The organism is Marinobacter sp. Arc7-DN-1 (genome assembly GCF_003441595.1).
Taxonomy (GTDB): domain Bacteria; phylum Pseudomonadota; class Gammaproteobacteria; order Pseudomonadales; family Oleiphilaceae; genus Marinobacter; species Marinobacter metalliresistant.
In genome coordinates, this window is record NZ_CP031848.1 from 57672 (window position 1) to 114941 (window position 57270).

Genomic DNA, 57270 nt, shown 5'->3' on the forward strand with positions numbered 1-57270 from the left:
CGTGTTTGCGGCCGCCCTGGACCGCTTCAGCAGCATGGTGTGGCGCAAGCCCCGAACGCGCCGTCGCTACCGTTACGACCTGGCCGTGCTGGTGAACCCGGATGAGGAAATGCCGCCAAGCGACAAGGTTGCCCTGAAACGATTTGTGAAGGCCGGACGGAAGCTGGGTATCAATGTGGAACAGATCACCCGGCGGGATTACATGCGGTTGCCGGAATACGATGGTCTTTTCATCCGGGAAACCACGGCCATTGACCACCACACCTATCGGTTTGCCCGCAAGGCGGATGCCGAGGGTATGGTGGTGATCGATGATCCGGTATCGATCCTCAAATGCACCAACAAGGTTTTCCTGGCGGATCTGCTGAAGAATAACAAGGTTCCGACGCCCAAGACTCTGATCCTTTCAAAGGACCAGAAGGATGCGGTTGAGCAGGTTATCAGGGAATTGGGTTTTCCGGCAGTGATCAAGATCCCGGACGGGGCTTTTTCAAGGGGAGTCACCAAGGCCGAAGATGAAAAGTCCCTGCGTGCCGGCCTCCGGGACCTGTTCAAGCAGTCGGCGCTGGTGCTGGCCCAGGAATACCTGTACACGGATTACGACTGGCGAATCGGTGTACTGGGCGGGCGGGCTATCTACGCCTGCAAGTACATGATGGTGAAAGGCCACTGGCAGATATACCAGCACGGCGAATCCGCAAGCGAAAGTGGTGGTTTCGAGACCATGCCGACCTATGAGGTGCCAAGGAACGTCATTCAGGCCGCGCTGAACGCAACAAAGCTGATTGGTAACGGACTTTATGGCGTGGATATCAAGCAATCCGGAAACCGGGTTGCCGTGATCGAAGTGAATGACAACCCGAGCATTGATGCCGGTGTTGAAGACAAATTTCTGGGAGGGGAGCTGTACACCCTGATCATGCAGGAGTTCCTGTCCCGGATGGAGGAGAATCGGCGCCGTTAGCAGGCGCCGGGTCGATCTCAGGGGCCACCAGCTACCCAGACCCGGATACTGCCAAACCACGGATAGTCCCGTAGCTGATCCCGGATATTTTCCGAGGTAAAGGGGGTCTTTGTTTCCGGCTCGTCCAGGAACAGCTCCAGGTGCACCTTGTTCTTCAGGTAATGAAGTCGCAATCGGCTGTGCTGGGGCAGTTCCCCCAAATGCCGGGCCAGGATGGCCCGGATATCTTCCCTTGAAGGCAGGCGTTCCGAGGTTGGGGGCTGATCTTCGTCATTTTCGGCATCAATGTGGAAGTTGATGTCCCGGATGTTGTCCAGGGCATCCCTCATTCCAGAGACTACCTGCATACCAATCTGATGCCCTTCCGAGACGCTGATTTCCGGCCGCACCACAAGATGAATGTCCAGCAGGATATCATGGCCCATCCGGCGGCTGCGGAGTTCATGAACGTTCCGGACACCATCGGTATCCCGGGCGATGCTCTTGAGCATTTCCGTGTCTTCGGGAGAGAGCCCCGTGTCCACCAGCTCTTTGACGCTGTCCCAGGTGAATTTCCAGCCAATGTGAATAATGATCCCTGCAATTATCACGGCCGCAAACACATCCAGCCACACCAGTCCAAGCATCGCCCCGGCGGTGGAGACCACGACTACCACGGAAGAAAATGCATCGGTACGGCTGTGCCAGGCATTGGCAATAATCAGGTCTGACCGTATGGCCAGGCCGACCTGGCGGGTGTAACGGTAAATCCATTCCTTGCCCACAACGGACGCCGCTGCAGCCACCAGAACCGGCCAGCCCGGAACGGTTTCTACGCCGCCCTCGATGAGGCGCAGGGTATTTTCCCAGGCCAGGGCGGCACCGACGGCAATGAGGATGCTGCCCAGTACCAGGGTGCCAAAGGTTTCGATTCGCTGGTGGCCGTAGGGGTGATCCTCGTCAGGCTCCTGGCGGGAAACCTTCATCACGCCCAGGACAACCAGATCCGAGGCGACGTCGGTAAACGAGTGAATGCCATCCACGATCAAGGCCTGGGAATGAAAAAGAGCCCCGGCAATGACTTTAATGATACCGAGAACGGCATCCAGAATCATTCCGATAATCGTGACCCGCGATGCCTCTTTCATTTCAACTGCCAGGTTATCCCGGTGTTGTTGTGCGGGGGAGATGGGTTGTTGCATAGGGGCACTCCGGATCAGACGACAGGAGGCAGTATAACGTTATTCGGTCCGGTTGTGGCAGGTCTGCTCAAGGCCCGGAATTGCTGTGATTTATACACATCATTGCAGAATGGTGATGGGTTAACATTTTGTACAGGTTTTGTCGATAGCAATACGAAAAACATATAACATGTTGAAAATAAAGATAAAAATAACTGATCAAAAAATGATCAATCTGTAGGCTGGCGCAGTTATCAAGGGATGGCAAACGTTGCCCCGCTATTTTCAACAGGGTTATCCACAGATTCCGTGGAAAAGGTTGTGAGACTGCCATCATACAGTCATTTAGCGCTGATTTTGTTCTGCTCCGGGATGCTGTGGAAAACTTCCGGTATACTCCGCCCACTTGGACTAAGGGAGTTTTTCAGATGTACGGCGTTATCCGTAACCTGCTTTTCCGGTTACCACCGGAGCAGGCCCACAATATTGCCTTGAGCGGTCTTGATCTTGCGCAACGGTTGGGCGTTTTGAGCGCTTTCGCGCCCAAGATAGATTCATTGCCAGTAAATGTTATGGGGCTGGACTTTCCGAACCCGGTCGGGCTGGCTGCGGGACTGGATAAAAACGCCGACCATCTCGATGCCCTGGGGGGCCTGGGCTTCGGATTTATAGAGGTGGGTACGGTTACGCCAATTGCGCAGCCTGGCAACCCCAAGCCTCGTATGTTCAGATTGCCGGAGCATCGGGCCATCATTAATCGCATGGGTTTCAATAACGAAGGATTGGAACACCTGCTGGAGCGTGTGGATAACCGCCATTATAAGGGCGTGCTCGGAATCAACGTGGGCAAGAACAAGGATACGCCCAACGACGAATCCGAGTCGGACTACCGCAAGGGCATTTCCGCGGTCTATACCCGGGCTGACTATATTACGGTGAATGTATCCTCGCCTAATACACCGGGGCTTCGCGATCTGCAATTCGGTGATTCCCTGAAGGGTCTGCTGGTGGCGATCAAGGATGAGCAGCTCAAATGTGAGAAACAGCATGGCCGGTACGTGCCTGTGGCCGTGAAAATTGCTCCGGACATGGACGACGAGGGCATCCGGTTTGTCGCTACCGCATTGCGGGAAACCGGTCTGGACGGTGTGATCGCGACCAACACCACCATCAACCGCGATGCCGTTGCAGGCCATCGCCATGCCGACGAAGCTGGCGGCCTCAGTGGTGCACCGGTTCGCGAGGCCTCTCTGAGAGTCATCAGGGGGCTTTACGCTGAGCTGGGTGATTCCCTGCCAATTATCGGAGTGGGTGGCATTATTGATGGCGAGAGCGCTGCGGAAAAGATTCGTGCAGGCGCAAAACTGGTGCAGGTGTATACCGGCTTTATTTACCGTGGTCCAGATCTGATTCGGGAAGCGGTGGAAGCCATCAGGCAGGTGAAATAATCTGAGTGCCATAAAACGAAGATGGGCCCGCTGAGCGGGCCCTTGCGGGGAATGAACCCCGTGGCGCTTCATCGCATGGTACGGGGCGGGAGGCCCCGTTTGGGTTGCTCTGAGTACTGCGTCAAATTGTGTGGAAAAAGATCAGATTAAGATAGTCGGGGTTAGTTCAGGCGTCACGCCGTCGTAACATTGGCCAGTTTGTGGATGCCGGATACGCCGGTCATGCCCTCCCATTGATCTGTACGGCCTTCTCGCCACCCGTTCAGCCATTCCTGGCGGACTTCCGCTTGTTCGAGCGGGCAGCTTTCTTTGGATTTACCGGACACGCCAGCGAGATAACCCCGCTTATATGCACGAGCGTACATGTCTCTTTTCTGTCTTTTCATGCCGTTCCTCACTGATGGATTAACAGAACAAGCGTGTACACATCTGCAGTGGCCATGACGAGTGTTATCCACTCAGGGATAACCCACTATTGTCAGCTCAAGCCAGAGCAGTCAGGATCCTGTTAACGGAAGGTTTTTGCCTTCCGGAACGACGCGTCATTTACAAGGTAATTCGAAGCTCGCGCGGATGTACACTATTTATTTCGTCTATGTGACGACTTTTTTATAGTTTTATGAAATAACGAATGGCGCTGGAATCCGGTAACGGCTGCTATTCCCGAAACTTACCCCCAAGCCGCCAATGAACCAGGAGTTGATCTTGTCCAAATCTGTCTTTTTCGTAACCTGCCCGAAAGGCGTGGAATACCTTCTGGCGGACGAGCTCAACACGTTCGGGCTGGACACCGTGCGCCATGCACCGGCCGGCGTCTGGGTGGAAGGTCCCCTGGAGAGCGGTTACCGGGCCTGTCTCTGGTCGCGCCTGGCCAACCGGGTGATCCTTCACATAGATGAAGTTGGTGCCACCAGTGGCGATGAGCTCTATGACGGCGTGGTGCACATGGACTGGCAGCAGCACATTCCGGTACAGGGCAGTTTTCGGGTTACCTTCCTGGGGCAGAACGATGCCATCCGCAACACCCAGTATGGCGCCCAGCGAGTCAAGGACGGCATTGTTGACCGGTTCCAGGCCAATGGTGGCCCACGGCCCTCGGTGGATGCCAAAAATCCTGATGTAACTGTATCGGCCCGCCTTAACCGGGGTCGGTTGGCGCTCGGCATCGACCTCAGCGGTCACAGTCTGCACATGCGGGGGTATCGGACCGACAAAGGCATTGCGCCGCTGAAGGAAAATCTCGCAGCGGCTCTGCTGATACGAGCAGGCTGGCCAGAGATCGCCGCCGCCGGTGACTTCGTAGACCCCATGTGCGGCTCCGGCACGTTGGTGATTGAAGCCGCCATGATGGCGCTTGATATGGCTCCGGGTCGGAAGCAGGAACGGTTCGGGTTTGAGCATTGGCCGGGCCATCAGCCTGATCTCTGGCTGTCTCTCCGGCAGGAAGCGGAGCGTCGTGCCCACGAAGGCAAGCAGGGCCGCATTCCCAGGCTGGCCGGGTTTGATCAGGACAGCCGGGTGATTGAGGCAGCCTGGAAAAACATTCAACGGGCAGGGCTGGAGGGCGTTGTGCACATTGAAACCTGCCCTGTGGATGCCCTGCAACTGGAAGCTGAGTGGTCGGAACAGGGACTGGTGTTGACCAATCCCCCTTACGGCGAGCGTCTGAGTGAGCGCAAGGAACTGGGAGCCCTCTATCGGGCTCTGGGCAACACAGTGAAACGGACCGTGCCCGGCTGGCGTCTCGGCGTGTTTACGGGTGTGCCGGAGTTCGGTAAGTCCATTGGTCTGCGTAGTTACAAGCAGTATCGGTTGTTCAACGGGAAGTTGCCGGCTCAGTTGCTGTTGTTTCAGGTGGATGAGGTCAGCGCCATGACCCCGAGGGAGCCCAACGTTCCCGGAGAGGTCACGCCTCGTATTGCCAGCGAGGAGCGCGCCGCTATGCTGCGCAACCGGTTGAAGAAGAACATGAGGACCATCGGCCAGTGGGCGAGAAAGCAGGGCATTGGCTGCTACCGGTTATACGATGCGGATATGCCGGAGTTTGCCCTGGCTATCGATGTCTATGAGGGGCGGGTACACGTTCAGGAGTATGCGGCGCCAAAGTCGGTAGACGAGCGCTCAGCCCGTGAACGCCTGGCGGAAGCCCTTGCGGTGATCCCGGAGGCTCTGGATATTGAGCGTGAGAACATGGTGTGTAAGCAGCGCCAGCGTCAGACAGGTACTAATCAGTACGAGAAGCAGGCGGCCAGCGGTGAGTTTTTCAAGGTGCACGAGTACGGCTGTGTACTTAAGGTGAACCTGAAGGACTATCTGGATACCGGGCTGTTTTTGGATCACCGGCCTGTGCGTCACTGGATTCAGCAGCATGCGGTTAACAAACGGTTCCTGAATCTGTTCTGTTACACCGGTGCAGCGACAGTGCATGCGGCGGTGGGTGGCGCGAGCCGTTCGCTAAGCCTGGATATGTCGAAGACTTATGTCAGCTGGGCTGAGGACAATCTGGCCCTGAATCGCGCCGATCCGAAGAAGCACCGGGTAGAGCAGGCTGACTGCCTGGCCTGGCTGGCGGAGCGGCCATCTGCAGACCAGCGGTTTGATCTGATCTTCATGGACCCTCCGACTTTTTCGAATTCAGCCAGGATGGCGGGGGTACTGGATATCCAGAAGGATCACCCGAGGCTGGTCAGGCAGGCCATGGCGCGGCTGAGTTCCGATGGGTTGCTGATTTTTTCCAACAATTTCCGGCGGTTCAGGCTGGATGAGGCGCTGGAGAGCGAGTTTGAGGTTGTTGAGGTTACGCGGGATACCCTGGATAGGGATTTTCAGCGGAACCCGCGGATTCATCGGTGCTGGCATATTCGCCACAAGGCCTGAATATTAGAGTATCGGCAGGAGGGGCTGTGGCCCTCCTGCCTCTGCAAACTCATGGGCCAGCCGTTCTCTAGAACTCGTACCTTAAGCCACCAGAGAACTGGAATGTATTCACATCCGAACCGGTGTCCTTGAACAGCTTCCCACCTTCAAACACCAGGTAGGTGTCGTCCATCACTTCAAAATCGAGGCCGGCAAGCCAGCTTACGCTGAAGCCGCTGTCCGGGAATTCACCTTCGAGGTCGAGGAAGGCCTTGTTGCGGTCGTTCCCGGGGTCGCTGATTTCAGCTTTACCCTGGATGTAGGAGAAGCCGAACTGGCCGTAGACGTTGGCGTAGTTGGTGATGGGGTAGTGCAGGCCCATGTACCAGCTGGCGTAGTAGTCCACGGCGAGGCTGAGGTCGCTGTTGGGGACTTCGGCGTCTTTGAAGCCACCGCCGGCGCGGAGTTCGGCGTGGAACAGATCGGTTATATGGCCACCTACCACAAGAGTGCCGCCGCTGCCCCAGGCGGTTTCTTTTCTGCCTTCGCCGATGGAGCGGTGATTGAAGGTGGTCGCCATCAGGCCAATGTAGTGTTTGTCTGCCCTGGGTGTTTCCTCGGCCAGAGCGGCCTGGGACGCGAGAAGCAGGGCGGTTACCAATGCGGTGGATAGGGGCGTTCGCACAACCGTGTTCATTGTTATGGGGTTTCCTGACGTAGGCGAATACGGGCTGATTCTGCCTCGTGTAACCGTTTGTTACGTCGACCCGTGTCACACTTCCCTGTGTCGGTTTTGTCCCCGTTACAGGTCCTCGTCGAGCAGGTTTTCTTCACGGGCCATCAGGAGTAGGGCGTAGACGCCGTTTTCCGGCAGCTGGGGTTCCAGGCTCTCTTCGAACAGGAGCTGGCGGCGGCGGTCTTCCAGGGCTTCACTGTCCAGGCCTGTGATGAGTTCTCCGATGGGCGCAATTTCAAACGGAGCTTCCTGGGCCACGGCGGTGAAAATGAGGTCGATCAGGATTTCGTCCGGGTCCAGGCCATCGACGTACACGGTCTGGTCTGGCAGGTCCTGGTGCAGTTCCCGGGTCAGTTCGATCAGGGGCACGCCCTGTTCTTCAAGATACCGCAGGTCGACGTCGCCCAGGTCGCCGTCTTCCGGGAGCCAGTCATCGGAAGGGGCGATCACGACGGTTTTCATGCGGCCATCTTCCAGCGACCAGGCCATGGCGGTGGGAAACAGGGCGTCGTCGGTCTGGCAATATTCGATATCGAGAAATCTCGGTGCAGGCACAGTGGGCTCCCGGTGGTGGTTGGTTTGTGGCCCGGTTATGGGGAAAGTCCGTTGACCCAGTATGAGGCTTTACGGCTTCATGCCATACTGTTGTGGCAATTATCTTTCAATCAGGGACATCATGGAACACGCTGAATTCAACAAAGATTTATTGAAGTTTCTGAACACTTCCCCCACACCCTGGCATGCCGTGGCGACGATGAAACAACGGCTTGAAGCGGCCGGGTTTCAGGAACTGGATGAGCGGGAGAACTGGTCTCTGGCGCAGGGGCAGGGCTATTACGTGATTCGCAACGGGTCGTCGATTGTGGCGTTTCGCACCGGCGGCAAGGACGTCACCACATCCGGTATCCGTATGGTGGGCGCCCACACTGACAGTCCCTGCCTGAAGGTGAAACCAAACCCAGAGCTGCGCCGCAAGGGTTTTTTCCAGCTTGGCGTCGAGGTTTATGGTGGCGCTCTGCTCAATCCCTGGTTTGATCGGGATCTTTCGCTGGCCGGCCGGGTAACGGTGCTCGATGGGGACGGCAAGGTTCGGGACACCCTGGTGGATTTCCGCAAACCCGTGGCCTTTATTCCGAGCCTGGCCATTCACCTGGATCGTGAGGCCAACAGCAATCGCACCGTCAACGCCCAGACCGACCTGCCGCCGATACTGATGCAGGTTCCGGAAAGCGACACCACCAGTTTCGCTGATCTGCTCTCGCATCAGATTGAGGCCGAATCCGGCCTCCATGTCCGCAAGGTGCTGGGTTATGAACTGAGTTTCTACGATGCCCGTGAGGCTTCGTTCGTTGGCTTGCGGGACGAATTCATTGCCTCCGCCCGGCTGGATAACCTGCTGAGCTGTTACATTGGTCTTCAGTCCTTGCTGAAGGCGTCGGGCGACGAGGCCGCACTGCTGGTATGTAACGATCACGAAGAAGTTGGAAGCATGTCGGCCGAGGGTGCCCAGGGCCCGTTCCTGACTGCCGTTCTGGACCGCTGGGCCGGTCCGGGCAAAGCCAGGGCCATTGCCCGTTCCATGATGGTGTCGGCCGACAACGCCCATGGTGTTCACCCGAATTACATGGACAAACACGATGAGAATCACGGGCCGATCCTGAATCAGGGGCCTGTGATCAAGGTCAATCACAACCAGCGCTATGCCACCAACAGCCGCTCGGCCGCGGTGTATCGCCATATCAGTGACGAGCTGGGGCTGCCGCATCAGACCTTTGTGGTGCGAAGCGACATGGGCTGTGGCAGTACCATTGGTCCGCTGACAGCGGGTAACCTGGGCGTGACCACGCTGGATATTGGTGTGCCCCAGTTCGGGATGCACTCCATCCGCGAGCTGATTGGCACAGAGGACGGCTTCACCCTGTTCCGTGTGCTGACGGAGTTCATGCAGCGTGAGCAGGTTTTCTGAAGCCTGATACGAAAAATGCCGCTGGTTCAAAAGAAACAGCGGCATTTCGGAAGAAGTGGCTCCCCGAGCTGGGCTCGAACCAGCGACAAACGGATTAACAGTCCGTTGCTCTACCAACTGAGCTATCGGGGAACAGTATCAAGTGGCGCGCATATTAAGCGCTTTGGTTTGCGGGGTCAACCCCCTGATATGAAAGGCTAAAAATTGTACGAAAGTAAGACACTTCACTACCGTCCGCCGCCCTGGTTGCGTAATGGCCATGTTCAGTCTGTCTGGCCCACGCTGTTTCGTCGGGTGCCGATAATGGATCCAGAGCCCGAAATACTGTCCACGCCAGACCATGATGAGCTGCACCTTGACTGGTACCGCCAGGGGAGTAGCCGCCTGGCGATTGTCTCCCATGGCCTGGAGGGGCATAGCCGTCGGCCTTACGTTCTGGGCCTGACCAGGGCTCTGCTGCGTGAGGGATGGGACGTCCTGGCCTGGAATTTCCGCTCTTGCGGCGGCGTGATGAACCACCAGCCACGGTTCTATCACAGCGGCGCCACTGAGGATCTGAGTTTGGTGGTTAATCGGGGGTTGGCTGACTATTACGAGGCATTGTTTATGTCTGGTTTCAGCATGGGCGGTAACCTGACGTTGCTCTATCTCGGCGAAAAGGGCGAGCAGGTAGACAGCAGAATCTGCGGCGCTGTTGCTTATTCCGTGCCCTGTGACCTCGCAGGCAGCGCGGACATGCTGGCACTGCCCAGCCGGAAGATCTACATGCAGCGATTTCTTCGGGATCTTAAGGTCAAGATTCAGGAAAAAGCAGAAAAATTCCCGGATCTGATTGATGTTTCCGGTTTTGATTCGATCCGTAGTTTTCACCAATTCGATGACCGCTACACGGCCCCGTTGCACGGGTTCCGGGATGCCCAGGACTACTGGGCCCAGTGTTCGGCGCTCGGGAGGCTCAGGGATATCCGCGTTCCGGCACTGATGGTGAATGCGGCGGATGATCCCTTCCTCTCCGCGCAGTGCTTTCCGGAATCCCGCAGCGTGCTGGGTGCGCACGTTCGGCTGGAGTCCCCGCGCTGGGGCGGGCATGTTGGCTTCGTTGAGCATGGCCGTGATGGTTTCTACTGGTCAGAACGTCGGGCTCTGGCATTCCTTCAGGCATTAGCGTGAACCTGCATCACTCCAGAATCGGCCCGATTACCGGCCAGACATTTTCCAGCAGCCTGGCCTGGGCTTCTTCGGTTGGGTGGATGCCGTCATCCTGCATCAGTCCATCCTCGTTGTAGATGCCATCAAGAAAGAAGGGAACCAGATCGGTGTTATAGCGGTCTGACAGCTTCGGGTATATTTCGGCAAACATTTCCGTGTAGCGTTGTCCGTAATTCGGTGGTATCTGCATGCCGACAAGCACGGCGCGGGCGCCGGAGTCCTGAACCTGTTCGATCATGGAGGCGAGATTGGATTCGATGACGTTGGGAGGGAAGCCGCGAAGGCCATCGTTGCCGCCAAGTTCGATAATCACAACCTCGGGGTCGTTTTCCGCTATCAGTTCTGGCAGCCGGCGAGCACCGCCATCGGTGGTTTCCCCGCTGATGCTGGCATTGACCACTTCCCAGCCGGCCAGCCCGTTGCTCTGCAGACGGTTGCGCAGTAACTGCACCCAGGCAGTCTCGGAGGGTACGCCATAGGCTGCGCTGAGGCTGTCACCGACAATAAGCAGTGTGTTCTGGCTGGCCATTGCCGGCAGGGCCAGCAGGGCAACCGCGAGAAAAAGAATTGATCTGACGTACGCCGATGCCGTATGCATAGAAAGTTAATACACCTTATTCCGTTTTCAGGACCCAGGATCGGGAGATTCCGTGAATCAGATGACCAATGTTAACCCGGAAAGCCAGAGCCCCATGTTACGGGTGGAAAACCTGACTCATCGCGTCAGCCTCGAAACCGATACGCTAACGATCCTGCAGGGGGTCAGTCTGGAAATCAATCGGGGAGAGTCCGTAGCCATTATCGGTCGCTCCGGTTCCGGCAAGACCACGTTGCTGGGACTACTGGCGGGTCTTGATACACCAAGCGACGGAACGGTTGAGCTGGACGGATCGGTGATCAGTAAGCTCAGCGAGGACGAGCGGGCGAAACTCCGCGCCCACCGGGTTGGATTTGTGTTTCAGTCATTTCAACTGCTGCCAGCTCTGACGGCGCTTGAGAACGTTATGCTGCCACTGGAGTTGGCCGGAATGGAAGCGCCGGAGAAGCGGGCGCGGGAGCTCCTGGAACGGGTAGGGCTGGGCGAGCGCCTGACCCACACACCAAGGCAGCTCTCCGGCGGTGAGCAACAGCGGGTGGCGATTGCCCGGGCGTTCGCCTCGGACCCCCTGATCCTGTTTGCCGATGAGCCCACGGGCAACCTGGATAACCGCACCGGCCAGGCGGTCTCCGACCTGCTGATGGCGCTGAACCGGGAGCAGGGCACCACACTGGTGATGGTAACCCACGATGAGCACCTGGCGGCTCGCTGCAGCCGGCAGCTGCATATCGAAGCCGGCGTCCTTACCGAACCTGAAGCGGCGCAGGAGATGGCGCACTGATGGCCGCTGCAAAAAAACTGATGTCTGTCCGCCGGGACTGGCGGGAGCGGGATGTGCGCGTTGTTTTGGCGGCACTGATCATTGCGGTTGCCACGGTTGCCACCATTGCCCTTTTTGCCAGCCAGCTGCAGCGCACCCTGGTGACCTCGGCCAGTTCCTTTCTGGCCGCCGACCGTCAGCTCGAAGCTGAAAACGGCCGTCCGATTCCGGAATCCTGGCTGGAGCAGGCAACGGAGCGTGGCCTTGAAACCGGTCGCATGGTGGAGTTCTCGACCATGGTGTTCGGTGCTGACAACTTCCAGCTGGTGTCCGTCAAGGCGGTGAGTAACGAGTACCCCCTGAGAGGCGATATTGAGATCCAGCAGAACCCTGAGGGGCCGAGGGAGCGGGTAAAACAGGGCCCGGCGCCAGGTGAAGTATGGATCAATCCTCGCCTGTTGCGTCTCCTGGAACTGGAAATCGGTGACAGTCTGGAAGTGGGAAGCCGAAGCCTGACTGTATCTGGCCTGCTGATTCGCGAGCCGGACGGCGGTTTCCGTCTTTCAGCCCTGGCCCCCCGGGTCATGATGCATGTCGACGATGTGTCCTCTACCGGCGTTGTTCAGGAAGGTAGCCGGGTTGAGTTTGTGTATCTGTTTGCCGGCGAAGAGGCCTCTCTCGACGCCTATTACCAATGGCTTCAGCCCCGGCTTGAGCCCAGCCATGAATGGGAGAGTGTACGTGACGGCGAAACCTTCTCCCAGTCGCTGGAGCGCGCAGAACGTTTCCTGTTGCTCGGTGGCAGCCTGGCCGTGCTGCTCGCCGCCGTGGCTGTTGCAGTGGCGAGCCGGCAATACGCGTTATCCCAGCGTGACACCGTGGCCCTGCTCAAGACTCTTGGCCTGAGTGGTGCCGGTATCGGAGGCCTGTATCTCCGGCGGCTGGCGCTCTGGGGGGTGGCCGGGATTGTCGGCGGCCTTTTGGTTGCACTTCCGCTGTATTGGCTGCTGACCCGTATGCTGAGCGAGGTGCTGGAGCGCCCGGTGGGTTTTCAGCTTGACCCCTCAGCTCTGGTGCCCGCCTTGCTCACTGCACTGGTCTCCCTGTTCGCCTTTGCCTACCCTCCGGTGCGCCGGCTCCGAAACGTACCGGCCATGCGGGTGTTGCGTAGTCAGCCCGGGGAAACCGGCCGTGAAGCGCTGCCGGATCTGGTTATCGCCATCGTGGCGGTGTTCGGCCTGGTGTGGGTGTACGCCGGTGAACTGGCGTTGGTGGTGTCTCTGCTCGGTGGTCTCGCATTGTTGCTGGGAGCGCTCGGGTTGGCCGGCTGGCTGCTGGTTGCGACCCTTCACCGGGTCCGTGGTGGCAGCAATTCCTGGCGCCTGGCTCTTGTCGGTCTTTACCGACACCGCAAAGCCAGCCTGTCCCAGATTGCGGTCTTTGCGATGACCCTTATGCTGGCAGCCACGCTGATTCTGGTGCGGACATCGTTGCTGGCGGACTGGCAGGCACAACTGCCCGACAACGCGCCCAATCACTTCCTGATCAATATTGCGCCCGATACGGTCGATGAAATCGACGCCTTCTGGCAGGAGCGTGGTCAGCCACTGGATAAACTTTATCCCATGGTTCGCGGCCGTCTGACCGGGCTCAATGGCCAGCCGGTGAAGGAGGTGGTCAGCAAGGATGAGCGTATTGGTGCCCTCAACCGAGAGCTGAACCTCACCTGGATGTCGGAACTGCCAGACGATAACCGGATTGTGGAGGGCAGCTGGTTCCGGCAGGGGCAGAAAGGCGGGGTTTCTGTGGAGTCCGAACTGGCGGGAAAGCTGGGTCTCGTTCTGGGTGATGCGCTGACGTTTACCATCGGCTCCGAAAAAGTCACCGAAACCGTGACCAGTATTCGCACCGTTCAATGGGACAGCATGAAGCCCAACTTCTACATGGCTTTTCCGCCTGGCGGCGGTCTGTCGGATATGCCAGCAACCTGGATCACCAGTTTCTATCTGCCCATGGACAAAAAAGATGCCCTGAATGCATTCTCCCGAAGATTCCCGACGGTGTCCGTACTGGAGATTGACCACATCATCGACCGGATTCAGGAGATCGTCCGGCAGGTTACCCAGGCCATTGAAGCGATTCTGGCGCTTATTCTTGCCGCCGCACTGGTGGTGATGGCCGCTGTGGTCAGCGCCACGCTCCGTGACCGGCAGCGGGAGGGCGCCCTGCTGAGAACCCTGGGCGGCCGGCAGAGCCTGCTGGTGCGCAGCACCATGCTCGAGTTTGCCTTGCTAGGCGGTTTCGCCGGGATTCTGGGGGTGGTTGCGGCCGAGGCTGCCGTCTGGGCACTTCAGTTCCAGATGTTTGAAGGAGCCTTCCAATGGCACTGGCGTGTGGTCTTGTCGATCCCTCTGATCAGCGCGGTTGTATTGGCGCTGTTTGGCCGATGGCAATTGCGGCCGGTGTTGAGCGTGTCGCCGATGCTCTTGCTGAGACGCCTGGAATAAACTCCGGGCGGGACCGGAGGGTTAACGGTAATTGGCCAGGATGGCATCCAGTTCGCCGCTTGCCCGGATGCGGGCGAGTTCAGTATTGAACTCATTGGCAAAGGACTGCCATTCCGGCCGGAGCATCAGCCGGAGTCCGTACTCTCTGATGCCCTTGCGGGACGTTGAGAACTGGTCCTGCAAGCCTTCGTTACGCAAGATCCATTTGCCGACCAGCCTGTCTGCGACGGCGACGTCAAACCGGTCGCCGTGAAGCACGAAAGTGAACATATCACGGTGCCGGGAGACATCGAAGCGGCGAATCTTGCCTTCAGAGAAATAGGGCTCCAGCTGTGGGTAGAGATACCCCAGATGGGTGACGACGGTTCTGGAAAAAAGATCTTCCGGAGTCTCATAGACAAACTCGGAGCGCTTCGGAAAGAAAAACACTTCCTCGATGGTCACAATCGGGTCGGTAAACACGAAGTTGTCGGGATCGTCTGTCCACTCCCTGGCCCTTGGCGTGCAGTCGATGTGCCCGCCAAGCAGCATCTCGTCGACTCGCTTCCGGGGAATCTGCTCGGCAACCACGCTGTAACCAAGCCGCTGAGTAATCAGGGAAACCACATCCCAGATGATTCCCGAGGGCGCGCCCTGATCCACAATCAGGTACGGCGGGTAGCCATTGGGCGAAATGTTCAGGTGGAAGACTTTCTGTTCCCGGGCGTCGGCGGCACTGAATATAAGGGGCGCCAGCGTGAGGAGCAGGGCGCTGAGAACAGTGGGGAGACGGCAGGAGCGTCGGTATTTCATGCGGAGGGGCTCTCTACGGAAAGAACTGTAGGTGGAAAAACGAACCCGGCTAAGATTCCTGCCAGTAGCAGGGATTGTCACTCCTTTGTTGGCCAATTTCAATGACTTGAAATCTATGTTCAGACAACCGGAGGAAGGGGGCCGATGAACGGCCCCGTTTAACGAATAAACAGCAATGGTCAGGCCCAGGCGCGACGCAGTACGGCGCGGGCATCTTCAAGACTGACTTCCTTCGGGTTGAACATGATGGAACCGTCATCCAGTGCCATCTCCGCGATAGCGTCCAGCTGCGCTTCCGTCACCTTGCCGGTTTCTTTCAGCGTGCGCGGCAGCTGACACCGTTTGTACAGAGCATCCCGTAATTTCCGGATTGCGGAAATACTGGCCTCGGCCCGGCGGCTTGCCGGGGTAGCGGCGTAGACTTCCGGTCCTTCCAGGTATAGCAGCAACTCGCCCAGGGGCTCCCGGATCGTTTCGAGGTTGTACTCGAGTACGTAAGGCAGGTACAGGCTCATACACAACCCATGGGGCAGGTGGCAGATGGCACCGGTTGCATGTCCGAGAGCATGCACCAGGCCCACCATTGAGTTAGAGAAGGCAATGCCTGCCATGGTGGAAGCCTGGGCCAGTTCCAGCCGGCCGTCACTGTCTTTTGGGTTGTCCATGACCTTCAGAAGGGAATTGCTGACCTTCTTGATTGCCGCCGTAGCGTAGGCATCGCTCAGCGGATTCTTGGCCATGCAGGTAAAGGCTTCCGTTGCATGGGTCATGGCATCCATCGCCGTTGCCGCCGTGATATGCGGCGGCAGGGTGAGGGTCATGCGCGGATCAATGATCGCGGCATTGGGCAGCAGGAACGAGGAGGTAAACGGGAGCTTTACGCCCTTGCCCTCGTCGGTAATCACCGCCACCGAGGTTACTTCGGAGCCAGTGCCGGCGGTGGTCGGAACCACCAGAAACGGTTTCAGGGGATGTTTGAGCACGCCAGCGCCGCTGTACCTGGCAATGTCGTCACCACCCTCGGACACCAGGATGTTGACCGCCTTGCCAGTATCTATGGCCGAACCACCCCCGACAGCGATGATGGAGTCGCATTTTTCCTGGCGGTAAATACCGGCAATATCGCGCACCACGGTGGTGGAGGAATCCGGTGGCACGTCATCGTAGATGGCGGTGATTTCCAGCCCGCTTTCCTCGCAGGCGGCAATCACCGGCTCCAGCAGGCCTGCGGCGCGCACGCCCTTGTCAGTGACAATCATTGGTCGTTTGGCGGCCATGCCAGTCAGCTCATAAGGAATGTGCTCGAGGGCGGCCTTGCCGGCAATCACTTTTACCGGGCAGAAGAACTCATAGTATTTGTTGGTCATTATGCTCTCGCTGTCTCGATGAAATTGGTGGCGACTTTCAGGTAAATACGTGCGGCACTGATCAGTTTTTCCGGCAGGTGCAGGTCCGCCGGGTATTCCTTGACGGCACGCCGGGCAACCAGTTTTGGCAGGATGAAGGATTCCAGGCGATTGAGAACCCGGGTCATCCGCACGGCGTGGCTGATGTCGCCGTCTACCAGCATGCGGTCATTGGCGAACGCCACCGACGTTTTCTCCTGGAAGGACAGCACCAGAAAGGCATGGGCAACGTGTTTGAACCGAATCGACAGGTCCACCGGACGGGGGGCGGTGTTGCCGTGGTAGCGGAATCGCCCCTGGCCGGTATGTTCCACAATCAGCCGGGAGCCATTGGGCATCACCATCATTTCAAACAGAAAGCCGTCGGGCAGGGCCCGTGTTTCATTCTGGACGTTCTCATCCACCTCGCTCACCGCCTGCAGGGCCCGCCCCATCACCTGGAACATCAGTTCCACATACAAGCGGCGCGCCTGGAAAACCATGGGCTGGATACGTTTCGCTAACATGTCCGTCATCCAATCGTTGTTGATGTCATGTGATTTTTAGAGTTATTGCTCTAAAAGTCAATGGAGACGATGACAGAAGATGCGCGTCGCACCGGCAACCAGCCTTCGGTGAAACCAAAAAGGCCGGAATCCCGCTGGACTCCGGCCTTTTCAAGGAGTTGATCTGACGGGAAATTACTGAGTCAACGCAGCCAGTTTCCGTTTGGCCTCTTCGGCAACATCACCGCCGGCTTCAGCGGCCTTGCTGTAGTAGGCGATTGCCTCATTACGGTTGTTCTGTTTAACGGCAACATCGCCCAGGCGCAGGAAGGCAATGGATGTGGGGACCGTCTCATTGGCTTTCGTGAGGTTCTCCCGGGCCTTGTCCAGATTGTTGAGCCTCAGGGCGTTCAGGCCGTTGTAAAGGCGATACTTGAACATCTCGGGGTAGAGTTCCACCGCCTTCTCGAAATCGGTACTCGCTTTGTCATCCTGTTTCTGCTCCTGATAAATGCGGCCGCGCAGGGCGTAAAACATCGCTTCCCGTGGCAGCAGGCGAATGGCTTCATTCACCTTGTCCAGAGCCGCTTTCATCTCGCCCTTGGAAGCCAGTTCCATGGCTTTGTCGTGGGCATCATAGGCAGGTTGCAGTGAGCGAAGTTTGGCCATCCTGCGGTCGTAAACATCCTTGCCACGGTAGCCGCCAGTCCCGATTTTCCGGGCGAGTTGCCGGTTTTCCTCCACTCGTTTCGCAGAGGGCGGGTGAGTGGCGAACAGGCCGTCGATAAAACCGGACTGGCTGCCTTCCGATAATTTCAGGAAGATTTCCTGAAGCTCAACCGCCGCGGCCGGATCGTAGCCCGCTTCTTTCATATAGAGAATGCCGTAGTGATCGGATTCCAGCTCATCGCCCTGGCTGTATTGCGCCAATGCAAGCTGGGTGCCCAGCGCAGCGCCACCCATGATCAGGCCGGACCACTCGTTGTCCGACAACGCAAAACCAAGGCCGGCAACACCTGCGCTGATTAACATGCCCTGCTGCATTCGCTGGACACTGTGCCTCGCCGCCGCGTGAACAATCTCATGGCCCAGGACCGACGCCAGCTGGGCCTCGTCGCCGAGCTCTGTCAGCAGGCCTCGGTTGATGGCAATCTTTCCTCCGGGCAGGGCCCAGGCGTTGGGAACGCTGCTGTTAAGAACCACGAACTCATAGGGCAGATCCGGACGATCGCTTACCGCCGCCATTTTCTGGCCGACTTCCCGCACATACAGTGTCAGCTCGGGATCAATGTAAAACTGGCCGCCCTGGATTTGCTGGGTGGGCACGTATTGCTCCGCGCCCATGGCGAGTTCCTGGTTCTCTCCGATCAGCGAAAGCTGCTTTTCTCCGGTAACCGGGTTGACCGAACAACCGCCCAGTGTGAAAGTCAGGGCAATTGTGAATAGGCTGATTTTTATAGCGGACAGGTTCACAGTGAACTCCCTATTAATGATGCAATGACGGGCACGGATTGCGTCGGGTGCCCGAATCCTGAATGGCCTGTTTATAGCACAACTTTGCCTGGAGTTGGATTACCCGGCATGTCTCAGCGGTGGTGGCAAGCAGGTCCTTGGCGTATCATAAGCTTCTGTTCCCGCGCCGTTTCGCACTTTTCACTCTAAGGCCGCCAATGGGTAATTTGCTCGAACTGATTGCATTGCTCTGGTTCCTGACTTGCTGGCTTGGCTACACCGAATACTCCAAGCGTCGGGCTGCTGATCGCCCCTGCCTGTCCAACACCCTCGATATGTACCGGGAAGACTGGATGCGGGTCATGCTGCGGCGGGAGAACCGCATTGCCGATGCTTCCGTGGTTGGCAATCTCGAACGCAATGGCGCCTTTTTCGCCTCCAGCTGCCTGTTGATTCTGGCCGGTATTATCACTGCCCTGGGTTATACCCAGGAAGTCATGGAAGTGTTCAGCACCATGCCATTCGGCAAACTGCCAACTCGCGAAATCTGGGAGCTGCGCATGGTGGTGCTGCTCGTCGTCTTTATTTACGCTTTTTTCAAATTCACCTGGTCGATGCGAATGTACAACTTTGTGTCGGTGATGGTCGGCAGTGCGCCGCCGCCGGACGACACCAAAACCAGCCCGGCGGGCCGCGAAGCCTTCGCCCGGAGTGCCGGCAACGTCTGTAATCTGGCTGGGGACGCCTTCAACCTTGGCCTGCGCTCCTACTATTATGCATTGGCTGTGGTTGGCTGGTTTATCCACCCGCTCGTTTTCATGGCCGCCTCGACGCTGGTGGTTATCGTACTTTACCGCCGGGAATTCTGTTCCAATGCCCTTGAAGCCCTGCGGGCCGGGAAGGTGTTCGATGAACCGGTCCCCGGCAAGGCCGAGAACAGCCCCAAACCCAAAAGCTGACCGACAGGTTGAACCTGAATGAACGATGACATCCGACGGAAGCGGGTTACCCGTTTTATCGATACGCTCAACCAGGCCAAGGAGCTCGGCCTCACGGTTACCAGGGCCAAAAAAGGCAACCTGACACTTTGCCTGCCCTACAGTGACCGGATCATCGGAAATCCGGACACGGGCGTGATTCATGGCGGTGCCATAACGACATTGATGGATACAACCTCAGGTTGCGTGATTCTGTGCACCCTGGAGGACTTCGAACTCTGCCCGACGCTGGACCTGCGGGTGGACTACATGCGCCCGGCGCAGCCCCGCCAGCCGGTTTATGCCCGGGCCGAAACCTACCGGGTAACCCGTAACATTATCTTTACCCGCTGTGAGGCTTACCAGGAGGGGGGTGAAACGATTGCAAACTGCGTAGCCACCTTCATGCGCATTGGAAAGGATGCCAGCCCCAGACATTACCGGGACCTGATTACAGGAGGTGAAGAATGACCGATCCGGAAATCCTCCGGTATACCCAGGAAACCGGCGACTTCAGCCGGATGCTTGAAAGTATTCCCTACGCCACCTGGATCGGCCTGCACTGTGAGCGGTTCGGAGACGACCTGATTTTCCGCCTGCCCTGCAAGGATTCCAACCTCGGCAACCCGATCCTGCCGGCCATCCACGGCGGTGTGATTGGTGGCTTTATGGAAATGGCCGCCAATATCTACCTGATTATGTCCCAGGAAAGCCTTCGCATGCCCCGCATCGTCGACTTCTCCCTGGATTACCTCCGGGCGGGTCTCAACCGCGAAACCTACGCCGAATGCCGCCTGACCCGCCAGGGCAATCGTGTGGCCAACGTGATGGTCAGCGCCTGGCAGAAATCCCGTTCGCAACCCATAGCAACTGCCCGGGCCCACTTCCTCCTCGAAGACTGACTTTGCCGATACACCGGGGCTTGAAATGCCCCGGTGTGCCCCCAATTCCTGTTCAACACGAACTCGATAGCCAGGTGGCGCGGGTAGGAAGGGCTTTCCAAAACCGTGCGGAGCCATGGATGGCGGAGCCGAGCGTACTGGGAAGTATTCACAGCGTGTTTTGGAAAGCCCTTCCTACCCGCGCCGCTCCACCGATTGAAACAAAGCAGGAGTGCCAAACGCCATGACGGTTGAAACGCAAAAAGAGACCCTGGGTTTTCAGACCGAAGTGAAGCAGCTGCTTCATTTGATGATCCATTCCCTGTATTCCAACAAGGAAATCTTTCTTCGCGAGCTGATTTCGAACGCCTCGGATGCCGAAGACAAACTGCGTTTCGCGGCGCTGAAGGATGACGGCCTGTATGAAAGCGATCCTGAGCTGAAGATTCGTCTGGATTTCGATGAAGAGGCCAATACCGTCACGCTGACCGACAACGGCATCGGTATGACCCGTGACGACGTTATCCAGAACCTCGGCACCATTGCCCGTTCCGGAACGGCCGAATTCCTGCAGCAGTTGTCCGGTGATGAGAAAAAGGACAGCAAGCTGATCGGTCAGTTCGGTGTCGGTTTCTACTCAGCGTTTATCGTGTCCGACAAAGTTGATGTGTTCACCCGTCGTGCCGGTGCGCCTGGCGAAGAGGGCGTGCATTGGGAATCCAAAGGCGACGGTGAGTTCTCCATTGAGCAGGTGAACCTGGAGAACCGGGGCACCCAGATCGTCCTCCACCTGAAACCCGACGCCAAGGAATTTGCCAACGGCTGGAAACTGCGCAGTCTGGTGAAGAAGTACTCGGATCACATTTCCTTCCCGGTTGTCATGAAGGCCGAATCCGACGGCAGTGATAAGGAAGACGAAAAGAAAGACGAGTACGAGACCGTCAACGATGCGACGGCGCTCTGGACCCTTCCGCGTACCGAGATCAAGGACGAGGAGTACAAGGAGTTCTACAAGCACATCGCCCACGATTTCGAAGACCCGCTGACCTGGTCCCACAACAAGGTGGAAGGCAAGCTGGACTACACCAGCCTGCTGTACATTCCGGCCCGTGCGCCGTTTGACCTGTACAACCGGGAAGCGCCCCGTGGCCTGAAGCTGTACGTGCAGCGTGTGTTCATCATGGACGACGCCGAGCAGTTCCTGCCCCTGTACCTGCGCTTTGCCAAGGGCGTGATCGATTCCAACGATCTGTCCCTGAACGTGTCCCGGGAGATCCTGCAGAACGACAGCACGGTGGAAAGCATCCGTACCGCGGTCACCAAGCGGGTTCTGGACATGCTGTCCAAGCTGGCGAAGAAGGATCCGGAGCAGTACCAGAAGTTCTGGGGCGAGTTTGGCACCGTTCTCAAGGAAGGCCCGGCGGAGGATTTCAGCAACCGCGAGAAAATTGCCGGCCTGCTGCGTTTTGCCTCTACCCATACCGGCGAGAGCACCCAGAACGTGTCTCTGGATGAGTACATCGGCCGCATGAAGGAAGGTCAGAAGAAGCTCTACTACATTACTGCCGACAACTTCACCGCCGCCAAGAGCAGCCCGCATCTTGAAGTGTTCCGCAAGAAGGGCATTGAGGTACTGATCCTGTCTGACCGTATCGACGAATGGATGATGGGTTACCTCAACGAATACGATGACAAGCAGTTCCAGGACGTGGCCCGGGGGGATCTGGACCTTGGCGAAGTGGAAACCGAGGAAGACAAAAAGCACAAGGAAGAGGCCGCCGAGGAGCACAAGGACCTGCTTGAACGCATCAAGAACGCCCTGAACGACCGGGTTCAGGAAGTGCGTGTTACCAACCGCCTGACCGACTCACCGGCGTGCCTGGTTGTGGGTGACTTCGACATGGGCGCGCAGATGAAAAAGATCATGGAAGCCGCCGGCCAGAAAGTGCCGGACAGCAAGCCAATCTTTGAAATCAACGTGGACCATCCGCTGGTCCAGCGCCTGGAAAGCGAGAAGGGCGATGAGCGGTTCAGCGAGCTCTCGGCGGTACTGCTTGACCAAGCCACCCTTGCCAGCGGTGAGCAGCTCCAGGACCCGGGGGCCTACGTAACCCGCCTGAACCGTCTGTTGCTGGAACTGGCGAACTAAGCGCCTATGCAGCAGATCATAGTGGATATCAGCATCAGCCCTGATGAGTGGATCAAACTCTATCAGGGCGTTGCCACCGATGTTCACACCACGGCCCGGGACGGACGCTCTGTCCGGTTCCCGGCCCGTATCCTTTCCCGTTTCTACCTTCGCGATGGTATTCGCGGCAGTTTCCGCATTGTGTTTGACGATGCCGGCAAGTTCTCCTCCATCGAACGGCTTTGATCAGCCGAATACACCATCCATAAACAAAAGCTTTCACAATTTTATTTTTAATTAATTGTATTGCGCGCTCTGCCTCACGCTATGGTGAGATTGTTCTCGTCAGGCAGGAGCAGGTCCATGTCAGATGTGTTTTCACTCAGTCATTCTATCGCCTGGCCGGATTTTCTCGGAATCCTGGCAGATTACTTGAGCGATTATGCTTGTGCCCAGTAACCGGAATGAAGCCCGCAGAGTCTGCGGGAAACCCTATAGGCACACGCTATCCCGGATATAAGAAATACTCAGAGCAGAGTGTTTGTTGTGTCCTATAGTTAGAGGTGCCGAAATCGAAGCAGTGTCGTTTTGCCAACCCCAATGAGGAGAGAGAAATGACAGACAACAACAGTACGGGTGGAAAGTGCCCCGTAATGCATGGCTCGAACACGCAGGAGAAGGCCGACGTAGCCGGTTGGTGGCCTGAAAACCTCAATCTTGACATTCTTCATCAGCACGACCGCAAAACGAATCCCCTCGGTGAGGAATTCGATTATCGGGACGAGGTCAAAAAGCTCGACTACGAAGCGCTTGAAAAAGACATGCACGAGCTGATGACCAACAGCCAGGAATGGTGGCCTGCTGACTGGGGGCACTATGGCGGCCTGATGATCCGTATGGCGTGGCACGCTGCCGGTACCTACCGACTGGCCGATGGCCGTGGCGGCGCAGGTACGGGTAACCAGCGATTTGCACCACTGAACTCCTGGCCTGATAACGGTAACCTCGATAAAGCCCGGCGTCTGCTGTGGCCGCTCAAGAAAAAGTACGGCAACAAAGTGAGCTGGGCTGACCTGTTTATCCTGGCCGGCAACGTTGCTTACGAGTCCTTTGGCTTTAAGACATTCGGTTTCTCCTACGGCCGTGAGGACATCTGGCACCCGGAGAAAGACATTTACTGGGGGGCTGAAAAAGAGTGGCTGGCGCCGTCCGACAGCCGTTACGAAGACGTCGAAAAGCCCGACACCATGGAAAACCCGCTGGCCGCAGTCCAGATGGGACTGATCTACGTGAACCCGGAAGGGGTCAACGGTCAGCCGGATCCGCAGAAAACCGCTGAGCAGGTACGTGTGACCTTTGCTCGTATGGCGATGAATGACGAAGAAACCGCTGCGCTGACGGCTGGCGGCCACACCGTCGGCAAGGCCCATGGTAACGGTGACGCCGATGCCCTGGGGCCAGAGCCGGAAGGTGCAGACGTGGAAACCCAGGGCTTTGGCTGGATAAACCCCAACTTGCAGGGAAAGGCGACCAATGCCGTTACCTCTGGCATTGAGGGCGCCTGGACCACAAACCCCACCAAGTTTGACATGGGCTACTTCGATCTGCTGTTCGGCTACGAGTGGCAGTTGACCAAGAGCCCGGCGGGTGCAAACCAGTGGGAACCGGTGGATATCAAAGAAGAGCACATGCCGGTTGATCCCACCGATCCCTCTGTGCGCCGCAAGCCGATGATGACGGATGCGGACATGGGCATGAAGGTGGACCCGAAGTACCGTGCGATCTGTGAAAAGTTCATGGCAGATCCCGAATACTTCAAGGACTGCTTCGCCCGCGCCTGGTTCAAGCTGACTCACCGGGACATGGGCCCGAAAGCCCGTTATATCGGCCCGGACGTACCGACCGAAGATCTGATCTGGCAGGATCCGGTTCCCCAGGGCGAGACCAACTACATTGAGGAAGTGGTCAAAGAGAAAATCGCCGAAGCCGGCCTGAGCCTGAACGAGCTGGTCTGCACCGCGTGGGACAGCGCCCGTACGTTCCGCGGTTCGGACATGCGCGGTGGCGCCAACGGTGCGCGCATTCGCCTGGCTCCGCAAAAGGGCTGGGAAGGCAATGAGCCAGATCGCTTGGACAGGGTGCTGAAGGTTTACGAGAAAATCTCTGCGGACACCGGCGCCAGCGTCGCTGATGTCATCGTGCTCGGCGGCAACCTGGGTATCGAGATGGCAGCAAAAGCCGCCGGCCACGAGGTTCACGTTCCTTTCCTGAAGGGCCGTGGCGATGCCACCGACGAAATGACGGATGCTGAATCCTTTGATCCCATGGAGCCGCTGTCTGACGGCTTCCGTAACTGGCAGAAGAAGGATTACGTGGTCAAGCCGGAAGAAATGCTTCTGGACCGCGCCCAGCTGATGGGCCTGACCGCGCCTGAAATGACCGTTCTGCTCGGGGGTATGCGGGTGCTGGGCACCAACCACGGTGGCACCAAGCACGGCGTATTCACGGATCGCGTTGGCCAGCTGACCAACGACTTCTTCGTGAATCTGACCGACATGGCCAACCGTTGGGAGCCCACTGGCAAGAACTCGTACAACATTGTGGATCGCAAGAACGGCAACACCAGGTTCACCGCGACCCGTGTTGATCTCGTGTTCGGTTCCAACTCCATCCTGCGTGCCTACGCAGAGCTGTACGCCCAGGACGACAACGAGGAGAAGTTCGTGAAGGACTTCGTTGCCGCCTGGACCAAGGTCATGAACGCCGACCGTTTTGACGTTAAATAAGACCTGCCGGTAAGTGAATGGGCACCCCGGTACCGGGGTGCCCGTCTACCAACTTCCCGCCAAATTCCTTACAATCCGCTCCGTCTGATTATTGATCAGTCTCACCCTCAACAGCCCCTCTTTCTGCTGGAGCACTCATGCGAATCATTCTCGCCCCGATGGAAGGGCTGGTCGACGCACCTATCCGTGAAACACTGACCAAGGTCGGTGGGATTGACCGGTGCGTGACGGAATTCGTTCGCGTAACCCATGGCATGCTGCCGCCGAGAGTATTCTACAAATACGCCCCGGAACTTCATAACCAGTCGCTCACCGAAGTGGGCACGCCCGTGGCTGTCCAGTTGCTGGGTTCAGACCCGCAGCAGATGGCCCGCCATGGCGTGCGTGCCGCGGAACTTGGCGCGATCCAGGTGGATATCAATTTTGGCTGCCCGGCCATAACCGTGAACAAGCACAAGGGAGGGTGCGTGTTGATGCGTGAGCCGGAGCTGATGCATGAGATTGTGGCTGCGGTGCGCCAGGCCGTGCCAAAGCGGGTGCCGGTAACGGCTAAGATGCGCCTGGGTTATGACGATCGATCCATGGGCGTGGCCTGCGCCCAGGCCCTGGAAGCGGCCGGAGCGGAAGAGATTGTTATCCATGCCCGCAGCAAAGTGGATGGCTACAAACCGCCTGCCTACTGGGAGGAAATCGCCCAAGCACGGGAAGCGGTGAACACCCATATTATTGCCAACGGCGAGATCTGGACCGTCGCGGACTACTGGCGATGCCGTGAGGTGTCCGGTTGCGACGATGTGATGATCGGCCGTGGCCTGATTGCGCGGCCAGACCTGGCCCGGCAGATCAAGGCAAGCCAGCAGGGCGAAACAGTACCGGATATGACCTGGCAGGAAGCTGTGGCCCTGGTTGGTGAGTACGCCACGATTCTGCAGGGCTGGCTGGAAGACCGCTACGTGACCGGCCGCATCAAGCAATGGCTCAACTTCCTGCGCCAGGGTTTCGCCGAGGCTGAAGCCCTCTGGCCAGAGGCCCGCAAGATCCGCCGGGTGGCCCCCATGATGGCCTGCCTGAAGCAGCCAGGACGGGTGCCAGCGTTGGGCTGCCGACCGGTATCATCGCTGACGGGCCGCACCATGGCGTTTAATGGTGCGGCCGACTGAGCCTCTGGTTGCAACTGAAGAACAGCCTGACTCGCGGCCGGGGATAATCAGTCTTCCATCTCTGGCCGGTACTTGCCCGAGCGGGCGGCCCCGTTCAGGCGGGCGCGCTTGATCAGTGCGGCCTGAGCGTCCGGGCCGTTATCCAGGTTGCCGGCCCAGGCCTTCTGGGCTGGCTCCTGCAGGGCCCGGCCGTAGGAGAAGCTCAGTTCCCAGGGCTGGGCGCCCATGCTGTTCATAGCATTCAGGTTGATGGTGGCTTCTTCCGGGGTCTGGCCTCCTGAGAGGAAGCAGATGCCCGGCACCGCTGCTGGCACCGCCCGACGAAAAACACCAAGGGTTGCCGTTGCCACTTGTTCCGGGGAGGCGTTCGGGGTTTCCTTGCCGGGTGTCACCATGCTGGGCTTCAGGATCATCTGTTCGAGCGCCACTTTGTGGCGGTAAAGGGCGTGGAAGACCTCGCGAATCACCGCTTCACTCACTTCCGCGCAGCGCTCGATGGTGTGGTTGCCATCAATCAGCACCTCCGGCTCCACAATCGGCACGATACCCAGGGACTGGCAGATGGCGGCATAGCGGGCGAGAACCTCGGCATTGGCCTCTATGGCCTGCCGCGAGGGCAGGGTGTCCGAGATGTGGAACACATCGCGCCACTTGGCAAACCGGGCGCCCTGGTGCTTGTAGATTTCCAGACGGTCTTCAAGGCCATCCAACCCAACTGTGATCTCGTCACCCGGAGCGTTAATCAGGGGCTGCTTGCCCTTGTCCACCTTGATGCCCGGCACAATGCCCTTGCTGGCAAGCAGTTTTGGCATGGGCACATTGTCCAGGCTGTTCTGGCCCAGAGTTTCCTCAAACAGAATCACACCGCTGATAAACTCCCCAAGACCCGAGGCTGAGAAAATCAGGCTGCGGTACTCCCGGCGTTTTTCTTCGCTGGACTCAACCCCAACGGCCTTGAAGCGCTTTGCGATGGTGGGGTGGCTCTCATCGGCGGCGAGAATTCCCTTGCCCGGCTGCACCAGTTCCCGGACGGTGGCGTTCAGTTCTTCCTGAATGGTCATAGTAAGCTCCTGATTGATCCGTAACAGTCTGAGTGGTCGTTCGGCCCGCCACCTAATTGTAGACGCTGAATAGCGGTCTGGAATTTGATCTGGGCTAAGGCAGAGACCGAGGTACTGCATTAGGCTGTATTTAATAACAACAGGAAAAGGGAAGGCCTGAGTATGAAAACCGTTGTCAGTGTCAGCCAGGGATCATCCGAATACGATTACGATCTGGAAACCGAGTTTCTGGGCCAGCCTTTCCGGATTATCCGCATCGGCACAGACGGTGATCTGTCCCGGGCGGAAGCGGTGCTGGAATCGGTGCATTCCCAGGCAGACGCCATCGGCCTGAGCATGATTCACGACCACTACGAGGTGGGCCGGGAACAGCTTGAACACCCGGATACCGCCCGGCTGGAGGCCTGCGTTCCGGATAAGCCGGTCACAACCGGCGCGGGCCTGCGGGGTATTCTGCAGGAGTGGGCGGTGCGCCACACCCAGTCCGGACTCGGGCATTTCTTTGATAACGCCCGGGTGGTCTTCATGAACGGGCAGGCGGGTTATCGCATTGCCAGGGCGTTATCCGAACACACTGAAAACCTGTTTTTTGCCGACCCCTACACCGATTTCGGCGTGCCAAGGTTGCTTACGTCCCTGAAACAGCTCGAAACCTACACCTCGCTGACCGCGTCCATCATGTTCCGGCCTGCGGCGGTGAAAACCGTCGAGACCATTCTGCGCACACCGCTGTACCGCCTCGGAGAGGGTCTTGTTAAGGGTTCCCTGCATCACGCGGTGTCCGAAGCCCACGTGATTGTGGCGGCTATCGGAGACCTGGAGCACTTCAGCCAGAAAGAGCTGGATGGCAAAACCGTAATCACGTCTCGGGTTACTGAGTCCTCCCTTGACTGGATGCGTTCCAGGCGAGTGGCCATGGTGGTGGACTACAGCCCCTGGCTGGAAGGCCGGCCGGTTGGGGTCAACGTGATGGAAGCGATGATCAGTGCGGCGCTCTCCCGGACGCCGGAGCAACTGGGGCCGGATGACTATCTGGATGTGATCCAGAGCCTTGGTATCGAGCCCAGAATTCTGTACCCCAACGGATACCGCCGGGTGAACCGCTTCGCTTTTGTGATCCACCCGCTTTCGCAGCAGTACCTCACCAAGACGCCGCCCCTGGACTGGATTGCCAATGTGTCGCCTCCGATGGTGATGAATCTGGTTGAGAAGGCCGTGGCCTATACACCGCCGTTTATCTACTCGAAGGTTTCCGGCATCAGGTCACCCACGGGCGATGAAGTGGAGGGCTGGCTGATTACTGTCGGTGGCACGCCCCGGGAGATCATGGCGCACGGCCCGGAGTTTACCTACGCAAGGCTGCTGCAGGCGGCAAAACTGGCGAAAAAGCTTGGTGCCCAGATCATGGGCCTCGGCGCGTTTACCAAGGTCGTGGGTGATGCCGGTATTACGGTGGCCAAGCGGGCGCCGCTGCCGATCACCACCGGCAACAGCTACAGTGCCTCCGGCGCCCTCTGGGCGGCCCATGATGCCATGAAGATAATAGGGCGGGTCAGTATCGGCCCTAGTGGCAAAGCAGCCGGCAAGGCCATGGTCGTGGGCGCCACCGGTGCCATTGGGTCTGTCTGCGCGCGCCTGCTGGCCAAGGCAGTGGACGAAGTCTATCTCGCAGCGCCGGAGCCTGCGAAGCTGCTCGCACTGAAGGAAAGCATTGAGCAGGAAACACCAGGCGCCATTGTGCACGTTGCCGGTTCCGCGGAGCGCGATCTGGCAGACATGGACATGATCGTGACCGCCACCTCCGGCGCTGGCAAACGTATCCTGGACATCATGAAAGTGAAGCCGGGTTGCGTGATTACCGACGTGGCCCGGCCGCTGGATATTCCCGCGGAAGATGTGGCCAAGCGCCCAGATGTACTGGTGATTGAATCCGGCGAGATCCAGCTACCGGGCGAGGTGCGCATGAAAGACATCGGCCTGCCCAAAGGGATCGCCTATGCCTGCCTGGCGGAAACCGTGGTGCTGGCGCTGGAAGCGCGCTTTGAGAACTTCACCCTGGGCCGGAATATCGAGTGGGAGAAGGTAAGGGAGATCTACAGGCTGGGCCTGAAACATGGCATGAAGCTCGCCGCCATTTCCGGAGTGAACGGAGTCTTTGCCGAGGAGGACTTCGAACGGGTTCGGGTTCTGGCGGCCAGCAAAGAGGATCAGGCGGAAGGATCAAGCACGCCGGCGTAACGCACGCCGCTGATGATCACCGTTTCCATTGCTGCTCAAGCAATGCGCTTTCGGCCTCAGGCCCAAGCGGTGGCCCGGACATCATCTGGTCGAGCTGGTCGTCAAGAAGGCTCCCACCGCTGGCGGTTTGGTAGCCGTCCGCAGTAACTGGCTGGCCGGTTTCTACCTGAACTCTCTGTTCCCAGGTGCCTGATTGCGTGCGGCAGGCAATCTGCTCCGAGGCAGTGTTTCCGGCATCGAGCCCGAACTGTCGGCACCATTCTCCGGTTTGGCTGCGAAATGTTAAACGGGGCGTCAGCATGGCATTGTCACTGACGGAATACGCCTGGCCACTGGGCTGGCTCTCCAGTACCTCAGCCACCGCTTGCCACGCAGGATTGCCGTCAGATGGCAGTGTCAGCCACTGCACCATCGCAAATCCTGCAACCACGGCTGCGGCGATCGCTTTGCCGGAGTGCTTGCGCAGTCTCCGCCACCATGGAAATGCGATTACATTATCATTCGCCCGCGATGCGGTCCTCTGGTCTTCTTCTGCCAGCATCCTGCTCACGGCTGCCGGCAAGGGACGGTCATCAATTGAGCTGTAGTGACCTTGAAGTTCCGAATCCACGGCTGCCAGCTCTGCCAACCGGTCAGCCAGCGAGGGGTCAACGGCGAGTTGTTCCCTGACCGCGGCCATGTCGGTTGGGCTGAGTTCACTGTCAAGGAAAGCTGAAAGGGTTTCGTCTGTAATCTTCATGAATCGGTCCTCAAGGTTGCAGGAGCCAGAGCTTCGCTCAGTGCGGCCCTGGCGCGGGCCAGCCGGCTCATGACAGTGCCTTTGGGCACCTCGAGTATTTCCGCCACCATCTTGTAGGGCATGCCCTGGATAGCGACAAGGGAAATGATCTGGCGCTGGTCTTCGGGTAACCGCGACATGGCGGAATCCACCCGATTCCACTCGATTTCTTTGGTTGTCTGGTGTTCGCCATTGGTCACCAGGCCATCGCTCAGTTCCGGCTGCTCGGCGGCCTCACGGCGAACCTTTCGGGCCCGGCACTCGTCGATCCAGACATTGCGGCATATCCGGAAGGCCCACTTGGTGAGATCAACATCACCCGGCATGGCGCGCGTCAGAAGTCGTTCAACGGTATTCTGGAGCAGGTCGTCGGCATCTGCCATTGAGCCGGTCAGCGAGTAGGCAAACCTTCGAAGACCTGGTAGCAGTTCGGTGATTTCCTGTTGCATAGTGCTCTTTTGAGTCGGAGTTACCGGATAGACGATCTGGCAAACGGTTTATTCCATGCTGGATGGAATTTTTTTCAGGTCGGGCCGTTAGAGTAAATGAAACGTTCCGGAATTTGGATTGTAAAAATGAAGCCAGTTTTCAAACCGACGGTTTTGTCTGTTGTGGTTTTCTTCTGCGCGCCGATACCGGGGGTGGCGCTGACCGGAGGCGGGGTATTGGACAACCCGGCCGGCAGCATCAGCCGGCAGGTGGAGAGAAATGCAGAGCGCCTGGTTGAGCGGGCAGCAAACCGGCGAATCGATAACCGTTTAAAGAAACAGACTGACTCCCTCAAGGGCAGCCTCAAGACGTTGCCCGAGGTCCTGCCTGTCTACACGGCAACGGGGCACAAAGCGTTCAATGATGTCGCGCTCAAGGATGGATTCAGGGCGGTAGAGCGGCAATGGCTGGTGACAGGCACAGCGGAGGAGATTGAAGGCCTGGATCGTCCCGGGATTACGGTTCTGGAACGGACGACGTTATCCGGGCTCGGCATGATGGTCGCGAGATTCAGGGTTCGTGCCGACATGGACTCACTCGAGACCCTGCGAACCCTTCTGCCAGGACTGGCAGACCGCCTGGACCGTAATCACGTCTACAGCCCACAGATTAGCCAGTCCCAGTACCCGGGAGAGGCTGAGGCCAGCCCGGGTGAAAGCCTGTGTGAGGGCCCCGTCAGGATAGGAATGATTGACACCTCGGTGGCAACCGAACATCCCGCTTTTCAGGATGCCCGGATCATGGAGCAACGTTTTTTGTCGACTGAGGGTGGGAGGGGAGACCTCGCCCCTGTGACGGAGCATGGTACAGCGGTCGCGGGCCAAATGGTTGGTCGCAGGGGCGAACCGGGGAAGGCCCGATTGCCAGCGGCAACCCTGTTTAACGCCTCGGTTTTTTACCGCCGAACGAAAGACCTCTCCGGTGCCACGCTGGGGCATCTGCTGGAGGGCTTGGACTGGTTGGCTACTCAGAAACTGCCCGTGATCAATATCAGCCTTACCGGCCCGGATAACCTGCTGTTGGCCGCCGCGGTCAGAAAGCTGCGGGAACAGGGTACGTTGCTGGTTGCTGCGGTAGGCAATGAGGGGCCTGCCGCGCCACCACTTTATCCGGCTGCCTATCCCGAGGTCGTGGGTGTTACCGCAGCGTCCCGAACGGGCGATTTGTTCCGGTGGGCAAACCGGGGAGAACAGGTGATGTTTGCGGCACATGGTGTCGCGGTTGACGTTCCCCATCCAGACGGTGGCGTGATAACGGATAGCGGAACCTCGCTGGCGGCTCCCGTGGTTACGGCTGCCCTGGCCTGTGGCGTTAGTGGTGGTGATTCAGAGGCGGCTCTGGCGGCGCTGATTGACCAGGCCCAGGATCTGGGTGAGCCTGGTCGTGACAGTCTGTTTGGCTTCGGTTTCCTGCCGTATTGAACAGCCGTGGTCAGAAACCCGCCCTGAACGTCAGGCCGGCAATGGTCTGCGTGTAATCGGTCGAATCCTCGTCCGACCGGTAGATACCGTGCGATACCGAGGGCTCTAGGCTGAAGGTCTCATTCAGGCCAATTCGCCAGCTGGCTTCAAATACATGGACCCGCTCCGCCCGACGGCTGGTTGACGCATCCACGAAATCGCCAGTGAACGGATTGTCCAGAAAGGGATTGGAGGCAGAGACCGCAGGCTGGTCATACTCCCGGGTTTCATACCTCCAGCCAAGGCGAAACCGGTTCTCCTCGCCGCCCAGCGAGAACCGGTTGAGCAAAACCGCCCTGACACGCCAGAGATCGTTGTCGAAAGCGTCCGCCAGGGCATCTTCCTGATTGTAGTCCAGGCCGATCAGGAAATGACTCCGGGCGTTGTTGAAAAAGAAAAACGAATCCAGGCTCGCCCCTCGGATGTCTGTGTCGCGGGCGTTGCTCTGCCCATACTCTTTTTGCTTTTCCTGCAGGCTGGCCAACAGGTACACGTCGTCACCGATGAGACTGCCAAGGTAGGCGCTGGCCCTGCGGAAATCGAGGAAGGGTTCTGAGCCGAGGGTAGATTGCGAGTAGTGATAACTGGTTCCAATGGTCACCGGGTCGAAATCGTAACTGAGGTCTGCAGAGAGCAGGTGAATGTCCTGGTCGAACTGGTCAAGATTCTGATAGCGATTGCCGGACAGGGAATATCCGAGGGTAAGACTCAGTCGCTCCACTGGCTTCAGCACGCCTTCGAGGCCCGCATCAAAAACCCAGGCTTGGTCACTTTTGTTCGAGGCGGCATTCAGGTCATCGACCGAGACATTGCTGTCTTGCTCGAAACCGGTTGAGAGGTGGCCGTTCAGAGCCGCCTGATCGACGGCCCCGGCAGAAGATGCAAGGGGTACCATGAGGCTGAAAACCGAGACGACATACGGGGCGGGTCGCGTAAGCTGCATGGCTGTGTGTTCCTCCTGAGCTGGAAAAAAGGAGCCGGGCCAGAAAGGCCCGGCTGTCCGGATTTTGCGGACTTCTTAAAGCAGCCCACCGCTGGCGGAACCTTTCATAGTGCTCCGCACGGAATTCCGGACCTCGCTTTTAACGCTGTCGGAGACAGACGTGCCGATCTGCTGATTGGTTTCAGCGCGGATCCCGGCGTTTCGGGCTTTGTTGATCCGGTCTTTCGCCTGATCGGCTCTTTCATTGGCCTCGCCTCTGGCGGCGGTTGCCGTTGCCGAAGCTGTGCTCCGTACCTGCTGACCGGCCTCAACACCGGCGCTGATGGCCTGGCTGGCACTCTGGCGTGCTTCGTCCCGGGCGGCTTTGCCATCCGCATTGCCCTGGGCACTGGCTGATGCGCCACCCTGGGCGGAAACGCCGTTCTGTGTGCTGGCTTCGGCACTCATGTTGGCGTCCGCTTTTGCGTTGGCGCTGGCAGCGCCTTCAGCTGCAAAGGCGCCGGTGGACAGAAGTGAGCAGATTGCGAGTGTCAGTAGGTGTTTTTTCATGGTTACGTCCTCCTGTTTTCCCGTTTCGGGTTGCTTTCATCAGGAGGACGTACCAGGTAAGGATTTATTCCAGAAAAAATCCGGAAATTATCGCAGACCGGCTTTTACAGCACGGGCGGTATGCAGTTTCCTGTAGCTTTCGATTAACCGCTGGTGCTTCTCAAGCCCCTCCAGCTTCATGTTGGTGGGCTCCAGGCCATGGAAACGTACGGTGCCATCCACCGAGCCCACAACGGCCTCCATGGTTTTCTCACCGAACATGCGTGTGAAGTTGGTGAGGTAGTCGCCCAGCCCCATGTCGTCGCCGAGGGTGACTTCCAGTACTGCATACATCGCGCGGTAGAACAGGCCACGCTCGACGGTGTTGTCGTTGAACTGCAGGAACATGTCGACAAACTCGAGCGCTTCCTCATGCCATTGCAGGGCAAGGCAGATCAGGATTTTCAGCTCCAGGATGGTAAGCTGGCCCCACACGGTGTTCTCATCGAACTCCACGCCGATCAGGGTGATGATCGTCATGTAGTTGTCGAGCTGGCTGGCTTCCAGGCGCTCCACCAGATCGGCCAGCTGCTCATTATTCAGACGGTGCAGGTTGAGGATGTCCTCCCGGTAGTCCAGGGCCATGTTGGTGTTATCCATGATCAGGTCCTCGACCGGATACACCTCGGAATACCCCGGTACCAGAATCCGGCAGACCGGTGCGCCCAGTTCCTCATAAATTGCGACATACACTTCCTTGCCCAACTCCCGGAGGATTCCGAACAGACACGCAGCTTCCTCCACATTGGTGCCAGAGAAGTCCCACTCGACGAAGTCGTAATCGGCTTTCGCGCTGAAGAAACGCCAGGAAACCACCCCGGTGGAATCAATGAAGTGCTCCACGAAGTTGTTCGGTTCGGTGACCGCGAGGCTGTTGAACGTCGGCGCTGGCACATCGTTCAGACCTTCGAAACTGCGACCCTGCAGCAGCTCGGTCAGGCTCCGCTCAAGGGCCACTTCAAAGCTCGGGTGGGCACCGAAGGAGGCAAACACGCCACCGGTTCCCGGGTTCATCAGGGTGACGCACATCACCGGGAACTGGCCGCCCAGGGAGGCATCTTTCACCAGTGTCGGGAAGCCCTGGGCTTCAAGGGCTTCAATGCCTTCGAGGATGTCCGGGTATTTCTCCAGTACTTCCCGGGGCACATCCGGCAGGGCAATTTCCTCTTCGATAATCTGCTTCTTCACCGCCCGCTCAAAAATTTCCGAGAGGCACTGCACCTCTGCCTCGTTCAGGGTGTTACCGGCACTCATGCCGTTGCTGAGAAACAGGTTCTCGATCAGGTTGGAGGGGAAATACACCACTTCGCCATCGGACTGGCGCACGAAGGGCAGGGATACGATTCCGCGCTCGGCTTTGCCGGAATTGGTGTCGATCAGGTTGGAGCCGCACAACTCGCCATCCGGGTTGTAGATGGCCAGGCAGTGATCATCCAGAATGCCCTCCGGCAACTCGTCATCCGGTCCCGGCTTGAACCATTTTTCGTTCGGGTAGTGGACGAACTCGCTGCTGGCAATCGCTTCCCCGAAAAACTGGTCATTGTAGAAGAAGTTGCAGCTGAGCCGCTCGATAAACTCTCCCAGTGCTGAGCACAGGGCACTCTCCTTGGTGGCGCCCTTGCCGTTGGTGAAGCACATGGGCGAGGCCGCATCGCGGATATGCAGGGACCACACATGCGGCACAATGTTGCGCCAGGAGGCAATCTCGATCTTCATGCCCAGATCTTTAAGGATGCCGGTCATGTTGGCGATGGTCTGCTCCAGGGGCAGGTCCTTACCTTCGATAAAGGTCTGGCTGCCGCATTCCGGTTGCGTCATCAGTAGCGCCTGGGCATCGGCGTCCAGGTTCTCGACGGTTTCAATCTCAAAGGTCGGGCCGGTCTGTACCACTTTTTTCACGGTGCAACGGTCGATGGAGCGCAGAATGCCCTGGCGGTCTTTCTCGGAGATGTCTTCCGGCAGCTCCACGGAAATCTTGAAGATCTGGTTGTAGCGGTTCTCCGGGTCGACGATGTTGTTCTGGGACAGCCGGATGTTCTCGGTGGGTATGTCCCGCGCCAGGCAGTAAACCCGAACAAAATAGGCCGCGCACAGCGCCGAGGAAGCCAGGAAGTAATCAAACGGGCTGGGCGCCGAACCGTCGCCCTTATAGCGGATGGGCTGGTCGGTCACGACCGTGAAATCGTCAAACCTGGCTTCAAGCCTGAGGTTCTCGAGAAAGTTGACGTTGATTTCCATTACAAGAATACCTGGATCGGAGAATTTGGCGCGCCATGGCTTTTAATGGCGGCCATTATCCAGTTTTTGCAGGCGTTCGTCTTGGTCGGTCTTCTACGGATGATTCAATGCCTGCTCACGCACCCTCGTTGATCAACCGGTACTATCCGCTCACTATCACTATGACTAACGCCACGGTATAAACCGTCAGTATTAGTGCACTCTCAAAGCCGATCCGGCCAATGCCATATAGTTGGCGCCGCACCATTCCCATCAGCAGCGTTGCAGTCATCAGAATGGTTACAAGGCCCCAGGTCATCTGGATTGGCGTGATGTCGTGATAGATGGAACCGCCCGGGTAGCCCACATCGGCGGAAGCGATTACCAGCATATTAAAGCAGTTGGTGCCGAAGATGTTGCTCACCGCGAGGGTGAGAGCGCCCCTGCGAATGGCTGCAATGGTAGTGACCAGTTCGGGCGAAGATGTGGCGAGCGCTGTAAACAGACCTCCAATCAGGGTATCGGACAGGCCCGTTTCGTCACTGATGACCTTGGCACCTTCCATCAGTACCCAGCCGGCAACGCCTGTTACTGCAGCCAGCACGATGAAACTGATCCAGGCCTGGGCCAGGCCGCCACGCAGATAATGCTCGGGCGTGTCGGGCACGGTTTGATGGGTAAGACGAGGAAACCACATGGGTTTACTGTCAGTGCTGCGAACCAGGTGCAGCCCGAACAGATAGGCCGCGGCAATCACCGGTGTGATCGGATGCACTCCCCACAGGGAAACCGGCGGGCTGGCGATTGCCAGCAGCGGCAGCGTCAGCAGTACGATCAGCAAGGCGGCCAGCATCAGGTTGGTGGGAGAGGCGGCCGCGTGTTCCAGGTTGGCCTTGCGGTAAATGATATCCGCAATACCCAGAAAAACGAGGTTCGCCGCCATGCTGCCCATAATATTGCTCATGGCAAGGTCGGGCCTGGAATCCATCGCTGCGCTGAGCGTGGCGGCGAAATCAGGCAGTGAGGTTACCCCTGCCAGCAGAAAGATCCCGAACAGCGCCTCACCCAGGCCTGTTCGATCAGCCAGTTCATCCGCCACCCGCGCCAGCCGGCTGCCGGCGGTAACAATGACGATGGAAGCAATGACAAAAGCGATAATGCCGGTAGTCAGGGAGGGAAACACACAGGGCCTCGTAAGGTTGCTTGCACCACCCGGAAGCCTGACACACAGCTCTTCTTACGGCCACCATTTCAGGATCATCGGCCTGGCAGTCATGCCATGGATGATGATCGAGAGCACGATAACAACCAGCGTAATGTGGATGAACTCTACGGAGAGCTCTTCCGGCAGGCCAAAGACGATTGCGAACATCAGGTAATAGATCGAGCCGATGCCGCGCACGCCGAACCAGCCGACCAGCATCTGCAGCCTGAACGGGGTTCCGGAACCCAGCAGGCCGAGGAAAACGCTGACAGGGCGAACGATTACAAAGAGGAACAGCGCCAAGCCGACGGCTCTGAAGCTCCAGGAGTTAACAAACAGCATTCCGCCCAGTAACAGAACGAGCACCAGTTCTGAGAGCCGCTCCAGGGGTTCCTTGAAAAGCAGGGAACCTTGGGACACCTGGGGGTTCAGTTGCGGCTTCGGTCTCGCCGTGTCATCAGGATATTCGGATACCGCGTCAGCGTTATGGTCAGAGGCGTTTTCACCGGCGAGTCTGAGTTCCGATTGCCGGAGAGAAATAGCCGCCACAAAAACCGCCAGAAACCCCCAGGCATCAAGCACCAGGCAGATGCCATAAACCACTCCGATCAAGCCCAGACCAAGAAAGTCATCCAGCAACGGGCCCTCGCTTTCCAGAAAGCGTTGTTTATGTGCAATTTGCGCCAACAATCGCCCCATCACCAGCCCAACAACCAGGGCAGAGAGCGTCGACCACAATACGTCCTTCAACACCCAGGTGCCCAGCAGTTCAAAACTTGCCGGGGCGCTAATCAGGGCCAGCCCGAGCATGACAAACGGGAAGGCACTGCCATCATTCATGCCGGCTTCACTGGTCAGGGTGAATCGCAACGGGTCCTTATCACCCGCATGCCGAACCTGAACCTCCGTCGCCAACACGGGGTCGGTGGGCGCCAGAATGCCACCGAGAAGAATGGCCGCCCCCAGAGGCAGGGCCAGGACGTAGTAACCAAAAACGGCAGTCAGGGCGACACTGATGGTCATGGAAACAAATGCGAGCCGCACGGGAACATGCCATTCCCGCCAATGGAATGAGACTGGCATCTTCATGCCAGCAATGAACAACGACACCAGCACCGCGACTTCGGCCAGTACTTGCAGAAAATGCGCTTGTTTCAGCGGGTTGAAATGAAAGGCACCAAACACTGTCGGTCCCAGGGCAACGCCAACAGCCAGGTAGACCAGCGTCGGTGTCAGGTGGTAACGCTTCAGAAGGGATGACCGCAGACCGATCATGATCAACAGGCTTCCGATCAATACAAACCAGAGGGCGACGGTCAAGCTAGTTCCCCAATGAAGATGTTGTAGTACTGTTTTTTTCAATGATGCCTGGTTCCGGCCTGCCAGTCGATCCGGTTGAGAGATTTACGCCGGTTCAGCCGCGACAATCCAGCAACCAGGCCACTCAGCACAGCAATGGTGGGCCGTACGATTAGCCGCATTACCCAACTGCCGATGTACAGCACCGGCAGTAGTATCACCAGCCAGCCGAGAAACTGCACCAGCCATACCGAATAGCCCAGAACTTCCGGTACCTCGGCGAGAAAGTCACTAATGATGCCGGGGTGGGTGACCACAAGGTAGCCCACCCACCACCACCGGCCATTTGGCATATCGGCGCTGTTACCCGCTGGATGATCCGGATTCTATGCCAAGTGCAGTTCCAGGGACCGGACTTTTGTCCCGGGTATGGAGAGCGACTAGACTACTGATAGCGTCTCGGATTGGTACCTGTCTGGAAAAGGCGAAGCCGGCCCCGATTGTTCCTCGGTTTGCTCTGCGCGATGGGGTTACAGGAGTTATTTATGGGCAGAAAGAAAACTGATAACGGGTTCGTCATAAGGGAGGCCCGGGAAGAGGACCTCCCGTTAATGGTAGGCTTCCTCGTCAAACTGGCGCTGCATGTCTCAGGGGAAGAACCGCAGGATCTCAGGGAGAGCGAGCGCAAACGGCTTCTCAAGGCTTTGAGCTCCTCTTTGAAGGCTCAGGATAAACACCTGGTTGTGGCAGATAGTACCGAGGCAGGACTGGTAGGAATGGGCTACGTTTATGTCTGGAGTAGCCAGGGCATCTGGGCGCAGACTGAGCCAGTGGAGTTCAAGTCGGGAATGATTGATGATGTCTGGGTCGAGCCCGAATTCCGGAATCGCGGTATTTTTAAAGCTCTGCTTCGGGATTTGGTGGCGTTTGCGGAGAGCCACAACGTTCCCGAGCTGATTCTCGAATATTCCGCCTCTAACGAAGAGGCCAGGGCCGCGTGGACCAAATTGGGTTTCAGGCCCACGGGCATTCGCGCCGCGGCTTTCACCTCAACGGTGAAACAAGCCCTGGCGTAGTGGCAATGACAAAGAAAGGGAAGGTCTCATGATCGGCGATCGCAGTGTACATGTGTTTTATGATGAGGTAATGCTGGGACACAACCCTGAGGTGGATCTGCCGTTCATGCCCAGCCGGGTGGAAAAGCGCGTCAGGTCCATTCTCAAGGGGCTGGATTTCAAATGGAGTTATCCGGAACATCCGGGCCGGCTGACTGCAATCAAGGCGTACCTCGATGAGCATCCCATAAAGGGTGTCCAGGTCAGGACCGGAGCCGCCTCTGCAATGTACAACCAACTGGCGCGAGTACACACCGCCTCCTACCTGGATCACATGTTTTCACTGGCGGGCAAGCGTGCCTGGCTCGACAAGGATACAACAGCCGTTTCACCGGAAAGCATTAACGCGGCCACCGCAGCGGCCGGAAATGCCATTGCTGCCGTAGAAAGTGTCTTGAAGGGTGAATGCAATAGCGCGTTCGCCCTGGTGCGCCCCCCCGGGCATCACGCTGAGCCGGTGCGGGCTCGGGGTTTCTGTCTGCTCAACAACGTTGCCGTAGCGGCGGCCCATGCCCAGGCCAAACTGGGCTGTGAACGTATCCTGATCATTGACTGGGACGCCCACCACGGTAACGGTACCCAGGATATCTTCTGGGCAGAGCCGGATGTGCTGTTCTTTGACACCCATTGCGAGGCGCCCTTTTATCCGGGTTCGGGCCACATCGAGGAGGTCGGTGACGGTCTCGGGGAGGGTTACACCATCAATGTTCCGCTGCCGGAAACTGCGGGTGACGTTGCCTTTGAGAAAGTCTTTCGCGACATTCTGGTGCCTGCTGCCGATTACTTTAAACCGGATCTTGTGCTGGTCTCGGCCGGGTTCGACCCACACCGTAACGATATGGCGCTGAACCTGACCTACGACGGCTTCCGGGTGATCACCCGAATCGTTCAGGAGATCGCCGAAAAGCACTGTGAAGGACGACTGGCACTGGTTCTGGAAGGCGGTTACAGCCTGACGTCGCTTTCTAAAGGGGTGCATGCGGTGCTTGAGACGCTGGCAGGCGGCGACGTGCCGAAAGTCTGGGAAATGGGCGTCAGGGAAGCAGAAAATGCGGCAGAATTCCACCGCTCTGCTTTCAGCGATGAGGAAGAAGAATAACCTGCAGGCTGTCCTTTATATGTGCGAATCAGCCATGTTTTCGTTTATACGGCTGAAGGGCCGTGCAAACGGGGTCCCAACTGAGACGGGACACCAGCAGCCTGTCGGACTTAAGGCTGATCTACTGTGCCGGTGGGAAAGCGGCTCAAATTTCCCGGATTTTTCGTTGCATAGAACCACTATGCGCCTCAAAATCCAAAAAATTTGCGCTCGCTTTCTCACCTTGCTCGTGACGATCACTTAAGTCCGACAGGCTGCGAAAGGGCGGCCAACGTCATCGAGAAAACCACGCTGGCCATGACCGCCGGAATCAACCAGAAACCGGAACGAACGCGATTCCATAATTTGAAGGCTCAGTAATAATTTCATCACAATTTTAACCTGCATATCCGGAGTGGATCGCAGTAAAAACCGGGCTGTGGCAAGCCCCCGACATCGCAGACACCTGACAGCTTCTTAAAATACTGTCCGTAGTTAGTTTCTGGATGGGCACTAAATAGAAACGAAAGCCCTGGAATCATTTGCTTCCGACACGCCTTAAGAGCATCTTTGGGTGATCCCAAACGGCTTATGGCAGGCAAGGAAATTATTGTGGCTAATCCCGGTTCCGATCCCGACACCAACGCCATTGTAGAGGCGTTTGACGAGGCCCTGGAGCAGCTTGCGCTTGCGCACCAGAGCGACCCCGAGGCGCCTAATACAGAGGTGCTGGAAGCGGCACTTCATGTTATAGAAGCGCCCGACGGACTAGACGCGTTGTACGCTCGGGTACCGGCGATGGAAGCCAAGGGCGTATTTACCAACAGTGACTGGGACCAGCCTGTCATTCTGCGGCCTGCGCTGGCCGTGCGAACGTTACGGCATGGGGCTCCGGCCTATACATCCATCGAAGCCCTGAGTGAGCTTCGCCTGCTTGCCGTGGCCATGGGTGATTATCGCCACCCCGGAATTTCAGCGGAACAGGCCAGAAACTTTCTGACCCAAGTGACCGCGCTGAACCTGGACCTGCTATCAGGTCAGATGAGCGAAGCGGATAGAGAGCGGCCACAAGGGCTTGGACACATCGTCAATTTGCTCTACCAGTACCTGCTCAACAGGCTTGGCTATGAGAGTATTCTCGACAGCCTGGTGGATGAAGTACGCCGTCTGCTGGCCCAGCGCCCAATACAAACAGACAGCATCAAGCAGATGGTCAGCCAGATTGCCAAATGCCTGTTTGATCCGGCAATCGAGACATCGGGCATGGACAAAGCCGCTCGTCTTGTCAGCGCTTTGTTCGGTCCAACGATAGGCTGCCGCGATGATCCGGGCTTTGCGATCTACGGCGAACGTCTGGCCGCCATGGACGAACACGCGTTAGCTGAAGAGGCGCAAGGCTTTGCCAGCGCGATGCATGATACGGGCATGGTTTCCTCTTATCATCCTATGCTGTTACGACACTTGCGGGGACACCGGGATGACCTGATACCTCTGGCATTGGGCCTGAGTATCACCGGCAACGATGTCCTCCAAAGCTATCGTCAGATCGTGCTCAAACTGATTGACGAAGTTGTTCATCCGGAAACCAGTCAGGCTGTCTATGGCCTGGCTATGTTTCTTGAACGCGGCTCTCTGTTCACACCTCCAGTAGCTGCAGGCCTGTGGCGGCAACTCGAACTGAAATTGTGCCAAGCGGCGTCCGACAGACTGAGCGCAGTTTTCGGTGATGCGCACCCTCCAAGGGTGTATTTGCTGGCTGGTATACTGAGCCTTCTGGGGCAGCCGTTGGGTGTTGGCCAGGGTAATAACCCGACCTGCCAATCGGTCATCGGCCTTTCCATGTGGTCGTTCAACGACGCCGATTTTCTGCTGCAGTTGGTGGCCTGGGCCGCCCGTGATGACGATGTCGTTATGCGCTTTGAGGGCCAAACGATCACCTCGCAACACCTGGAAGCAGGCCTTGCGAAAGAACCTCCAACCGATGTCGATCCGGTTTCACTGATTCTGACACCTCATCTTGACCGGATTTATGCCGAAATGGGGCGACTATGCGGGGTACGCGATGACGACCTGCATCGCTGGATCAATCCGGAAATGTATGGCTGGTGGGTAGGGCATGGCTTTCTAAGCGTCATTAGTCGGGAGACAGGGAAGATCCATGAGTACGACGAGTTCATCCGCCACTTCTATGCCTGCTATCACCCGTATTTCAACGGCAATATTCCCGTTATTCATCCGCAACCCGCCGGCATCGCGGTAACCGATAGTGGAGGGCGACTCGTTGGACGCCATGCCATAACAATCATCCGGGTTAACCTTGATAGCCACGGCGAGATGCGCACCTACTTTTTCAATCCCAATAACGACAGCGGCCAGGATTGGGGCCAGGGCATTAGCTGCTCAACCGAAAAGAATGGTGAGCGCCATGGCGAAGCGTCGCTGCCATTCGCAGAGTTTGCTTCGCGTTTGTGTGTATTTCATTACGACCCGAGAGAACTGGGGGACAGGTCGGTGGTTCCGGAAACAGACGTTGCGCGCGCCACAGAGCTCGGCCGCACCAGTTGGGCTGCAAGTTATGAGTAAGACGCCGGACACATAGCTCTTTACCCCATGCCAGCAGGTTTACCTTCAAAAACTCCTGAGGCATGGGGCAGGCTCCTGGAGATCAGAGCGGATGACTGGCCCGGTTATTCAGAGTACACCTTGGATAACATTTTCGATACTGACTCCTTCTGAGGGAGCGGCCCCGTACCGCCTATCCAGGACATTTTGTCTGACTTGCATACCCAATTCGATGGAGAATCCTATGAAAAGATTACATACATTCGCATTTTATGTGTTGGTTACACCGACCATAGCGTTAGGTTCAGGCGTAGTACTTGCTGCCCAGCCAACGACTGGCTCGGAGGTTTCCCAGGGACAGCAGGGTTACAAGCAGGATCAGGACGCGACCAAGTCAACGACCGCGAATCTTCAAGCTGACAAGAAAATGAACGACCAGGCCGGCATGCAGAGCCGGAGTTATATGGACGCTGCCCCGGCTAATGGTATGCACGCGAGCAAGCTGATTGGTGCTGAGGTTAAAACCACCGGTGAGGAAAACGTGGCGATTAGCTGGGATAAAGTGATGAAATCCGGCACTGCTGATAAGCAGGAACTGCGGATTGACGAGAGCCGTGACGCTCTGCTCTCTGCACCGGAGTATAAAAAGCAGAAGTGAAACCTGGCCCCTCATTTAGGGGGCGGATGAGTAAACAGCAGGGGCGAAAGCCTCTGCTGTCTGCTTCATCCTCAATATAGGAGTTGGATATCCGGAAACCGGACAGTGGTAAAGCAGATTGTTGGCTTCATAAGAAAAAACGGCCGTCGCCGGGGGCGAGGCCGTTGAGAAAAGGCTCTTGGAGGGTCCATAGCCATTCTGCTATTAGGGGCCTTTAAAGGCACCCAACTCAACCAATGCCAACAAAGGAAAGAATCACCAAAACGATAACCACGGCACCGACGATATAGATGATATTGTTCACGCGCACCTCCTTGGCTTCCAAATCCCGAATCCTGGTTGCGCCCTCGTCCTTGCGGCGCATGATGTAACGTCCTGTTTAGGCTGTTCCTTCGCCTCATCCAGGCACAGAATAGGTTATTAGTGTTATCTGGTCTGTTCGCTATCACACAGAGTAAAAAAAGAGAAAATAGGGCCGGCTTGCTGCGTGCGCAGATCGAACGCCGCGCGCATTCATTGACCGGATTGTTTGCCTTTACCCGGCTGGGATGGTCGTTTTCCGAACAACATTTCCTTACCAATCTACGATCGACACGTCTTGGGGTTGTCAGTAACCTTACCTGGCGACTCGAGTCTTGATATCGCGGGAATGCCCCATCTGGTTTGGGCATAAGCGAAGGCTTTGTCGGTGCGGTGGTGCACCTACTCGTTGTCCGGTACCTGAGTCCCCACGCACCTTCAAAAAAGCGCTCTGACTGGGTCGATTCCGGTGTTTTCAGTTATCTCTGTTCGGAGACTGCAGTGCGAACAGTCACGGCTGCACGCCTTTTCAAGCAAACGTTGATAATGGCCGTTCTCCTGCCACTGGCGCTTCCATCGTCTGCCGATAACGGAGAAGGCGGTTATCGGCTACTTGAACTGGACGGCTACAAGGTCAAGTGGGGCGAGCAGACATTAGGGGTAGGGGCAAGCATCAGCTACGCCTTTGCCGACGAGACGCTGCGGTTCGATGATGCGCGCAACTGTCGTGATCTGGCGCCGATGAAGGCGCTTTCCGGGCAGGATATCCCCTTCGAGAGGCTGGTGCGGGAGACGGAAGAGGCGTTTCGGGTTTGGGAACGCGCTGCTGATCTCTCATTCCACCGGGTTGCCGATATCCGGGATGCGGATATCATTCTCGGTGCACAAGGTCAGCCGCGCATGCAGGCTTTCGCCAATGTGTCCTACGGGCCCGATGAGAAAGAGGGCGTGCGCGCCATCGACCAGTCCCTCGTGTGCCTGAACCCCGACCACAAGTGGAAGGTCGGGTTTGACGGCGACAACGATGTCTACGATATCCGCTATACGCTGATTCATGAAATCGGTCACGCCATTGGCCTGGATCACCCAGGACCATCCGGGCAAGTGATGGGGTTTCGATATACCGAAGCGTTCGCCGAGCTGCAGCCCGGCGATCTGCGCGGCGTCCAGCGGCTCTATGGGCGTGGCGCCAATGATGGCCAACTGGCCAACGGCCCCGACCCCCATCTCTTTAAGCCAGCGCTTTAACACAAGTTGTAACCCAGACCTACCTATAAGCCCAGGCTCCATTGTCCTGAAACGCATCGGAAGCATCACTGGTGTCGCTGAACCGGTTCTTACGCTTGCTCAATCCCAGCAGCCTGTCGGACTTAAGGCTGATCTACTGTGCCGGTGGGAAAGCGGCTCAAATTTTCCGGATTTTTCGTTACATAGAACCACTATGCGCCTCAAATTCCAAAAAATTTGCGCTCGCTTTCCCACCTTGCTCGTGACGATCACTTAAGTCCGACAGGCTGCTGGAAAACCCCATCGGGGATGTTTGGGGGTTTCCGAGCGGGCCGGCGGGTAGCATCAAATCCTGGCCATTCCTCCGAGACCGCGGTTAAGTTTCAATTAAGGTTTGTCTGCCAAACTGCCGGCGTCTGGTATAGGGCCTGCGGGTTTTCCGCAGTCCCGCCCTGATGGTCGCGGACAACCTGTTTTTTATCTGAGGTAGCATGAAACGTTTCTGGCAGAATCTGGCTGTCATGAATAAATCGACACTGATTGTTCTGGTGTCCATATTCCTGATGGCGTTCGATAACCGTGCGTTCTTTTCGAACATAATCGAGGTCTATCCACTGAACCTGGATAATGCCGCGTTTCTGATCTCCCTGGCGGTGGTCTTCGGTGCTGCCCTGATCGTGATTCTTTCTCTGGTGTGTTATCGCTATTCCACCAAGCCGGTATTGATCACGATCCTGATGCTCTCCTCCTTTGCCGCCTATTTCATGGACAGCTATAACACGGTGATCGATACCGACATGCTGCGTAACGTGGCGCAGACTAATGTGTCTGAAGCGTCGGATCTGATGTCAGGCACCCTGGCGGTGTACGTGATTTTGCTGGGCATTCTGCCGTCATTGTTTGTGTACCGCGTCCAACTCACTACCGGAACGGTTCGGCGGGATATTCTGTCAACCGCCAAACTGGCGTCAATCTCTCTGGGTGTTGGCGTGCTGACCGTCGTGATCTTCAGTAATTTCTATGCCTCTTTTATCCGGGAACATAAGATACTGAGGTATTACGCCAATCCGTCTTTTTACCTTGTCTCGACCTTCAAGTTTGCCGGTAGCGCCATTGAAAGCAGCAGCCTGCCGTTTAAAATGATTGCCCAGGATGCCAAGGCCGCACCGCCGGAGCGCCCGCGTGAGCTGACTATTATGGTGGTTGGCGAAACCGCAAGAGCGGACCGGTTTTCACTGAATGGCTATGAGCGTGAGACCAACCCCGAACTGGCGAAAAACAATGTCATCAGTTTTTCGGACTTCTGGTCCTGCGGAACGTCGACGGCTGCGTCTGTGCCCTGCATGTTTTCCGTGTATGGCCAGTCGGACTACGATCAGAAAAAAGCCGAATCCACCGAAAACGTACTGGATATTATCGCTCGCGCCGGCGTTAACGTACTGTGGCTCGACAATAATTCCGACTCCAAGGGCGTGGCCGATCGGATAACGTACCGTGATTTCAAAACATCGGAGAACAATCCGGACTGCAATGATGAAGAGTGCCGGGACACCGGAATGCTGGCGGACCTGCAGGAGTACATTGATGCCCACCCGAAAGGGGATATCCTGATCGTGTTGCACCAGATGGGCAATCACGGGCCAGCTTATTACAAGCGTTACCCAAAGGCGTTCGAAAAGTATACGCCGGTCTGCCAAACCAACCAGCTAGAGGACTGCAGCAAGGAATCCATCAACAATGCCTACGACAACGCGATTCTGTATACCGATTTTTTTCTGTCAAAAGTGATTGATGTGCTCAGGCGTAATACGGCCGAGTTTGAAACCGGGCTGTTCTACCTGAGTGACCACGGTGAATCATTGGGTGAATTTGACATGTACCTGCACGGCCTGCCGCTGTTTATTGCGCCCGAGGCCCAGCGTCATGTTCCGGTGGTCATGTGGTTCTCCGACAACTTTTCCGGCGTGAACGAGAAAGCCCTGCAAGCCAGCAAGGACCGGACCATGAATCAGGATTGGGTATTCCACACGCTGCTGGGGCTGTTTGATGTGCGTACCGATGTTTACAAGCCGAACCTCGATATCCTCAATATCTCCGGGCCTGTAAAACAGGGTTAGTAGCAGGGAGTGGTTTATTTACCTCCGCCAACATGCAGCAGCGCAATCGTGGGCCGAACCAGAAGCCGCATAACCCAACTGCCGACGTAAAGCGCCGGCAGCAGTATCACCAACCAACCCAGAAACTGCACCAGCTTAACGGGATAGCCCAGCACGTCAGCCACCTCGGCGAAAAAGTCATTAATGATACTGGGGTGGGAGACCACAAGGTACCCAACGGCTATTGCCGCTGGCCATTTCGCGTATCGGGCGCTGTTCAGCAACATCCGGCCGCTGTTGGCCACTCGGGTGGCGAGGGCTGCTGAGCGGGTGCTTCTGGCGGCACCTTTAGTGGAAACCGCCACAGTGCGTCCCACGCGCAGTACCTTCAATGCGCTGGCGAACACGAGCACATCCACCGACGCCCAGCCAATGTCCGCTGCGGACACGTCTTCACCCGTGCGGTGCCGGATCTCAAGGTTGCGGATTCCGCTGGCGAAAAACTGGTTTATGTTCTCCAGTACCCGTTCAGTCCTTACCCAGGTGATCTCTCCCTGCGCACTGACAACAAACTGGCCCAGGAAATCGTGGCCTTCCTCCTGGATGAAGCGGACGGCGTACCAGCCACGCTCCGCCGGACTCAGGTTGTCGGTTTCAGCGGTGCCTTGTTCTTCAGCAGACTGTGATTTGTCGCTTCCCGTGAAGTAGCCCTTGGCCTTCTGGTACTTGTTGGCCAGGGTGTTCATCAGCTCGATCGAGCCGATGGGCCTGCCCAGGAAATAGTGGATGGGAGGGAGGATGTTTTCGCCATAGCGCCGAAGGATTTCACGGAATTCATCCTCTGGGCCATACAGGGGAAAGATCTCCCGGGTCATTTCCGGGTACCGGAGGTACGCGGCGCGGGCCTTGAGCAGGAGCAATTCGTCGTCCGCCATGTCCAGCAAAGCCGCCTGCACTTCCAGCGGTTCGTTTTCGATCCGGGGGAACTCGCGGAGGGTATCCTCCGCCTGAATTCTGATCAGCCTTTCCTCGATGGGCATGGGGCTGGAGCTGACGGCCGAGATGAGCGCGATCAGCAATGCCACACCGAGAATCAGCAAGAGTTTCTTCACAATGCTACCACCTGAGGGTCGGGCGCCGGTGTTGATATGAGATTCAGCCGTGCTTTCGTTTGTACAGCCGAAGGATACCCCTCACAGTAACGTCCAACTGACTGCCTGTGGAGTAATCACCCGGCACCACATAGTTTGCTCTCTCTTCAGAGATGAGCTTCCCGATCTTTTCCTGTGTGCTCCGCTCGCCCCATTTCTCACCGTCGAATACCGCGAGACTGCATCCGCCTTGCGTCTTCACCATTTTCATGGCCGGAATATCCGTGTCGCCGTCACCAAAATAAATAACGTGATCAAAGGGGAAGGGGCGTTCCCCGGGTTCGATGTATTCATTGATGGTGACGTTATCCCAGCTGTTCTCAATGCCCTTGTTGATGCGGAACAGGTACTGGGTCTTGGTGGTATAGTCGATGGCAACGGCGGGCCACTTCGCGTGCCCGGTGTTTTCATCGTAGTGGTAGCGGCAGCCGAAGATTTTCTTGAAATGCTTCGCCACCGGCGTTCCGCGAATCATCTCCTCCAGCCCGCTTGAGACGATGTAATGGCTCAGGGCAATGCCCTGGTCGCTGGCAAAGCGATTGATGGCATCAAACCAGTCCACCACACCGGGGAACAGGGGAATGGACTGGCCGTGCATCCGGAGTCTTTCAGGGGTCAACTCATCGTGCTTGCCCACATCGCGGGCGCGCTTGGCCAGCTCGCCGAGGTAGGTGAGGATCTCATCGCCATCCCGCTCGCGGTTCTTTCGGTTCACTTCGGGCCAGAAATCGGACTGTTCGCTCAAACCCAAAGCCGGCATCAGACCATGCTCGGCGCAGTTTCCGCGGGCGAGGGTGCCGTCGAAGTCATAGACGAGAGCGCATTGCATAGCGTTTTGCCTTCTTTGCAGTGGACATTACCAATGTTGTTTTGCCGCGGGTTCCCTGGCGGGACAACAGTCCCGTGAATCGGATTCGTAACCCAAGGCGCCAGTGTATCGGGAACCCGACCCCGGTATTCAACCGACTTGTCTGGGTGCGTCTTTCGTAGCTTTGACCGTCATCATTCCCCACAGCCAGTTGATTTTGTAGCGATCAATAGTCTTGACCGTGTACCCGGCTTCCTTCATTAGCTGAACACACTCCCGCTCGTGATAGGTCTTGACGTAGGTGCGACTGAACAGACGCAGGTACAGATTGCAAACCCGGCAAGCCCAGTAGTCGTCGCACCAGTCCGTGATGATCAGCTGACCGCCTGGACGCAACACCCGCTTCATTTCGAGCAACGCGGCGACGGGCTTACGAATATAGTGAAACATGTTGCATGAAACGATGACATCGAACTGTTGCTCCGCGAATGGCAGGTGCTCAGCCCACCCCTCACGGAGCTCGATGGATGGCGAAAGCCTGCGGCGTGCGATTGCCAGCATCTCCGGTACGGGATCAACGCCGGACAGCTGCGCGGCCGGATGTGTTGTCGACAAATGGTGAAGCAAAGCGCCAGTGCCACAGCCAACATCGAGCAACCGGTCTGTCGGCAGCAAGCTTAGCCGTTTCATGGTCTCCCGTGTCGTGGCCTCGATGTAGAATGACCACCTCGTGTCGTATTCCACCGCGAGCCGGGCGTACTCCTTCGCGATGGGCGCTTGCTCTTCGTGCTGTCTGTTTGCGCCCATGGCGTACCTCGTGTTGCAGCCTGACGCCCAAAAAAAGCCAGCAAACCTATCTGTTAACAGTGACTTGCTGGCCAGGGGTTGTGTGCTCAACATCAACGCCGACGCAGCGAGTCAGGTTGAGCGTCGTGTTAACAGGGTTTGACCGCACTATAGAGCGCCATTGTTCCGTAGATGGTGCTGAAGGTTTGTCGCTGCGTTACGTCAACAAACCCGGCTTGCTCGAAGAGTGTGACGAGTTTTCCCGACACGTTATCCTGGGTGTTTTTAAAACCATCGAGAAGCTGAACGAACAGAAACAACCCTCGCATCAAAATGTTGCTGGCACGTCCCCAATCGGCGACGTGCAGCTCTGCTCCCGGTTTGAGAACCCGGAACAGCTCCTGCACTGTGCGTTGTTTGTTTTCCCATGACAGGTGGTGAAAAAATAAGCTTGAAACAACCCGATCAAAGTGTGCCGCCGGATATGGCAGGCTGTAGGACAGTGCGCGTTCGAACTGCACCGAGACCTTTGCTTTTTGTGCCTTGCGGGTCGCAAGAGACAAGATGGCCGGATCGCCGTCAACTCCGGTAACGTGGACTTGTGGCTGGTATTGTTTTATCCAGATTGCCAGGGTGCCTGTTCCAGACGCCAGATCAAGTACTTGCTGCCCCGGCTCGAAGCCTGCTTGTTTGATGAGGGCGTGTTTGAAACTACGCTCCCGTGTTGTGGTTCCAACGACAGCGTCGTAGTAGGGAGTAAGCCAGTGGTAGCCCAGTGCTGGCACGTATTTTGGTTCCGTCGGGTTCTGCATCACTGCTCCTTATTTTTTCCCAGCTGGCGCCTGCATCATGCGCGCCCCTGGAAGGGAGACGAAGGCGCAATGTAAAGGGCGTCGCCGTGCCTGCACTTGATACTAATCCGAAACAACGTACGCGAATGTCACTCTATTAATATAGATCAGATCAGGATGCCCGAAAAATGATTTCAATAATGCGGGCAACCTCTGTCTCGCCCCACTTGATCTAAAGAGTAACAACCGTGAATGGGTGTGCTGGATTGAAGCAGGAAAGCAAAAACCTCCGGTGTTCACACAACAAGCACTCAGTAATTCAAGCTGATGGTCAGATCCAGGTTTCGCCCATCGTACGGAAAGCTGGCGGCATCGAACGAAGGTGCACCCATAAAGGCTTTTGCGTCGTTTGAAAAACCGTAGCCTTCCGTGGGGATCCCCAGCCAGTTGGTGCCAAGTTTGCCGTCCAAATCTTCATCATGAATGACGGCAAGCGCATACGTTCCCGGCGGGATGTCTTCAAAGTCGCAACGCGCCTGCGTATCCCGAACTTTTATTATCATGATATTGCTTGCGGAGCGCAGAAACTCAGTAGGAAAACCCTCTGGCGATTCGAAAAGCGCGCAAGCTACCGCTCCAGCGCTGTTTCTGATGTCCAGAATCTTCACGTGAATTCCGGGGCATGGTGATTGGGCCAAGGTGAGGGTGGAAAGACTCGCGAACACCAGCCCTGCACACCATGTTATGCACCGAACTCCGCCGGAGACCTGCAATTTCAGATCCTTGACTATGGAGGCCACTGCGGACTTCTGAATGATTGACTCATCCATGATTTCCTCACAGCTCCGATCTGCTTAGTCTGGTTGAATCTGCCATTGGACGCAACTGTCGGTAATTCGCCAACTTCTCAATATTATGCCCTGACGCTCGGCTTTGCAGCGTGCCGGGGCGCAGTGTAGGCGCGTCCGGAAAAGGTCGCCCGTATCCTGCTTCTGCAAAAGGTACGTTTGAAGCCCATGGTATTTCTCATCCGTGAGGTAATTCGGCAATAGCTGGTGAACGTTGGGTTAAAATAAATCTGGCCCAGCGTGGGAAAAATAGTCCCGGTTTTTGTTTTTCGGTCCGGTTTTTCCGTCACCTTGGCCGATATAGCTCCGAGGTGTCAGCAAATATCCGATAGTCGCAGACTAGACATTCTTTGAATTTCAGAATGTTTGCAAAGGGTATGGTGAGGGTAGAGCCATCCTTACGGGTATAGGTGACGGTACCTTGGCAGATGGAGCCGTCCTCCACCTCCCAGGATTCCGAAAGGCTGTGAGACACGGCTTCGATGGAGGCGAAGAAGCCGGCAACAAAATCACGCACAGCCTCCTTGCCACAAACGGCAGGCTGATTGCCGAACGAGAAGGTGCAATCTTCAGTTAGAAAACCGGCGAAGGCGGTGGCATCCTGGTTATCAATGGCCTGGAACAATTGGGAAAGCATAGTTTCAACGGACTCTTTGAAAAGTGGTGCATGAATGCCTGGAACCAGATAGTTCTGTTTGCCGGAGTTTGTAGAGCCTGAAGTAATTCGCCCCACAAACAACGACAAAGACCATCTTGAAAGATCCCTGGTCCCCAGCCCGGATTTCTCATAAAGGGATAAAAGAAAACGGCGGAAAGTACTATAATTTCAAGGTGCTACACACGGAACCAACACCAACCGCCGCTATCCAAAATGATACTTGGAAAACTGACCTTCTCGCCACTGTCCCGCCGCCAGATTGAAGCCGGTTCTTCCGGCGGCCATATCACCTCCGATGCCGGATTGCTTCCGCTTCGCGAAGTCGATAAACAACACCGCCTGACACAACCCTGAATCCGTCACTTCGCACGGCTTGAATTGCCTGCAAAGCCCACAATAGCAAGGCTCCGGGAGGTATAATGGCACCTAACTCATCAAGTGCAAGGCGGAATCCGCTGGCAAGGGCTATGGCACCCAGGGCAACAAGATCGGCAACGCCCATCCGAAGTGGGCGTTCATGGAGGCTGAGGTGTTGTACCTGTGTGGCCCCACAACCTGGGCACGTTGCCGATACCCCGAAAGAAGCCAAAACTGGCTTCCAGTATGGAAGACCATCTTTCTGGCCTTGGCCATCACCGGTGACAAAACCGCAGCGAAGCGGAGGGTACGGCATCCGGTGCATGGCTTGGTGTACGCCCAGCATGGGCATGAACTAATGGGGTGAAAGTCCCCTGTGGGAAGATCACCACTCAGTCGGTGAAGCCATCATTGGGGTAAGCGGAGCTAATCGGCCATTTTACTTTAAACATTTCCGGAAAACGCCCTGTGCGGTCCCGCATGCAGGGTGTTGTGGGGGCTGAGGGTTAGATACCCTCGGCTACCCGATTAAATCCTTTTATGTACGTTATTCTGCACAGGAACAACATCCTGTACAGGAGCAACCTCATGGATGCCATTAGCTACACAGCCGCTAGAACCAATCTAGCAAAAACCATGGAGCAGGTCTGTGAAGACCATTCTCCTGTGATCATCACCCGGAGCAAGTCGCAATCCGTGGTCATGATCTCTCTTGAGGACTATGAGGCGTTGCAAGAGACCGCATACCTCCTGCGCACACCAAAGAACGCCCGTCGTTTGCTGGAATCGGTTGCCGAACTTGAGCAAGGCGGTGGTCAGGAAAAGGAACTTCTTGAATGAAACTCATCTTCTCCGAGAACGCCTGGGAAGACTATCTGTACTGGCAGAAAACTGACAAAAAGATCCTTAACCGAATCAACAAGCTGATCAAAGAAACCAAGCGCGGACCATTTGAAGGTGTCGGTAAACCAGAACCGCTCAAGCATAGCCTCGCTGGTTACTGGTCCCGCCGAATTAACGAAGAACACCGCATCGTTTACAAGGTCACGGATGATGCTTTGTTCATTGCCCAGCTGCGGTACCACTACTGATTTAACATTTGTATCATGGTCTCGGTGACCGTTTTTCCGCGACCACTATTTCAACACGAAATTACGTTCAACTTAGCCGAAAAGCGCGTAAGTTCAAAGTCTTGTGGCCGAATTTTGTCTCAAAGTGGCCGACAAAAACGGTCGTTACGATCATTTTTTGCCGCAATGCTATGAGTCGTTCCGGTCGTTGGTAAAAACAATCACTCCAAACAAAAAGGCCCGAAGCTCTCACTCCAGGCCTTCTCGCCACTTATAGGTCAATCACCTCAACCGCACTTACTGTCGCCACAAGACAGGCAGGTCGCACACCCGTCCATCACGATCACCGCCTTGGTGCTGCATTTGCCGCACATGGTGGCATTGGGCGGGTAGTCGCTGGCTCTTTCGTCGTTCGTGGCCGTGCTGTGGCTGGCTTCGAACTCGGCGCGTTTTTCGGCGAGGATGCGCTTGGTGGTTTCGCTCATTTCCTCGCTTTCCAGCAGGCCGATGGCCTTCAGGTGCTTTTCGATCACAGCGCCGATTTCAGCCACCAGGGAGGGCATGAACACGCCGCCTTTCTTGAAGTAGCCGCCGTTGGGGTCGTACACGCTGCGTAGCTCTTCCACCAGGAAGGTCACGTCGCCACCCTTGCGGAATACCGCAGAGATTACGCGGGTGAGGGCGATAACCCACTGGAAGTGTTCCATCGACTTGGAGTTGATGAACACTTCGTACGGCTGCCGGCTTTCGTGGTCGGTGCCTTCGTTGAGCAGGATGTCGTTGATGGTGATGTACATCGCATGCTCGGCGATCGGCGGCTTGATCTTATAAGTGGTGCCCAGGAGGAAGTCCGGCCGCTCGATGTATTCGTTCATCTGAACGGGTTTGGCTTCCGCCTGCACCGGTGCCTGGTGTTCGATGGTGGCTTCTGGGTCGGCTTTCTTTACGCGGTAGCCGACGATTTTGTTGCTGATTTTAACGGTCATGTTCGTTGTCCTGTGTCGGTTCCCGGGTCAGTATTTGCCGTAGGTGCCTTCTTTAAGCGCGTCAAACAGGTTGGCGGCGTTGTGGATTTCGCCGTCGTACTCTACCTGTTCGTTGCCCTTGAGGGTGACCTTGCTGCCGTCGTCCAGGGTGAACTCGTACATCGTGTTCTCCAGGTCCTTTTCCTTAACCAGTACGCCCTGGAAGGCTTCCGGGTTAAAGCGGAAGGTGGTGCAACCCTTCAGGCCCTTGTCGTAGGCGTAGAGGTAGATGCCCTTGAAGTCCTGATAGTCGAAGTCTGTCGGAACGTTGGCGGTTTTGGAAATCGAGGAATCCACCCACTTCTGGGCAGCGGCCTGGATGTCTACGTGCTGCGCCGGCGTTACGTCGTCAGAGGTGGTGAAGTAGGGCGGCAGCTTCTTGTCGTCGTCTTCGGAGAATGGCATGGCACCCGGGTTCACCAGGTGGCGGTAGGCCAGCAGCTCGAAGGAGAATACGTCGACTTTTTCCTTGGTCTTGCGCCCTTCGCGGATGATGTTGCGCGCGTAGTGGTGCGAGAAGCTCGGCTCGATGCCGTTACTGGCGTTGTTGGCCAGTGACAGGCTGATGGTGCCGGTGGGCGCGATGGAGGTGTGGTGGGTGAAGCGGCCACCTTTTTCGGCCAGTTCTTCCACCAGCTTCGGCTCTACGTTGGCAATCTGCTGCATGTAGCGGCTGTATTTGGCGTGCAGGATGCGGCCTTTGATTTTGTCGCCCAGTTTGTAGCCGTCTTCAGACAGCTGCGGGCACTTGCCCAGCATCTTCGGCGTTACTTCAAACTCATCGTCCATGATCGGCGCCACGCCTTTCTCTTCGGCCAGGGTGAGGGACTGGCGCCAGCCTTCCACGGCCATTTCACGCACAACTTCTTCAGTGAACTGTACGGATTCTTCAGAACCGTAGGGCATGCGCAGCATGGCCAGGGTGGAACCCAGGCCCAGGATGCCCATGCCGTGGCGGCGCTTGTAGGTAATCTCGTGGCGCTGCTCGGCCAGCGGCAGACCGTTGATCTCTACCACGTTATCCAGCATGCGGGTGAAGATGCCCACTACCTTGCGGTATTTCTCGTAGTTGAAGCTGGCCTTGTCGGTGAACGGGTAGTCCACAAACTTGGTCAGGTTCACGGAGCCCAGCAGGCAGCTGCCGTACGGGGGCAGGGGTTGTTCGCCACAGGGGTTGGTGGCGCGGATGTCTTCACAGAACCAGTTGTTGTTCATCTGGTTGACCTTGTCGATCAGGATGAAACCCGGCTCGGCGTAGTCGTAGGTGCTGGTCATGATGGTGTCCCAGATGAACTGGGCTTTCAGGGTGCGGTAGATGCGGCAGGCAACCTTGCCCTCATCGTTAATTACATAGCCTTTCTGCACCGGGAAATCACGGTAGACAAACCGGCTTTCATCGCTCAGGTCCAGTTGCTCGTCTTCCACTTCTTTTTCGGTAACGGGGAAGGAGAGGTGCCAGTCGTCGCCGTTGCGCACGGCTTCGATGAAGTCTTCGGTGATCAGCAGGGAGAGGTTGAACTGGCGCAGGCGGCCGTCTTCACGCTTGGCCTGGATGAAGTCGATGACATCCGGGTGGTGTACATCAAACGTGGCCATCTGGGCGCCGCGGCGGCCACCGGCAGACGACACGGTGAAGCACATGCGGTCGAAGATATCCATAAACGACAGCGGGCCGGAGGTGGTGGCACCGGCGCCGGCCACGTAGGCGCCTTTCGGGCGCAGGGTGGAGAACTCATAACCGATACCACAACCTGCCTTGAGGGTAAGGCCAGCTTCGTGGTTCTTTTCCAGGATGTCGTTCATGGAGTCCTGAACCGTGCCGGAAACGGTGCAGTTAATGGTGGAGGTGGCCGGCTTGTGCGCTTCGGCACCGGCGTTGGAGGTAATCCGGCCGGCCGGAATAGCGCCGTTCTGCAGGGCCCAGATGAAGTTCTTCATGTGCTGGGTACGTACGGATTTGTTTTCCACCTCGGCAAGGGCTTTGGCAACACGTTCGTAGGTTGCGTTGATGTCCTTGTCCACGGGCTCGCCGGTCTTGGTCTTCAGCTGGTACTTGCTGTGCCAGATGTCGATCGAGGCTTCCTGCATCGGGATTGTTGTAACCACTGCCTGTGCCTTAGCGTTCATTGCCGCCCTCTGTCTTCCGGTATGTCTTCTTTTGATGGCGCCCCCTTGTGCCGGCGGCGCCATAC

The 57270-nt window shown here is 57.1% G+C and carries 51 protein-coding genes, 1 tRNA gene and 2 pseudogenes (1 of these 54 cut by a window edge); 26 read left to right on the top strand and 28 right to left on the bottom strand.

From position 1 onward, the window contains the following. Positions 1-964 carry the 3' portion of a RimK family protein gene (locus tag D0851_RS00315; RefSeq protein WP_117616848.1) on the top strand. The gene continues 536 nt to the left of window position 1, outside the view, so 964 of the gene's 1500 nt are visible here — the last part of the coding sequence; its start codon lies off the left edge, out of view; it ends in the stop codon at positions 962-964. A gap of 17 nt (positions 965-981) precedes the next feature. On the opposite strand, the gene D0851_RS00320 is transcribed toward D0851_RS00315, so the two are convergent. Beyond that, entirely contained in the window at positions 982-2145 is a 1164-nt protein-coding gene (locus tag D0851_RS00320) for a cation diffusion facilitator family transporter (protein ID WP_117616849.1), read from the bottom strand. A 407-nt stretch (positions 2146-2552) separates the two neighbouring features. Here D0851_RS00320 and D0851_RS00325 point away from each other — a divergent pair, with 407 nt between their 5' ends. Further along, positions 2553-3572 (top strand): quinone-dependent dihydroorotate dehydrogenase, encoded by a 1020-nt coding sequence (locus D0851_RS00325; protein WP_117616850.1) that lies wholly within the window; start codon positions 2553-2555, stop codon positions 3570-3572. Positions 3573-3745: 173 nt separating this feature from the next. Here the strand turns inward: D0851_RS00325 and rmf are convergent, their stop codons facing one another. Then, positions 3746-3958 (bottom strand): ribosome modulation factor, encoded by a 213-nt coding sequence (gene rmf, locus D0851_RS00330; protein ID WP_117616851.1) that lies wholly within the window; start codon positions 3956-3958, stop codon positions 3746-3748. Between the two features lie 301 nt (positions 3959-4259). On the opposite strand from rmf, the gene rlmKL reads away from it, so the two are divergent. Beyond that, the gene (gene rlmKL / locus D0851_RS00335; RefSeq protein WP_264756456.1) at positions 4260-6449 is read left to right on the top strand and encodes a bifunctional 23S rRNA (guanine(2069)-N(7))-methyltransferase RlmK/23S rRNA (guanine(2445)-N(2))-methyltransferase RlmL; all 2190 of its coding nucleotides are present in this window, start codon (positions 4260-4262) and stop codon (positions 6447-6449) included. Positions 6450-6516: 67 nt separating this feature from the next. Here the strand turns inward: rlmKL and D0851_RS00340 are convergent, their stop codons facing one another. Next, positions 6517-7125 (bottom strand): outer membrane beta-barrel protein, encoded by a 609-nt coding sequence (locus D0851_RS00340; protein WP_117616852.1) that lies wholly within the window; start codon positions 7123-7125, stop codon positions 6517-6519. 105 nt (positions 7126-7230) lie between these two features. Next, the gene (locus D0851_RS00345; RefSeq protein ID WP_117616853.1) at positions 7231-7719 is read right to left on the bottom strand and encodes a hypothetical protein; all 489 of its coding nucleotides are present in this window, start codon (positions 7717-7719) and stop codon (positions 7231-7233) included. A 121-nt stretch (positions 7720-7840) separates the two neighbouring features. On the opposite strand from D0851_RS00345, the gene D0851_RS00350 reads away from it, so the two are divergent. After that, positions 7841-9130, top strand: coding sequence for a M18 family aminopeptidase (locus tag D0851_RS00350; RefSeq protein ID WP_117616854.1), 1290 nt, complete (start codon positions 7841-7843; stop codon positions 9128-9130). A gap of 56 nt (positions 9131-9186) precedes the next feature. Here the strand turns inward: D0851_RS00350 and D0851_RS00355 are convergent. Continuing rightward, positions 9187-9262: transfer RNA gene (locus D0851_RS00355), tRNA-Asn, on the bottom strand. A gap of 171 nt (positions 9263-9433) precedes the next feature. On the opposite strand from D0851_RS00355, the gene D0851_RS00360 reads away from it, so the two are divergent. Next, on the top strand, positions 9434-10300 hold the full coding sequence (locus D0851_RS00360; protein WP_227539381.1) for a YheT family hydrolase: 867 nt from the start codon (positions 9434-9436) through the stop codon (positions 10298-10300). Positions 10301-10307: 7 nt separating this feature from the next. Here the strand turns inward: D0851_RS00360 and D0851_RS00365 are convergent, their stop codons facing one another. Continuing rightward, a complete protein-coding gene (locus tag D0851_RS00365; RefSeq protein ID WP_117616855.1) occupies positions 10308-10937 on the bottom strand; it encodes an arylesterase in 630 nt (209 codons plus the stop codon). A 61-nt stretch (positions 10938-10998) separates the two neighbouring features. On the opposite strand from D0851_RS00365, the gene D0851_RS00370 reads away from it, so the two are divergent. Further along, a complete protein-coding gene (locus D0851_RS00370; RefSeq protein ID WP_117616856.1) occupies positions 10999-11718 on the top strand; it encodes an ABC transporter ATP-binding protein in 720 nt (239 codons plus the stop codon). After that, complete coding sequence (locus D0851_RS00375; protein ID WP_117616857.1) at positions 11718-14204, top strand: ABC transporter permease; 2487 nt, start codon at positions 11718-11720, stop codon at positions 14202-14204. Before D0851_RS00370 ends, D0851_RS00375 begins: the two co-directional genes overlap by 1 nt. Positions 14205-14225: 21 nt before the next feature. On the opposite strand, the gene D0851_RS00380 is transcribed toward D0851_RS00375, so the two are convergent. The 4 genes from D0851_RS00380 to D0851_RS00395 form a co-directional block, all read right to left on the bottom strand. Further along, the gene (locus tag D0851_RS00380; protein WP_117616858.1) at positions 14226-14996 is read right to left on the bottom strand and encodes a substrate-binding periplasmic protein; all 771 of its coding nucleotides are present in this window, start codon (positions 14994-14996) and stop codon (positions 14226-14228) included. Between the two features lie 179 nt (positions 14997-15175). Continuing rightward, positions 15176-16363 (bottom strand): iron-containing alcohol dehydrogenase, encoded by a 1188-nt coding sequence (locus tag D0851_RS00385; protein ID WP_117616859.1) that lies wholly within the window; start codon positions 16361-16363, stop codon positions 15176-15178. Continuing rightward, a complete protein-coding gene (locus D0851_RS00390; protein ID WP_117620219.1) occupies positions 16363-16908 on the bottom strand; it encodes a hypothetical protein in 546 nt (181 codons plus the stop codon). The genes D0851_RS00385 and D0851_RS00390 overlap by 1 nt, the downstream gene beginning before the upstream one ends. Positions 16909-17082: 174 nt before the next feature. Further along, the gene (locus tag D0851_RS00395) at positions 17083-18360 is read right to left on the bottom strand and encodes a M48 family metalloprotease (protein WP_117616860.1); all 1278 of its coding nucleotides are present in this window, start codon (positions 18358-18360) and stop codon (positions 17083-17085) included. 197 nt (positions 18361-18557) lie between these two features. Here D0851_RS00395 and D0851_RS00400 point away from each other — a divergent pair, with 197 nt between their 5' ends. From D0851_RS00400 to D0851_RS00430, 7 genes are all read left to right on the top strand, one after another. Continuing rightward, positions 18558-19298, top strand: a complete 741-nt coding sequence (locus D0851_RS00400) for a DUF599 domain-containing protein (RefSeq protein WP_117616861.1) — start codon at positions 18558-18560, stop codon at positions 19296-19298. Between the two features lie 18 nt (positions 19299-19316). Next, positions 19317-19787, top strand: a complete 471-nt coding sequence (locus tag D0851_RS00405) for a PaaI family thioesterase (protein ID WP_117616862.1) — start codon at positions 19317-19319, stop codon at positions 19785-19787. After that, a complete protein-coding gene (locus D0851_RS00410) occupies positions 19784-20218 on the top strand; it encodes a PaaI family thioesterase (RefSeq protein WP_117616863.1) in 435 nt (144 codons plus the stop codon). The genes D0851_RS00405 and D0851_RS00410 overlap by 4 nt, the downstream gene beginning before the upstream one ends. A gap of 223 nt (positions 20219-20441) precedes the next feature. Then, a complete protein-coding gene (gene htpG / locus D0851_RS00415; protein ID WP_117616864.1) occupies positions 20442-22346 on the top strand; it encodes a molecular chaperone HtpG in 1905 nt (634 codons plus the stop codon). A gap of 6 nt (positions 22347-22352) precedes the next feature. After that, on the top strand, positions 22353-22571 hold the full coding sequence (locus tag D0851_RS00420; protein WP_008172004.1) for a DUF2835 domain-containing protein: 219 nt from the start codon (positions 22353-22355) through the stop codon (positions 22569-22571). Between the two features lie 368 nt (positions 22572-22939). After that, positions 22940-25111: a catalase/peroxidase HPI gene (gene katG, locus D0851_RS00425; RefSeq protein WP_117616865.1), complete on the top strand. Its 2172-nt coding sequence runs from the start codon at positions 22940-22942 to the stop codon at positions 25109-25111. A gap of 137 nt (positions 25112-25248) precedes the next feature. Then, the gene (locus D0851_RS00430; protein WP_227539382.1) at positions 25249-26271 is read left to right on the top strand and encodes a tRNA dihydrouridine synthase; all 1023 of its coding nucleotides are present in this window, start codon (positions 25249-25251) and stop codon (positions 26269-26271) included. Between the two features lie 47 nt (positions 26272-26318). On the opposite strand, the gene D0851_RS00435 is transcribed toward D0851_RS00430, so the two are convergent. Continuing rightward, positions 26319-27332: a class I fructose-bisphosphate aldolase gene (locus tag D0851_RS00435; protein ID WP_117616866.1), complete on the bottom strand. Its 1014-nt coding sequence runs from the start codon at positions 27330-27332 to the stop codon at positions 26319-26321. 162 nt (positions 27333-27494) lie between these two features. Here D0851_RS00435 and D0851_RS00440 point away from each other — a divergent pair, with 162 nt between their 5' ends. Next, positions 27495-29570 carry a dehydrogenase gene (locus D0851_RS00440; RefSeq protein WP_117616867.1) on the top strand — a complete coding sequence of 692 codons (2076 nt, stop codon included), beginning with the start codon at positions 27495-27497 and terminating at the stop codon, positions 29568-29570. A 16-nt stretch (positions 29571-29586) separates the two neighbouring features. Here the strand turns inward: D0851_RS00440 and D0851_RS00445 are convergent, their stop codons facing one another. Beyond that, the gene (locus D0851_RS00445) at positions 29587-30309 is read right to left on the bottom strand and encodes an anti-sigma factor family protein (protein WP_117616868.1); all 723 of its coding nucleotides are present in this window, start codon (positions 30307-30309) and stop codon (positions 29587-29589) included. Then, positions 30306-30797 carry an RNA polymerase sigma factor gene (locus tag D0851_RS00450; RefSeq protein WP_117616869.1) on the bottom strand — a complete coding sequence of 164 codons (492 nt, stop codon included), beginning with the start codon at positions 30795-30797 and terminating at the stop codon, positions 30306-30308. The genes D0851_RS00445 and D0851_RS00450 overlap by 4 nt, the downstream gene beginning before the upstream one ends. 126 nt (positions 30798-30923) lie before the next feature. On the opposite strand from D0851_RS00450, the gene D0851_RS00455 reads away from it, so the two are divergent. Continuing rightward, entirely contained in the window at positions 30924-32258 is a 1335-nt protein-coding gene (locus tag D0851_RS00455; RefSeq protein WP_162893652.1) for a S8 family serine peptidase, read from the top strand. Positions 32259-32268: 10 nt separating this feature from the next. Here D0851_RS00455 and D0851_RS00460 read toward each other — a convergent pair whose 3' ends face one another. The 6 genes from D0851_RS00460 to D0851_RS00485 form a co-directional block, all read right to left on the bottom strand. Continuing rightward, a complete protein-coding gene (locus tag D0851_RS00460) occupies positions 32269-33240 on the bottom strand; it encodes a surface lipoprotein assembly modifier (RefSeq protein ID WP_117616871.1) in 972 nt (323 codons plus the stop codon). A gap of 75 nt (positions 33241-33315) precedes the next feature. Beyond that, complete coding sequence (locus tag D0851_RS00465) at positions 33316-33789, bottom strand: hypothetical protein (protein WP_117616872.1); 474 nt, start codon at positions 33787-33789, stop codon at positions 33316-33318. 87 nt (positions 33790-33876) lie between these two features. Further along, complete coding sequence (locus D0851_RS00470; RefSeq protein ID WP_117616873.1) at positions 33877-36066, bottom strand: OsmC domain/YcaO domain-containing protein; 2190 nt, start codon at positions 36064-36066, stop codon at positions 33877-33879. A 142-nt stretch (positions 36067-36208) separates the two neighbouring features. Next, the gene (locus D0851_RS00475; protein WP_117616874.1) at positions 36209-37228 is read right to left on the bottom strand and encodes a sodium:calcium antiporter; all 1020 of its coding nucleotides are present in this window, start codon (positions 37226-37228) and stop codon (positions 36209-36211) included. Between the two features lie 54 nt (positions 37229-37282). Beyond that, positions 37283-38569: a cation:proton antiporter gene (locus D0851_RS00480; protein WP_117616875.1), complete on the bottom strand. Its 1287-nt coding sequence runs from the start codon at positions 38567-38569 to the stop codon at positions 37283-37285. A gap of 38 nt (positions 38570-38607) precedes the next feature. Continuing rightward, positions 38608-38901: a hypothetical protein gene (locus tag D0851_RS00485; protein WP_227539383.1), complete on the bottom strand. Its 294-nt coding sequence runs from the start codon at positions 38899-38901 to the stop codon at positions 38608-38610. 192 nt (positions 38902-39093) lie between these two features. On the opposite strand from D0851_RS00485, the gene D0851_RS00490 reads away from it, so the two are divergent. The 4 genes from D0851_RS00490 to D0851_RS00505 all read left to right on the top strand — a co-directional run bounded on the left by D0851_RS00490 (position 39094) and on the right by D0851_RS00505 (position 43961). After that, positions 39094-39624 carry a GNAT family N-acetyltransferase gene (locus D0851_RS00490; protein ID WP_227539384.1) on the top strand — a complete coding sequence of 177 codons (531 nt, stop codon included), beginning with the start codon at positions 39094-39096 and terminating at the stop codon, positions 39622-39624. A 28-nt stretch (positions 39625-39652) separates the two neighbouring features. Then, positions 39653-40762, top strand: coding sequence for a histone deacetylase (locus D0851_RS00495; protein ID WP_117616876.1), 1110 nt, complete (start codon positions 39653-39655; stop codon positions 40760-40762). 570 nt (positions 40763-41332) lie between these two features. After that, on the top strand, positions 41333-43324 hold the full coding sequence (locus D0851_RS00500; protein ID WP_117620221.1) for a hypothetical protein: 1992 nt from the start codon (positions 41333-41335) through the stop codon (positions 43322-43324). A gap of 223 nt (positions 43325-43547) precedes the next feature. Further along, the gene (locus D0851_RS00505) at positions 43548-43961 is read left to right on the top strand and encodes a PRC-barrel domain containing protein (RefSeq protein WP_117616877.1); all 414 of its coding nucleotides are present in this window, start codon (positions 43548-43550) and stop codon (positions 43959-43961) included. A 229-nt stretch (positions 43962-44190) separates the two neighbouring features. Here the strand turns inward: D0851_RS00505 and D0851_RS20730 are convergent, their stop codons facing one another. Continuing rightward, positions 44191-44325, bottom strand: a complete 135-nt coding sequence (locus D0851_RS20730; RefSeq protein WP_264756457.1) for a hypothetical protein — start codon at positions 44323-44325, stop codon at positions 44191-44193. Positions 44326-44807: 482 nt separating this feature from the next. On the opposite strand from D0851_RS20730, the gene D0851_RS00515 reads away from it, so the two are divergent. Then, complete coding sequence (locus tag D0851_RS00515) at positions 44808-45509, top strand: matrixin family metalloprotease (protein ID WP_117616879.1); 702 nt, start codon at positions 44808-44810, stop codon at positions 45507-45509. A 470-nt stretch (positions 45510-45979) separates the two neighbouring features. Then, entirely contained in the window at positions 45980-47605 is a 1626-nt protein-coding gene (locus D0851_RS00520; RefSeq protein ID WP_205422244.1) for a phosphoethanolamine transferase, read from the top strand. Between the two features lie 14 nt (positions 47606-47619). On the opposite strand, the gene D0851_RS00525 is transcribed toward D0851_RS00520, so the two are convergent. The 6 genes from D0851_RS00525 to D0851_RS00555 form a co-directional block, all read right to left on the bottom strand. Next, positions 47620-48696: a hypothetical protein gene (locus tag D0851_RS00525; protein ID WP_117616880.1), complete on the bottom strand. Its 1077-nt coding sequence runs from the start codon at positions 48694-48696 to the stop codon at positions 47620-47622. Between the two features lie 43 nt (positions 48697-48739). Then, on the bottom strand, positions 48740-49564 hold the full coding sequence (locus tag D0851_RS00530; RefSeq protein ID WP_117616881.1) for a haloacid dehalogenase-like hydrolase: 825 nt from the start codon (positions 49562-49564) through the stop codon (positions 48740-48742). A gap of 129 nt (positions 49565-49693) precedes the next feature. After that, positions 49694-50350 carry a class I SAM-dependent methyltransferase gene (locus D0851_RS00535; protein ID WP_117616882.1) on the bottom strand — a complete coding sequence of 219 codons (657 nt, stop codon included), beginning with the start codon at positions 50348-50350 and terminating at the stop codon, positions 49694-49696. Positions 50351-50478: 128 nt separating this feature from the next. Beyond that, positions 50479-51141, bottom strand: coding sequence for a class I SAM-dependent methyltransferase (locus D0851_RS00540; RefSeq protein WP_117616883.1), 663 nt, complete (start codon positions 51139-51141; stop codon positions 50479-50481). 290 nt (positions 51142-51431) lie between these two features. Continuing rightward, the gene (locus tag D0851_RS00545) at positions 51432-51788 is read right to left on the bottom strand and encodes a DUF2141 domain-containing protein (protein WP_227539386.1); all 357 of its coding nucleotides are present in this window, start codon (positions 51786-51788) and stop codon (positions 51432-51434) included. Positions 51789-52254: 466 nt separating this feature from the next. Next, complete coding sequence (locus D0851_RS00555) at positions 52255-52713, bottom strand: nuclear transport factor 2 family protein (RefSeq protein WP_162893653.1); 459 nt, start codon at positions 52711-52713, stop codon at positions 52255-52257. Positions 52714-52839: 126 nt separating this feature from the next. On the opposite strand from D0851_RS00555, the pseudogene D0851_RS00560 reads away from it, so the two are divergent. The 4 genes and pseudogenes from D0851_RS00560 to D0851_RS00575 form a co-directional block, all read left to right on the top strand. Then, positions 52840-52974: pseudogene (locus D0851_RS00560) on the top strand (IS1380 family transposase); the annotation flags it as partial. Between the two features lie 82 nt (positions 52975-53056). After that, positions 53057-53173 (top strand): annotated as a pseudogene (locus D0851_RS00565) (IS110 family transposase); the annotation flags it as partial. A gap of 398 nt (positions 53174-53571) precedes the next feature. Then, complete coding sequence (locus D0851_RS00570) at positions 53572-53823, top strand: type II toxin-antitoxin system Phd/YefM family antitoxin (RefSeq protein ID WP_117616886.1); 252 nt, start codon at positions 53572-53574, stop codon at positions 53821-53823. Next, positions 53820-54074, top strand: a complete 255-nt coding sequence (locus tag D0851_RS00575; protein WP_117616887.1) for a Txe/YoeB family addiction module toxin — start codon at positions 53820-53822, stop codon at positions 54072-54074. Before D0851_RS00570 ends, D0851_RS00575 begins: the two co-directional genes overlap by 4 nt. A 266-nt stretch (positions 54075-54340) precedes the next feature. Here the strand turns inward: D0851_RS00575 and D0851_RS00580 are convergent, their stop codons facing one another. Further along, positions 54341-55039 carry an NrdJb gene (locus D0851_RS00580; RefSeq protein ID WP_117616888.1) on the bottom strand — a complete coding sequence of 233 codons (699 nt, stop codon included), beginning with the start codon at positions 55037-55039 and terminating at the stop codon, positions 54341-54343. A 27-nt stretch (positions 55040-55066) separates the two neighbouring features. Next, the gene (locus tag D0851_RS00585; protein ID WP_117616889.1) at positions 55067-57205 is read right to left on the bottom strand and encodes an adenosylcobalamin-dependent ribonucleoside-diphosphate reductase; all 2139 of its coding nucleotides are present in this window, start codon (positions 57203-57205) and stop codon (positions 55067-55069) included. Positions 57206-57270 lie beyond the last annotated feature (65 nt).

What these genes read in the sequence shown, in the direction of transcription:
- D0851_RS00385 (WP_117616859.1), bottom strand. Translation starts at nt 16,363, where the DNA reads ATGACCAACAAATACTATGAGTTCTTCTGCCCGGTAAAAGTGATTGCC.
- D0851_RS00370 (WP_117616856.1), top strand. Translation starts at nt 10,999, where the DNA reads ATGACCAATGTTAACCCGGAAAGCCAGAGCCCCATGTTACGGGTGGAA.
- D0851_RS00530 (WP_117616881.1), bottom strand. Translation starts at nt 49,564, where the DNA reads ATGCAATGCGCTCTCGTCTATGACTTCGACGGCACCCTCGCCCGCGGA.
- htpG (WP_117616864.1), top strand. Translation starts at nt 20,442, where the DNA reads ATGACGGTTGAAACGCAAAAAGAGACCCTGGGTTTTCAGACCGAAGTG.
- D0851_RS00515 (WP_117616879.1), top strand. Translation starts at nt 44,808, where the DNA reads ATGGCCGTTCTCCTGCCACTGGCGCTTCCATCGTCTGCCGATAACGGA.
- D0851_RS20730 (WP_264756457.1), bottom strand. Translation starts at nt 44,325, where the DNA reads ATGCGCCGCAAGGACGAGGGCGCAACCAGGATTCGGGATTTGGAAGCC.
- D0851_RS00465 (WP_117616872.1), bottom strand. Translation starts at nt 33,789, where the DNA reads ATGAAAAAACACCTACTGACACTCGCAATCTGCTCACTTCTGTCCACC.
- D0851_RS00365 (WP_117616855.1), bottom strand. Translation starts at nt 10,937, where the DNA reads ATGCATACGGCATCGGCGTACGTCAGATCAATTCTTTTTCTCGCGGTT.
- D0851_RS00505 (WP_117616877.1), top strand. Translation starts at nt 43,548, where the DNA reads ATGAAAAGATTACATACATTCGCATTTTATGTGTTGGTTACACCGACC.
- rlmKL (WP_264756456.1), top strand. Translation starts at nt 4,260, where the DNA reads ATGAACCAGGAGTTGATCTTGTCCAAATCTGTCTTTTTCGTAACCTGC.
- D0851_RS00340 (WP_117616852.1), bottom strand. Translation starts at nt 7,125, where the DNA reads ATGAACACGGTTGTGCGAACGCCCCTATCCACCGCATTGGTAACCGCC.
- D0851_RS00430 (WP_227539382.1), top strand. Translation starts at nt 25,249, where the DNA reads ATGCGAATCATTCTCGCCCCGATGGAAGGGCTGGTCGACGCACCTATC.
- D0851_RS00575 (WP_117616887.1), top strand. Translation starts at nt 53,820, where the DNA reads ATGAAACTCATCTTCTCCGAGAACGCCTGGGAAGACTATCTGTACTGG.
- D0851_RS00540 (WP_117616883.1), bottom strand. Translation starts at nt 51,141, where the DNA reads ATGCAGAACCCGACGGAACCAAAATACGTGCCAGCACTGGGCTACCAC.
- D0851_RS00580 (WP_117616888.1), bottom strand. Translation starts at nt 55,039, where the DNA reads ATGACCGTTAAAATCAGCAACAAAATCGTCGGCTACCGCGTAAAGAAA.
- D0851_RS00535 (WP_117616882.1), bottom strand. Translation starts at nt 50,350, where the DNA reads ATGGGCGCAAACAGACAGCACGAAGAGCAAGCGCCCATCGCGAAGGAG.
- D0851_RS00320 (WP_117616849.1), bottom strand. Translation starts at nt 2,145, where the DNA reads ATGCAACAACCCATCTCCCCCGCACAACAACACCGGGATAACCTGGCA.
- D0851_RS00585 (WP_117616889.1), bottom strand. Translation starts at nt 57,205, where the DNA reads ATGAACGCTAAGGCACAGGCAGTGGTTACAACAATCCCGATGCAGGAA.
- D0851_RS00435 (WP_117616866.1), bottom strand. Translation starts at nt 27,332, where the DNA reads ATGACCATTCAGGAAGAACTGAACGCCACCGTCCGGGAACTGGTGCAG.
- D0851_RS00520 (WP_205422244.1), top strand. Translation starts at nt 45,980, where the DNA reads ATGAAACGTTTCTGGCAGAATCTGGCTGTCATGAATAAATCGACACTG.
- D0851_RS00455 (WP_162893652.1), top strand. Translation starts at nt 30,924, where the DNA reads ATGAAGCCAGTTTTCAAACCGACGGTTTTGTCTGTTGTGGTTTTCTTC.
- D0851_RS00450 (WP_117616869.1), bottom strand. Translation starts at nt 30,797, where the DNA reads ATGCAACAGGAAATCACCGAACTGCTACCAGGTCTTCGAAGGTTTGCC.
- katG (WP_117616865.1), top strand. Translation starts at nt 22,940, where the DNA reads ATGACAGACAACAACAGTACGGGTGGAAAGTGCCCCGTAATGCATGGC.
- D0851_RS00380 (WP_117616858.1), bottom strand. Translation starts at nt 14,996, where the DNA reads ATGAAATACCGACGCTCCTGCCGTCTCCCCACTGTTCTCAGCGCCCTG.
- D0851_RS00375 (WP_117616857.1), top strand. Translation starts at nt 11,718, where the DNA reads ATGGCCGCTGCAAAAAAACTGATGTCTGTCCGCCGGGACTGGCGGGAG.
- D0851_RS00325 (WP_117616850.1), top strand. Translation starts at nt 2,553, where the DNA reads ATGTACGGCGTTATCCGTAACCTGCTTTTCCGGTTACCACCGGAGCAG.
- D0851_RS00390 (WP_117620219.1), bottom strand. Translation starts at nt 16,908, where the DNA reads ATGTTAGCGAAACGTATCCAGCCCATGGTTTTCCAGGCGCGCCGCTTG.
- D0851_RS00405 (WP_117616862.1), top strand. Translation starts at nt 19,317, where the DNA reads ATGAACGATGACATCCGACGGAAGCGGGTTACCCGTTTTATCGATACG.
- D0851_RS00350 (WP_117616854.1), top strand. Translation starts at nt 7,841, where the DNA reads ATGGAACACGCTGAATTCAACAAAGATTTATTGAAGTTTCTGAACACT.
- D0851_RS00500 (WP_117620221.1), top strand. Translation starts at nt 41,333, where the DNA reads ATGGCAGGCAAGGAAATTATTGTGGCTAATCCCGGTTCCGATCCCGAC.
- D0851_RS00410 (WP_117616863.1), top strand. Translation starts at nt 19,784, where the DNA reads ATGACCGATCCGGAAATCCTCCGGTATACCCAGGAAACCGGCGACTTC.
- D0851_RS00460 (WP_117616871.1), bottom strand. Translation starts at nt 33,240, where the DNA reads ATGCAGCTTACGCGACCCGCCCCGTATGTCGTCTCGGTTTTCAGCCTC.
- D0851_RS00490 (WP_227539384.1), top strand. Translation starts at nt 39,094, where the DNA reads ATGGGCAGAAAGAAAACTGATAACGGGTTCGTCATAAGGGAGGCCCGG.
- D0851_RS00360 (WP_227539381.1), top strand. Translation starts at nt 9,434, where the DNA reads ATGGATCCAGAGCCCGAAATACTGTCCACGCCAGACCATGATGAGCTG.
- D0851_RS00400 (WP_117616861.1), top strand. Translation starts at nt 18,558, where the DNA reads ATGGGTAATTTGCTCGAACTGATTGCATTGCTCTGGTTCCTGACTTGC.
- D0851_RS00420 (WP_008172004.1), top strand. Translation starts at nt 22,353, where the DNA reads ATGCAGCAGATCATAGTGGATATCAGCATCAGCCCTGATGAGTGGATC.
- D0851_RS00570 (WP_117616886.1), top strand. Translation starts at nt 53,572, where the DNA reads ATGGATGCCATTAGCTACACAGCCGCTAGAACCAATCTAGCAAAAACC.
- rmf (WP_117616851.1), bottom strand. Translation starts at nt 3,958, where the DNA reads ATGAAAAGACAGAAAAGAGACATGTACGCTCGTGCATATAAGCGGGGT.
- D0851_RS00495 (WP_117616876.1), top strand. Translation starts at nt 39,653, where the DNA reads ATGATCGGCGATCGCAGTGTACATGTGTTTTATGATGAGGTAATGCTG.
- D0851_RS00445 (WP_117616868.1), bottom strand. Translation starts at nt 30,309, where the DNA reads ATGAAGATTACAGACGAAACCCTTTCAGCTTTCCTTGACAGTGAACTC.
- D0851_RS00485 (WP_227539383.1), bottom strand. Translation starts at nt 38,901, where the DNA reads ATGCCAAATGGCCGGTGGTGGTGGGTGGGCTACCTTGTGGTCACCCAC.
- D0851_RS00440 (WP_117616867.1), top strand. Translation starts at nt 27,495, where the DNA reads ATGAAAACCGTTGTCAGTGTCAGCCAGGGATCATCCGAATACGATTAC.
- D0851_RS00470 (WP_117616873.1), bottom strand. Translation starts at nt 36,066, where the DNA reads ATGGAAATCAACGTCAACTTTCTCGAGAACCTCAGGCTTGAAGCCAGG.